The sequence below is a fragment of the Sphingomonas sp. BL-S-30 genome (assembly GCF_055521475.1).
The window spans coordinates 60172-117342 of record NZ_CM145481.1 but is presented as its reverse complement, the minus strand read 5'-3'; the positions used below and the strand labels follow the sequence as shown (position 1 = coordinate 117342).

Below are 57171 nucleotides of genomic sequence, written 5' to 3'. Positions count from 1 at the left end.
CGCGCCTCGATCTCGCCCTGGCCCTGTTCGCCTTCGCCCTCGCCGTCCTCGCCTTCGTCCGAATTCTGTTCGTCGGTGCCTTCGTCCTCGGATCCGCCTTCATCGGCTTCGTCGGGGATCATATCGCCCTCGACCAGATCGAGATCCTCGAGCAGCCGCGTAACGAGGCCGGCAAAGGCGCGCTGGTCGTCGATCGCCAGCGCCAGCGCGTCGAGATCCTTGCCCGCCTTCTGCTCGATCCAGTCGCGCACCAGCGCCATGCCCGGCGCGGTGACCGCGGGCGCCTCAGCGCCGGTCAACCGCTCGCGCACCATCAGGCCAAGCGCGGTCGACAGCGGCACTTCGTCGCGGTTGCGGGCACGGGTGATCGGATCGGCGCGCAGTTTCAGGTCGAGCGCCGTGGCGAGGTTGGCGGCGATGCCGGCATAGCCGCGCGCGCCCAGCGCCTCGACCCGGGCGCCCTCGACCGCGTCGAACACGGAGCGGGCGACTGCCTCGGCCGGTGCCTGCCTGGCGTGGATCGCGGCATTATGGTGGCGCAGGCGCAGCGCAAAGCCATCGGCGAATCCCCGCGCTTCGGCGACCTGATCGGCCGGCAAGGTGCGCGCCGGCATCGGCACCTTGATGTGCTTGCCCGACTGAGTCGGCGCGTCGGCGGTGAAGGCGAGTTCGATCTCGGGCTCATGCGCGATCGCACGCGCTGCGCCGCCGAGCACGGCCTTGAAGCGATCGAGGGGCGTTTCCGTCGTCATGGCTTCTGCTCTGGCACCACCAAACGCCCCGGCGCAAGATCGCGGTCGATCCTGACCCGCGCGATCTTCGTTTCCGGATCGAATTCGAGCACGGTCACCACCGCGCCCTGGATCACGCCATAGGCCGGCAGCTTCGCGATCGAGATCTTGTGCCGCGTCTCGGGCAGCGGGCGGTTCATGCCGTAGAGCACCAGCTCGGCATCGAAGGAGAGGCTGTCCTTCTCGCCCGCCGTGCCGGCATAGCGCAGTCGCAGCTCGCTGCCATTACCGAGCAGCATGCCGCGGATCAGGCCGTAATGCGCGGGCGCGATGGCGAAGGGCGCCCGGCCCGAATCGCCCTTGGCGCCGATCAGGATGGCATGGTCGAGCGTCTCGTCGTCATTGGTGTCGTAGAGGCAATAGCGCGTGACCAATTTGGTCGGCCTGAGCAGGCCGACCAGGCCGAACCCCATCGAGCCGACCATTGCCTTGGCGAGCGACGGATCCTGTTCGGTTTCACAGAACACCACGGGCGGATCGCCCGGAATGCCATCGACGCGGGCGGATTCGAACACCGTCTCGCGCGTGAAATGGCGCTTCTGGCCGAGCCGGTCGAGGTCGATCGGATCGACCAGCAGCACCGTCTCCGGGCGACCGAGCGGGCTTTGGGCGATGATCGCGCCGGGGACGGCGATCTGCTCGCCCTTCAGCGTGCGGCCGGGAAGCAGCGGGACCGAGGCCGGCTTGACCTTGTAGTCGGGGGTTTTGGCGGCGGTGAGAAGGAGTACGGCGGCCATGACGGCCGTCGCTTTTGCCAATCTACTATTGCCGGAAGGGAAGCCGGGCCTGACGTTCATTGCCAACACCTCGACATCACCCAATTAGAGCTTTCCCGGCGGAAGCCGGGGTCCAGTTCCGGGACAGAAAGAGACGGGCGCTTCGGCCGATCAGAGAAATCCCCAACTGGACCCCGGCCTTCGCCGGGGAAGAAAGATGATGGATGGAGCTGCGGCTCAACCCTTGCCGACCACGCTCTCGGGCAGATCCTTGCCAAACACGCGCTGATAATATTCGGCGACCAGCGCCCGCTCCGCCTCGTCGCACTTGTTGAGGAAGCTGAGGCGGAAGGCGAAGCCGACATCGCCGAAGATCAGCGCGTTCTGCGCCCAGGTGATGACGGTGCGCGGGCTCATCACGGTCGAGATGTCGCCGTTGACGAAGCCGCGGCGCGTGAGATCCGCCACCCGAACCATGTTGTCGACGACCTGCTTGCCCTCGGGCTTGTCATATTCGCCCGATTTGGCGAGCACGATCTGCGCCTCGACCGCAGCGGGCAGATAGTTGAGCGTGACGACGATGTTCCAGCGGTCCATCTGGCCCTGGTTGATCTGCTGCGTGCCGTGATAGAGGCCGCTGGTGTCGCCGAGGCCGACCGTGTTGGCGGTGGCGAACAGGCGGAACCAGGGGTTCGGGCGGATCACGCGATTCTGGTCGAGCAGGGTCAGCTTGCCCTCGGTCTCGAGCACGCGCTGGATGACGAACATCACGTCCGGGCGGCCGGCATCATATTCGTCAAATACCAGAGCCGTCGGCGTCTGCAGTGCCCAGGGCAGCAGGCCTTCGCGGAATTCGGTGACCTGCTGGCCGTCCTTCAGCACGATCGCGTCGCGGCCGACCAGATCGATGCGGCTGATATGCGCATCGAGGTTAATGCGGATGCACGGCCATTTGAGGCGCGCCGCGACCTGCTCGATATGCGTCGACTTGCCGGTGCCGTGATAGCCCTGGACCATCACGCGGCGGTTGTGCGCGAAGCCGGCGCAGATCGCGAGCGTGGTGTCGCCGTCGAAGACATAGGCCGGATCGAGATCGGGCACGCGCTCATCGGCTTCCGAAAAGGCGGGAACCTCCATGTCCGAATCGATGCCAAAGAGCTCACGGACCTTCACCATCTTGTCGGGTGCGTCCATGATCGTCGTCTCGCGGCTGTCGGGCTGGGTGTTGGGTATGTCCGTCATGACCTCGTACCGTTCGGGCTGATCTGCAGAAGCCCTGCTCCTCTTCAACGATCGAGAAGGAAGAACGGCACTTCGACAAACTCAGTGCGAACGGAAACAGAGTTCGTCAAGCCGAACCCGTCTTGGGCGGCAACGGAAACAGCGTGACGAACTGCTCCGCAAGCACCCGATCGCCCGATAATGTCAACGATCCGGCCGATTCCGCGTCTCCGATCGGGCGGCCGCCATAGACGACCGAGGCGAGCGTCACCGGGTCCGTATCGAGCATCACATCCGCCTCGCGCGGATCGGCGCGGCGAATCGCAATGCCCGCCACGTCGACGGTCGCGACGAACTCGTCGTCGCCGAAGCGGAATCCGATCGTGCGGTTCACCTCGCCCGAGCGCGAGCGGTCGATCATCGTGCGGAAGGACAGCACGATCGACGCGGCGCTGAGCGGCAGCGTGGTGTCGTGCCGGTAAGACTGGACCGCCCAGCGGCCAAGCTCCTGGATCGCGGTTTCGCTCGCATAGCCCCAGGGCGTGAGGCCGTAGACCTGCACCGAGGCGGGCGGCGGCAATTTCTGGCGGGTGAGGATGCCGACTTCCTCCATGCCCTCGAGCCGTTGAGTCAGCACGTTCGCGCTGATCCCGCCGAGCGCCTTCTTCAATTCGCCGAAGCGACGCGGGCCGAACATCAACTCACGCACGATCAGCAGCGACCAGCGCTCGCCGACCAGCTCCATCGCCAGGGCGGTGCCGCACGCATCGTCATACCAACGCTTTTCCGCCTTTTTGGGGGCATTTGCTGGTGCCTCAGGCGAGGCGGTTATTTTTTCTAACTCCATGGTTGCTTTTAATAACTCTATGCGTCATCACCGTCAAACAGTGATTCGCCAGAAACGCACAGGAAAGGATTGGCCATGCCCAAGATGATCTTCGTGAACCTGCCCGTGGCGGACGTCGAACGTTCGGCCGCCTTCTACCAGGCGATCGGCGCGACGAAGGACGAGCGCTTCTGCCAGGAAGACACCACCGCCCTGCTGATGTTCTCCGACACGATCAGCCTGATGGTCCTGAGCCACGCCCGCTTCGCCGATTTCACCTCCAAGACGATCGCCGATGCGCGTACCACCTGCGAAGTGCTGATCTGCCTGACGGAGGATAGCCGCAATGACGTCGACGCGACGCTTGCCAGGGCAGTCGCCGCCGGAGCCCGGCCCGACCCGGTTCCCGCGCAGGACCATGGCTTCATGTACGGCCGCAGTTTCGAGGATCCCGACGGCCATATCATCGAGCTGACCTGGATGGAGGTCGACGCGGCGATGGCCGCCATGTCCGGCAGCGAAACCGTCGACGCCTGAACGTCACAACGACTGCCTTCATGAGCGGGCAGCGAGCGAGGAAAGAGAAGCGATGACCTATATTCAGGGTTTCGTGCTGGCCGTGCCGGCCGCCAACAAACAGGCCTATATCGAGCACGCCACCAGGGCAGTGCCGTTCTTCCGTGAATTCGGCATGACGCGCATGGTCGAGAATTGGGGCGACGAGGTGCCGGACGGCACCGTCACCGATTTCAAGCGCGCGGTGAAGGCGAAGGGCGACGAGGTCGTGCTGTTCAGCTGGATCGAATGGCCTTCGAAAGAGCTGCTCGAATCCGGCATGCAGAAGATGATGGAAGACCCGCGCATGGCCGAGATGGCCAATTGCCCGTTCGACGGCAAGCGCATGATCTATGGCGGTTTCGCGCCGTTGCTCGATCAGGGTTCGGGCGGATCGACCGGCTATGTCGATGGCTATCTGGTGCCGGTCGAGGACGGCAGGCAGGACGCCTATCGCAGCCTCGCGGGCCTGGCGTCCGAGGTGTTCCGCGATCACGGCGCGACGCGTGTGGTCGAGGCCTGGGGCGATCATGTGCCCAAGGGCGAGGTCACCGATTTCCAGGGTGCGGTGGCGGCGACCGACAACGAGAAGATCGTCTTCTCCTGGGTCGAATGGCCCGACAAGGCGACCCGCGATGCCGGCATGGCCAAGGTGATGGAGGATGAGCGGATGAAGCCGTCCGCCGACCAGGAGATGCCGTTCGACGGCAAGCGCATGGTCTATGGCGGCTTCGCCCCTATCCTCGACGCCTGAACCCAATCCTCCCCAAGCCCCCAATCCCAGGAGAGCGACGATGACCAATCCCGAAGGCACGCCAATCTGGTACGAGCTGATGACGACCGATCCCGAGGCGTCCAAGGCCTTTTACGACGACGTGATCGGCTGGACGGTGCAGGACAAGCCGGCCGGCGACATGGATTATCGCATGATCGACAGCGGCAACAATGGCGAATTCGTCGGCGGCGTGCTCCGCCTGACCGAGCCGATGGTCGCGGGCGGCGCGAAGCCGACCTGGCTCTTCTATATCGGCGTGAACGACGTCGATGCCTCGGTCGAGAAGATCAAGGCGGCCGGCGGCAAGGTGGTGATGCCCGCCTGGGACATTCCCGATGTCGGCCGGGTCGCGATGGTGACCGATCCGCAGGGCATTCCCTTCTACATCATGCGCGGCGCCAGCGACGGGACCAGCACCGCCTGGGACCGGATGGGCATGGGCAAGTGCAACTGGAACGAGCTGTCGACACCCGACCAGGCCGGCGCCAACGCCTTCTACGCCGAGGTGTTCGGCTGGATCTATCCGGACAAGATGCCGATGGGCGACATGGGCGACTATATCTTCGTCGAGGCGGGCGGCCAGACGATCGGCGCGAGCATGCAGACACCGCCACAGGGCCAGCCCTCCGCCTGGCAATTCTATTTCCGCGCCCCGGATATCGAGGAAGCCGCCGCCAAGGTCGTGAAGAATGGCGGAACCGTCCATGCCGGCCCGATGGAGGTGCCGGGCGGGGACCGCATCATCGTCGCGAGCGATCCGCTCGGCGTGATGTTCGGCGTGGTCGGGCCGGGCCAGTAAGAAAGGAGAGAAGGTCATGACGAAGATCACCCCCTGCCTCTGGTATGACGGCACGGCCGAGGAGGCCGCGGCCTTTTACGCCGCCACCTTTCCGGATTCGCGGATCGACGCGGTCCACCGCGCACCGGCCGACTTTCCCGGCGGGCATCAGGGCGATGTGCTGACGGTCGATTTCACGGTGCTGGGCATGCCCTTTCTGGGGCTCAACGGCGGACCGACCTTCACCTTCGACGAGGCGGTGTCCTTCCAGGTTCATACCGAGGACCAGGAAGAGACCGACCGATACTGGAACGCGATCGTCGGCAATGGCGGCGCGGAGAGCGCGTGCGGCTGGTGCAAGGACAAATGGGGCTTGTCCTGGCAGATCACCCCGCGCGCGCTGAGCGATGCGATGACCAACCCGGACCGGGAAGCCGCCGGGCGCGCGATGGAGGCGATGATGACGATGCGCAAGATCGACATCGCGACGATCGAGCGGGCGCTGGCCGGGGAGGTCGCGGCATGAGCGGGGCGCATGAATTGTCGGTCACCCGGCTGATCGACGCGCCCGTCGCGCTGGTGTGGCAGATCGCCACCGAACGTCTCGCCGAATGGTGGTGCCCCAGGCCGTGGACGACCGAGATCGTCGAGCAGGACTGGCGGCCGGGCGGCCGATCCGCGATGATCATGCACGGACCGGACGGCGAGGCGCATGCGATGGAGGGCGTGTTCCTCGAGGTGGTGCCGCGCCGGCGCTTCGTCTTCACCGACGCGTTCAGGGCGGGGTGGATTCCCCAGACCGCCTTCATGCTGGGCTTTTTCGAGTTCACCGACGAGGGCGGCAAGACCCGATACACCGCCGGGGCGCGCCACTGGAGCGAGGATGCGCTGAAGCAGCATGAGGCGATGGGCTTTGTCGAGGGCTGGGGCAAGGTGGCCGAACAGCTCGCCGCGCTGGCCGAGGCGGAGACGGCCAAAGCCTGAATCGGCCGGCCTAAAGGGAGTATTCCCATGAGAAAGATCATCGCGGGCGCGTTCCAGTCGCTCGACGGCGTCATGCAGGGCCCCGGCGCGCCCGAGGAGGACCCGACCGGCGGCTTCACCCTGGGCGGCTGGAGCGCCACCCTGTGGGACGACGTGATGGGCCAGCATATGGACGGCGTGCTGGACGGCGATTTCGACCTGCTGCTCGGGCGGTTCACCTATGACATCTTCGCCGCCTATTGGCCTTTCCAGCCTGGCGATCCGATCGGCGCGAAGTTCGATGCGGTGACCAAATATGTCGTCACGTCGTCGACCGAGCCGCTGGGCTGGATCAATTCGGTCGCGATCAACGACGATGCGGCGGCGGGCGTCGCCCGGGTGAAGGCGAGCCAGGGCCCCGACCTGCTGATCCAGGGCAGCACCAGGCTCTATCCGGCGCTGCTCGAGGCGGGGCTGATCGACCGGCTGTTCCTGATGACCTTTCCGGTGGTGCTGGGTGGCGGGAAACGGCTGTTCGCCGAGGGCGTGACATCCGGCGCGATGACACTGGTCGAGTCGAAGGTGTCGACCACCGGGGTGATCATCGCGACCTATGAGCCCGCCGGGCCGGTGCCGATCGGATCGTTTGCGACACAGGCGCCTTCGGCGCTGGAAGTCGCCCGGCGCGAGAAGATGGCGCGACAGGGCTGACAAGGAGCAACCGTCATGGAACATCTCGCCTTTCCCAATGAAAGCCAGGACTATCGCACGGCGCGCAACGCGCTGCTGGATGCGGAGATGGAATTGCGCCGGCAGATCGAGGCGGTCGCCGCGCTGCGCCGCGCGCTGCCGCCGGGTGGGGTGGTGGCGGAGGATTATGTGTTCGAGCAGATCGGCGCGTTCGAACGGCCCGAGCAGGTGACGCTTTCCGAGCTGTTCGACGGCAAGCCGAGCCTGATCCTGTACAGCTTCATGTACGGGCCGGAGCGCGACCTGCCCTGTCCCGGCTGCACGCATCTGCTCGACGGCCTGGATGGTGCCGCGCGGCATGTGTCGCAGCGCGTGCCGATGTGGATCGTCGCCAAGTCACCGATCGCACGGCTGGTCGCCTGGGCGAAGGATCGTGGCTGGAACCATCTCCGTTTCCTGTCCACCGCCGGAAACAGGTATGACGCCGACTATTTCGGCGACACGGCGGGATTCTCGCCGGCGATGCGCGCCGAGCGCGGCCTGGAAGACGGTCAGAACTGGGACGAGACGATGTTCAACGTCTTCCGGAAAGACGGGGACACGATCCGGCATTTCTGGGGCAGCGAACTGGTCTTCGCGCCCGAGGAGCCGGGGCAGCATCACCGTGCGGGCGACCTCGTAGATCCGGTCTGGGGGCTGCTCGACCTGATTCCCGAGGGGCGCGGCGAGTTCTTCCCGAAGCTGACTTACTGACCCGCGGCCAGCGAATGCTGGTGCGGGCCCTCGCGCAATTTCCGCGGTCCTGATCGATGCCTCCTATAACGACGGCAAGCGATCCTTGAACCTCCGGACTGCCTCACCAACAGCGACGCCGTCGATAACCTTGCTTTCGAGTTCGATCTCGATGTCCTGCCCGACTCCCGCCTTCCGGGCAGCATCCGAAGTGAGACTTATAACAATGCCCGTATCGGTTTCGCGGATATCTTCAACCAAGTCATACCCTTCAACACGTAGCGCCCCAGCATCGATATGGATGCCATCGAGGCCCAGCCTCAACTCCTGCTCGTCCGGCTCATTTGCCAAGTCGAGCATGACATAGTTAGCAGGCTCAAACGGGTCGTCCGCAAACGCCAACAGCGTCGCATCTCCATCATCACTGAAGCTGGCTGCCTTGGCCAAAAATGCTGTCTTCATTCTCTCACTTCCGTTTCGGCGTCGCTAGCCAAGTTAGTGTCTTTCCGCCCTCACGCCATTGATATTTGATTGTTGCGCCCGCTTCAGTCGCAGCTCGATTGATCGCCCCCCGACATGGCTTGCAGGGCGGCAATTGCCCAGTGATCGTCACGGTATCACCTGGACGCAGATCGAGTCCCCGGACGGCACGAGCTTCGGTATGTGAAGCCAGCATACTCTTGGGGAACCCCAAGGCCTTTTCCTCCGCGGTCATGCTTCCGCTGACGAGGCGCTGGTGGGTGACGATCTTTCCTGACGCATCACTGACAAGCACGTTTGCATTATGATGAGCAGTATCCACGCCCTTCCACCCCAAGCGCGGAACAAGGTTTGCAACTCCTTTATCCGCAGCGCTAAACTCGGTTCTCAGAAAGCCCGCCGCCTTGCCCCAGGGCAGGACAGCGGCCAAGTCGAGAACTCCGGCGGCAATGCCATTGCCAGTCAAATGCCACCTGTAGATACCCCGATTCTCTGCCGGATAGTCGAAGAAGGAGAGGCCAGGATTTACTGCATGATAGTCCGAGCTGAGGGGCGCGGACATTGCGTCGTTTATTTCACGCTGCCCCGCCAAAGCTGCGTCTGATCTATCCTTGTAGGCTCCATTTTCGGTGCCGTCCCAATTTCGGCCCGCGAGTATATTGCCCAAACCTGATAGAAAACCATGCGTCGTGTCATATTCGCGCTTCTGTCGTTCGGTCATCGGCTGGCTGATGGTTGTTCCATCTTCCGGTTCGATGTCGGCCGGAGTAGAGGCCTTCCCTGGCTCGTCTGCCTGGATTGGTTCGGGTACGTCCTGATAGCTCGCGTCGACCACTTCCCCGCGTACGATGGGCACAACAAACTGGAGGTCATCCCCAGCCATCGCGCTGAACACGCGCCGCCGCGTCGAAGTGCCTGTTGTCGCTAACCCCTGCGGGATCCGGCCGAACCTCGCATACTCCTCAGGCGTGACCTTGGCGCGGATCAGTCGCAGGTCCTGCTTGGCGAACGCGGCCGGGTTTTCGGAGGCCATGATGTTCATCATCAGCGCCGCCTCGCCGCCCGGGGCGGCCGGCGTAGGATCGAGATTGGCCAGCGCCAGGCGCCGCAACGCCTGATCGGTCGCGTCGTCGAGATCGCGGCGCACGGCGGCGGGGATCTGCGTGATCGAGGTGAAGTCCGATCCGAGCTGCCCGGCGGTCGCGAGGCTGGCTTCGCGAGCGGTGTCCGCCGCCTGCTTGCGGGCACGCGCCTGGAACGCGCCGCGATCCTCCAGATCGTCCAGGGCATAGCGCTTCAGTGCGCCGCTCAGGGGCTGGGCCTCGATCTCCTGCGCGATCGCCGCGCGCCGTTCGGGGGAGAGCGTGCCGTCCCACTCTTCGGGAAGCAGGTGCTTGTCCACCTCCTGCGCCGCCAGTTGGTGGGCGAGCGGCTCGAACATCATCTCTTCGGTTGCCTGCCGATCCGCGGGCGTCATCCCGTCGCGTGCCAGACGATAACGATTGGCCGCCGCGATCGGATCGTGGTCGACCATGTCCTGCACCGCGCGGCGCTGGACGCCGGAGCGATAGGCGGTCACGCTGCGCTTGATCATGGCCGGGTCCTCGCCGCGCGCCCTTGCCCGGGCCACCAGCGATTCCACCCCGGTCTCCAGATGCTTGTCGAACAGCGCCGGATCGTCCCGGGTGTCGACTGCATCGTCGGCCGCATTGCGCTCGATCCGCTGGCTCTGCTGCTCCTGGCCGCGCCGCATCGCCTGTTCGGCGCTGCCGAGCGCGCCGGAGAGGTCATAATCGAAGCGCTCGGCGATGACATGGTCGAACTGGCCGCGCTGGCGCTCGTTCTTCAACCCGCTGCGGATCCAGTCGCGCAAGCCGCCATAATCCCGCGTCAGGCTGTCCAGCATGCCCTGCGGATCGGTGTCGAACTTGCCGAGCGCCTCCGCCCGGATGCCCCGCGCGCCTTCGGCATAGGCGTTCCACGCCTTCTTGACCTCGAGCTCGTCGTCGCGATCCTGCCGCTGCCGCATCTCGCCGGCGATGGTCGCGCCCGTACCGCCGAGCTGCCGCATCCCGGCGCCGAGCGCCTGCAGGCCAGTGCCGGCATAATCACCGGGCTGGAGTTTTGCATCCGTCACGCCGGCGATGCCCGCGCGGTTCTGCTCCGTGGGGACTGTCGGCATCTCAGTGCGCCGATCGCGTATCGAGGGAAATGGCGGTCATGCGCTCCTCCTTTGGTTCAGGAGGGGCTTAGGACGGAGCGCGCGCAGGTTGAATCGACCGGCGCCGTGACTCGAGCACCACACAAGCTATTTCAGTGACGGGTCGAGGGCTCAGGCGAAGGCCGGCGCGCCCTTCAGCTGCGTGTACGCCGCGATCACGTCCTGCAGTATCTTTTCATGGCTGCGGTCGCCGCCATTGCGGTCGGGATGGTAGCGGCGGACCAGTTCGGCGTAGCGCTGGCGCAGGCCGCGACGGTCGACGTCGGTGGGCAGGCCGAGCACCTTCAGCGAGCGGCGGTCGCTTTCCGACAAGGGCCGGCCATCCTTCCGGGCTTCCTCCATCCTGCGCTGGAAGCGCGCACCGATCGCGTCGAGCGGGTCGCTGAAATCGGCCCATTTGGGCGGGCGGTCCGCGCCGCCGCTATGCGTGAAGGCGCGGGTCTCGCGTTCCCAGCCCGAAAAGGGGCGCTGCGCATCGTGGATCTCGTCGGCGCTCATGCCCTGGAAGAAATTGTACCGCGCGTTGAATTCGCGGACATGGTCGAGGCAGAACCAGCGGTACGGCCGCGGTCCCTCGAAGCCATTGGCCGGCCCTTCCTCCGGCGGCGCGCGGAATTCACCCGGCACCTCGCAGCCCGGATGCGCGCACAATCGCCCCGTCCCTTCCACGCGTCCGTGGAAGCGAGCATTCGGCCGATCCTTCTTTTCACTATCCCGCGCCACGCGGCTCCCCGATTTGAACAAAGCGGCCTATATAGGTGTCATGACAAATCTCGCCACCGGCTCCGTCGCTTCCGAAATCGCGGCCCGTCTCGCCTCGGCGCTCGACCCGACGCATCTCGACGTGATCAACGACAGCCACCAGCACGCCGGGCATATGGGCGACGACGGCACGGGCGAATCGCACTTCACCGTGATCGTCGAAAGCCCGGCGTTCGAGGGGCTGAATCGCGTCCAGCGTCAGCGGCTGGTGAACCAGGCGCTCGCCGATCTGTTGTCCTCGCGCATTCACGCGCTCGCCATCCGGGCACGCGCGCCGGGAGAATAAGCATGGCCTACAGGCTCTGGTACTGGCCCTCGATCCAGGGGCGCGGCGAGTTCGTACGGCTGCCGTTGGAAGCGGCCGGCATCGCCTATGAGGATTGCGCGCGCGATCAGGGCGCGAAGGCGCTGATGGCCGACATGGAAAAGCACGGCGCCCAAGGGCCGTTCGCGCCGCCCTATCTGGAGACGAAGGACGGGACGATCGCGCAGGTCGCCAACATCCTGTTCTATCTCGGCGAGCAGCATGATCTGGCGCCGACGGGGCAGCGGTACTGGGTCAACCAGTTGCAGCTCACCATCGCGGACCTCGTCGCCGAGGTGCACAACGTCCATCATCCGGTGAGCATCTCCGACTATTACCACGATCAGAAACCAGAGGCGGCGCGCGCGGCGAAGACGATGCGCGAGGAGCGTTTGCCCAAATTCCTCGGCCATTTCGAGGACGCGGCGACGGCGCAGGATGGCGACTGGCTGACCGGCGCCCGGTGGTGCTATGCCGACACCTCGCTGTTCCAGATCGTCGAGGGGTTGCGGTACATGTTCCCGAAGCGGATGGCGGCGATCGAGGGCGACTATCCCGGACTGATCGCGCTGCACGACCGGGTGGCGGCGCTGCCCGGCATCGCTGTCTATCTGAAGAGCGAGCGGCGCATCGCGTTCAACGAGGACGGCATCTTCCGCCATTATCCCGAGCTCGACGCGGCATGAGCCTGGCCGAGCGCCCCGCGGCGCGCATCCTGCTGATGGACCCCGCCGGACGCGTGCTGCTGTTCCGCTTCGTCGCGGCCGACCGCCCGCCTTTCTGGGCGACGCCGGGCGGGGCGGTCGACCCGGGCGAGACCTATGAGGAGGCGGCACGGCGCGAGTTGATCGAGGAGACGGGCATCCATGCCGAGCCCGGGCCTGAGATCTTCCGGCGGCTGGTCGAGTTCGTCACGCTGGAGGGCGTGCATGTCACCGCCGACGAGCGCTATTTCCTGATCCGCACCGACACGGCCGAGATCGACACCGCGCGGCACACCGAGCTGGAACAGCGGGTGATGCAGCACTGGCAATGGTTTGACCGTGACGCCATCGCCGCGCACCATGAACTCATCTATCCCGAGGACCTGGCCGAGATCCTGCTCGGCCTGAACGGAGCCGCCTGATGCTCGACGATTTCGTGCTGCAGACCATCCTGCCGACCACCCACGACCTTGGCGGGTTCAAGGTGCATCGCACCCTGCCGTCCAGGCCGCGCACCATGGTCGGCCCGTTCCTGTTCTTCGACCAGATGGGGCCGGCGCATCTCGAGGTCGGCACAGGGATCGACGTGCGGCCGCATCCTCATATCAACCTGGCGACAGTAACCTATCTGTTCGAAGGCGCGATCGACCATCGCGACTCGCTCGGCACCTTCGCGACGATCGAGCCGGGCGCGGTGAACCTGATGACCGCAGGGCACGGCATCGTGCATTCGGAACGCTCGCCTGCGAGCCAGCGCGCGCAGGGACCGGACCTGTCGGGCATCCAGACCTGGATCGCGCTGCCCGAGGCGCAGGAGGAAATGGACCCGGCGTTCGAGCATGTCGAGAAATCGGCGCTGCCGGTGATCGAGGCGCCCAATGCCCGCGCCCGGATCATCATGGGCAGCCTGTGGGGCCAGACCGCACCGACCACGACCTATGCCGGGACGATCTATGCCGACATCGTGCTCGATCCGGGCGGCGAAGTGCCGGTCGACGCCGATGCCGACGAGCGCGCGGTCTATCTGGCGCTGGGCGAGGCGAGCCTGGACGGCGTGCCGCTCGCGCCGATGACGCTCTATGTTTTGAAACCCGGTGTGGCCACTTCGCTCAAGTCGCGGGACGGTGGGCGCGTCATGCTGTGCGGGGGCGATGCCTTTTCGACGCCGCGGCATGTGTGGTGGAACTTCGTCTCGTCGAGCCGGGAGCGGATCAACCAGGCGAAGGCGGACTGGCAGGCCGGGCGGTTTCCGAAAGTACCGGGGGATGAGAAGGAGTGGATTCCGATTCCCGAGGTCCCGAAGACCGTGAGTTATCCGTGACGCATTCCCCTCCCGCTTGCGGGAGGGGTCAGGGGAGGGCATGTTCCTCGAATGGACAGCGAACAGGCCCTCCCCCACCCCCTCCCGCAAGCGGGAGGGGAGTTGAGCCTCCAGCGAATCGACCTCCCCACCGGCGTCTCGCTGGACGTCGCCGTCGCGGGCGACCCCGCCAATCCCGCGATCATCCTGCTGCACGGCTTCCCGGAATCGCACCGCACCTGGCGCCACCAGATTCCGGAGCTGGCAAAGACCCATTTCGTGCTCGCCCCCGACCAGCGTGGCTTTGCGCGGTCGTCCAAGCCCGCGAATGTCAGCGACTATACGCCCGACAAGATGGTCGGCGACCTGATCGCGCTGGCGGACCATTTCGGCATCGCGACCTTCACCCTGGTCGGCCATGACTGGGGCGGCGCCATCGCGTGGATGGCGGCGCTGACCCGGCCCGACCGCATCGCGCAGCTGATCATCGTCAACGCGCCGCACCCGTTCGTCTTCCAGAAATCGATGTTCGACGACCCGGCGCAGCGCGAGGCGAGCCAGTATATCCGCGCCTTCCGCAACCCCGATTTCGAGAAATATATCGACTCGATCGGCCTGCCCGCCTTTTTCGACGGCAGCTTCATGCGCCACACCGATTTCGGGAACGTCGCGGCGGAGAAGGAGGCCTATCTCGACGAATGGGGTCAGCCGGGCGCGATGACCGCGATGCTCAACTGGTACCGTGCCAGTGCGATCGTCGTGCCGGATATCGGCGAGGAAGCCGAGCGCCCGGCGTTCCTGAGCGCGCCTTTCCCGCCGGTCAAACAGCCGACACTGGTGATCTGGGGCATGGGCGACAAGGCGTTGCTGCCGAGCCAGCTCGAGGGACTCGATTTGCTGGTGCCCGACATCACGCTTGTGAAAGTCGATGCCGGGCATTTCGTGCCGTGGGAAGCGCCCGAGGCGGTGACGCAGGCGATACAGGCGTGGCTGGGTTGATCCCATCCCGTTGATCGTCGGCGTGGGGATAACCGCAACCGACAGATGTTGAATCAGCCCGCCGGAGACACAGCGGCCCCAGGCCAGGCAAAATGTCAGTAGGGTCGCTGACATTTTGGCCCAATATTGTACAAGAATCTGTACAATGCCTGAGGCTCGAGAGAGACCAAAATCCTGCGTTACCGCTCGATCACCACCGGCCGATCGCGGACAAGGTGACCGCGAGCGCCGCGACGTGCATCGACTGGACGATCTCTCCCGCCCTGGCCATGCGAACGACCTCGTCCACCGGGCACGGCACGATGCGGAGGCGTTCGGTCGGATCGTCCTGCGACACCGCACTCCGCTTCGCCGCGCGGGCGAGGAGGAAATGACATTTATTGGCCATGTTGGACGGATTGGGCGCGAGCGCGGTCAGATATTGCCAGTCGGACGAGACATAGCCGGTTTCCTCCGCCAGCTCGCGGGCGGCGGACGCAACCAGATCCGTATCACCGGGCTCGACTCCGCCGGTCGGCAGTTCGAGCGACATGATACCCCAGCCGTGGCGATATTGCTCGACCAGGATGATGCGATCCTGATCGTCGATCGCGACGACAATAACCCAATCGGGATATTCGAGCACATAATAGGGCGCGATCTCGACGCCCTCGGTCGTGACGCAACTATCGGCCCGGACGCTGATCCAGCGATCACGGAGGACGTGCCGCGAGCCGGTGACGGTCCAGGGCTGCTGTATCGAGCTGTCGAATGCGGTCATGCAGCCTGATCCCACAAGGCCCGCTTCAACCGCAAGCGGTGTCAGACCGAGATCTTCGCCGCCTCGGGCAAGTCGATGCCGGCGCGGTCGCGTTCGGGCTGGCCGGCATCGATCCAGGCGGCATGGGCGTGCGAGGTCGCGACGGTCTGCCAGGCACCGTCGCCGGGCCAGCTGCGCACGCGGATGACCTGATGCGCCAGCGCGCGGTCGGGTTCCATCATCACCCACCCGAGCGGGCGATCGGCGGTGGCGTGGGCGCCGGCCGCCTTCATCGCGACACGGATGCGTTCGGCGACCGCCTCCGGCAGATATTGCCAGACGACCGAATGCATCAGCACGCGCGTGACGCCTTCGGCCTGGGGCTCGGCGAGGCGCGCCTCGACCCAGTCGGCGGCATCGGCATGGTCGAGTCGCACCGGGCGGGCGCGCAGCATGGCGATGGCGGTCTTCAGGCGCGCCGCGCGATCGGGCTTCTCCGCCCAGACATAAGCGGCGAGGCGCGCCTCGGCCGCCGGATCGGTCGCGTCGATAGGCTGGACGTCGCAGCCCCGGGTACTGACGATATGGATCGGCACGTCGGGCGGGGGCGGCCCCTTCCACTCGGGCACGATCGTCACCGGCGAGGCGGCCGGGCCGACCATGGTGCCGCCCAGATCGAAGCGGTAGCGATCGATCATCAGGTTAAGGCCAGCGCTGGAGCCGATTTCGAGGATTTCGATTTTTGGCCCGTGACGGCGCGCAATCTCCAGCAGGCCGGTCATCAGCGCGGCGGAGCGGCCGGGCTCGTTGGTCTGGGGCGGGCCATCGAGCCAGGGAAGCAGCTCGGCGTCATGCGCGACGAGCACGCCGGCGAGTTCGGCCTCGATCGCCTCCGGGTCAGTGATGCTGCCGTCGAACAGCGCTGCGAGCCCGGCGTCCTTCCCCGCCAGCACCAGCGCGTGCAACCCGCCGACGAGTCGCAGCGGCAGCGCGGCGCGCGTCGGTTCGCCCGGCCAGTCGAGCAAGGTCGCGCCGACCCGACTGTCGCGGTTGAGACCCCTGGCCAGCGCCGCGCAGATGCGCGCATAAGCGGGCGCGGCCATGGCATTGCAATAATGTTCCTGGATCAGGAACGCGCCGCGGACATTCTGCTCGGACATAGGGCCTCCTCGCCGCGTCTGTTGCGCCCACGCAGGGGCGCAAGTAAAGCCCCGCTCATCCATGGCCGATCCAATCATCATCGCCGTCCCCAAAGGGCGCATCCTCACCGAGGCCGTGCCGCTGCTCGAGCGCGCCGGAATCTCGCCCGAAGCGGCGTTCGGCGACGAGGATAGCCGCGCGCTGCGCTTCTCCACCAGCAACCCCGGCATCGACCTGATCCGGGTGCGCGCCTTCGATGTCGCGACCTTCGTCGCGCATGGCGCGGCGCAGCTGGGCATCGTGGGATCGGACGTGCTGGCGGAGTTCGATTATTCTGAACTCTACGCGCCGGTCGATCTGGGCATCGGCCATTGCCGGCTGTCGGTCGCCGAGCCCGCCGATATGGCCGCGGGCGACGATCCGCGCGGCTGGAGCCATGTGCGCATCGCGACCAAATATCCGCATGTGACGCGCCAGCATTTCGAGGCGCGGGGCGTTCAGGCGGAGTGCGTGAAGCTCAACGGGGCGATGGAACTGGCGCCGACGCTTGGGCTGGCGCCACGGATCGTGGATCTCGTCTCGTCGGGCAAGACGCTCAAGGAGAACGGGCTGGTCGAGGTCGAGGTGATCGCCGAGGTCACCTCGCGGCTGATCGTCAACCGGGCGGCGTTCAAGACGCGGCCCGAGGTGGTGCCGCTGGTGGATGCATTCCGGCGGGCGGTGGAGATGCGCAATGCGGCGTGATGCTCTGCGCCTCCCGGAGTGTGACTCCTTCCCCCGTTCGTTTCGAGCGAAGTCGAGAAACTGGCCAAAGACGCCTGACCCAGGTTTCTCGACTTCGCTCGAAACGAACGGGTTAGGTAGGTCACGCCGCTCATGATCCGTCTTTCCACTTCCGACCCCGGGTTCGAGCGCGACTTCACCGCGCTCGTCAACGCGCGGCGTGAGGCTGACGCCGATGTTGCGCGCGACGTACGCACGATCGTCGCCAGTGTGCGCGACGAGGGGGATGCGGCGCTTCACGCGTTCACCAGGAAGTTCGACCGGCACGATCTCAACGAGACCGGCTGGCGGATCGAGAAGGCCGACTGGCTGGACGCGCTGAACGGGCTCGAGCCGGAACTGCGCGCGGCGATCGAGCTCGCGGCGGAACGGATCGCTGCCTATCACCTCAAGCAGAAACCCGAAGACAGCGACTCGACCGACTCGGCCGGCGTCCGGCTCGGCGCGCGGTGGAACGCGATCCAGAATGCGGGCATCTATATCCCGGGCGGCCGCGCGGCCTATCCTTCCTCGGTGCTGATGAACGCGATCCCCGCCAAGGTCGCCGGTGTCGAGCGGCTGGTGATGGTGACGCCGACGCCCGACGGCGAGGTCAATCCGCTGGTGCTGGCCGCCGCCTATATCGCCGGCGTCGACGAAATCTGGCGGGTCGGCGGGGCGCAGGCGATCGCCGCCCTGGCCTATGGCACCGGGCGGATCGCCGCCGTCGACGTCATCACCGGCCCGGGCAATGCCTGGGTCGCGGAGGCCAAGCGCCAGCTTTACGGCGTGGTCGGCATCGACATGGTTGCCGGGCCAAGCGAGATCGTCGTTGTTGCCGACGGCAGGAACGATCCCGACTGGATCGCCGCCGACCTGCTCAGCCAGGCCGAGCATGACCCGACCAGCCAGTCGATCCTGTTCACCGACGATGCCGCGTTCGGCAAGGCCGTGGCCGAAGCGGTCGACCTGCAGATCGGCCAGCTTTCCACTGCCAAGGTCACCCGCGAGAGCTGGGATGCGAACGGCGCGATCATCGTCACCGCCGACCTGTTCGAGGCGATCCCGCTGGTCGATCGGCTCGCGCCCGAGCATCTCGAGCTGGCCTGCGACGACCCCCAGGCCTTGTTCGACCGGGTCCGCCATGCCGGATCCGTGTTCATGGGCCGGCACACGCCCGAGGCGATCGGCGATTATGTCGCCGGGCCCAACCATGTCCTCCCGACCGGCCGGCGCGCGCGCTTCGCCTCCGGCCTGTCGGTGCTCGACTTCATGAAGCGCACCAGCTTCCTCCAGCTCGATCACGCCGCGCTCGGCGCCATCGGCCCCGCGGCCGTGGCACTGGCGGAGGCTGAAGGGCTCCCTGCCCATGCGAAATCAGTGGCGCTCCGCCTCGCGGGCGACCAGACGGAATTGAACCTATGAGCCGAACTTCAGCCCGCTCCACGGCCCGCGCCGCCGCCCGGCTTGCCGCGACCCAGGCACTCTATCAGCATGAGATGGAGGGCACGGCGATCGCGCCGCTGCTGCATGAATTCCACCAGCACCGGCTCGGCGCGACGATCGAGGACGCCGAATATGCCGAGGCCGAGGTCGATTTCTTCGACGATATCGTCAAGGGCGCGGTCGCGCGCCAGGCGGAGATCGACGAAGCGATCAGGGGCAAGCTGGCCAAGGGTTGGGCGCTGGAGCGGCTCGACCGGTCGATGCGCGCGATCCTGCGCGCCGGGACCTATGAGCTGATCGCGCGGGCGGATGTGCCGGTGGCGACGGTGATCACGGAATATGTCGATGTGGCGCATGCGTTTTTCGACAAGCGCGAGGCGGGGTTCGTGAACGGATTGCTCGATGCGATCGCGAAGGATGTTCGTTCTTAATCCTCCCCGGAACGGGGAGGGGGGCCGTCCGAAGGACGGTGGTGGGGGCTCGCCCCAAGCGTTTCGTCTGAGGAAGCCCCCCTCCACCGCTTCGCGGTCCCCCTCCCCGTTCCGGGGAGGAATTGTTTGAACGAAACCGAATTCCTCGCCGCCTTGCGCACCCTCCCACTGCACCCGGCGGCGCGAGGGCTGCTTGACGATACCGCGCTGCTCGATGCGGGTGGCCCGCTCGTCCTCACCAGCGATACGATCGTCGAAGGCGTGCACTTCCTCTCCACCGATCCGGCCGAGGATGTCGCCTGGAAGCTCGGCGCGGTGAATCTGTCCGATCTGGCTGCCAAGGGCGCATTGCCGGTCGGGATGATGCTCAACTATGCGCTGGCGGGGGATTCCGCCTGGGATGCCGGCTTCATCGAAGGGCTGCGGCAACTCGATTGCGCCCTGATCGGTGGCGATACCGTGTCGCTGCCTTCCGGCGCACCGCGCGTGCTGACCCTGACCGCCTTCGGTATCGACGCCGCTGCCCCGCCGCGCAGCGGCGCACAGGCCGGCGACGCGCTCTACGTCACCGGCACGATCGGCGATGCCGGTGCCGGGCTCGCCATCGCGCGCGGCGCGGCGGGGCCTGACAGCCTGCTCGCCGCCTATCGCCGGCCGGTGCCGCGCATCAGCGACGGCCGGGCGCTCGCGCCGCTGGTTCATGCGATGATGGATGTCTCCGACGGGCTGCTAATCGACGGCGCGCGCATGGCCGAAGCGAGCGGGCTAATGCTGGAGATCGACCTGGCCGCCGTGCCGTTGTCGGCCGCCTGTCGTGCCTTTGCCGGCGACAGCCGCGCGGCACGCTTCGCGGCCGCGACCGCGGGGGATGATTACCAGTTGCTGTTCGCCGCCCCGCATGGCTTCGCCCTGCCGGTGCCCGCCACCCGGATCGGCCGCTTCGCCGCCGGATCGGGCCTGAGCCTGGTCGATGCCACCGAAGCGGTGGCATTACCGGCGCGGCTGGGCTTTCTGCACGCCGTCTGAGCGGCTTGCGCTCGCGTCGAGCGCCTCTATACCTTCCGCCCAAACGTCGACGACACAGGCCTCAAGGTCTGGCGTGGCGCCAATAGGGGAAGGATATCTATGACGATAGTCTATGCGGCCATGATCTGCGGCCTGATCGCCGTGCTTTATGGCATCATTACCAGCCGGCAGATTCTCGCGGCGAGCGCCGGCAACGAGAAGATGCAGGACATCGCCGCCGCCATCGCGGAAGGCGCCAAGGCCTATCTCGGCCGGCAATATCGCACCATCGCCATCGTCGGCGTCGTCGTCGCCGTGGTGGTCGGTTATTTCCTCGGCATCACCTCGGCCGTCGCCTTCGCGATCGGCGCGATCCTGTCGGGCGTGACCGGCTTCATCGGCATGAACGTGTCGGTAAAGGCGAACGTCCGCACGGCGGAAGCCGCACGCACATCGCTGCAGGGCGGCCTGACCATGGCGTTCCGTTCGGGCGCGGTCACCGGCATGCTGGTCGCGGGCCTCGGCCTGCTCTCCATCACCGGGCTGTTCTGGTACCTGATCGCGCAGGCCCATATGGACCTGGCCGTGCAGGCCGATCGCCGCATCGTGGTCGACTCGCTGGTCGCGCTGGCCTTCGGCGCCTCGCTGATCTCGATCTTCGCGCGTCTCGGCGGCGGCATCTTCACCAAGGCGGCCGATGTCGGCGCCGATCTGGTCGGCAAGGTCGAGGCCGGTATCCCGGAAGACGACCCCCGCAACCCCGCCACCATCGCGGACAATGTCGGCGACAATGTCGGCGACTGCGCCGGCATGGCCGCCGACCTGTTCGAGACCTATGTCGTCACCATTGGCGTGACCATGGCCTCGATCGCGCTGCTCCTCCCGAACGCCGACCATCTGTTCCAGCTGATGACCCTGCCGCTGCTCGTCGGCGGCGTCTGCGTCATAACTTCGATCATCGGCACCTATATGGTCCGCCTGGGCGCCAACAATTCGATCATGGGCGCGCTCTACAAGGGTTTCTGGACCACGGTGATCCTGTCGATCCCGGCGATCTACGGCGCCACCCAATATGTGCTCGGCGACATGAACAAAGTGATCGGCGGGGGATCGTTCCTCGACGGCGGCACCGAAGTCTCGACCGGTTTCACCGGCATGGCGCTGTTCTGGTGCATGATGATCGGCCTCGCGCTCACCGGCGCGCTGGTATGGATCACCGAATATTATACCGGCACCAATTATCGCCCGGTCCGCTCGATCGCCAAGGCGTCCGAGACCGGGCACGGCACCAACGTCATCCAGGGTCTCGCGGTCAGCCTCGAGAGCCCGGCGCTGCCAACGCTGGTGATCTCGGTCGCGGTGATCGCGACCTATCAGCTTGCCGGCGTGATCGGCATCGCCTTCGGCGCGACCGCGATGCTGGCGCTGGCCGGCATGGTCGTGGCGCTCGACGCGTACGGCCCGGTCACGGACAATGCCGGCGGCATCGCCGAAATGGCGGGCCTGCCCGAGGATGTCCGCCACCGCACCGATGCACTCGATGCGGTGGGCAACACCACCAAGGCCGTGACCAAGGGCTATGCGATCGGCTCCGCAGCACTCGCCGCTTTGGTGCTGTTCGGCGCCTATACGACCGATCTGGGGATCTACTTTCCCGATCTCGCGGTCGATTTCTCGTTGAGCAATCCGTACGTCATCGTCGGCCTTTTGCTCGGCGCGCTGCTGCCGTTCAGCTTCGGCGCGTTCGGCATGACCGCAGTGGGCCGCGCGGCGGGATCGGTCGTCGAAGACGTCCGCGCCCAGTTCCGCGACAATCCGGGGATCATGGCGGGCACCAGCCGCCCCGATTATGCCCGCACGGTCGACCTGGTCACCAAGGCAGCGATCAAGGAGATGATCATCCCGTCGCTACTGCCGGTGCTCGCACCGATCGTGGTGTATTTCATCATCACGGCGGTGGCCGGCCAGGCGAGCGGCTTTGCGGCGCTCGGCGCACTGCTGCTGGGCGTGATCGTGTCGGGCCTGTTCGTCGCCATCTCGATGACCTCGGGCGGCGGCGCGTGGGACAATGCGAAGAAATATATCGAGGACGGCAATCACGGCGGTAAGGGCAGCGAAGCCCATAAGGCCGCGGTGACCGGCGACACGGTCGGCGATCCCTACAAGGACACGGCCGGTCCGGCGGTGAACCCGATGATCAAGATCACCAACATCGTCGCCCTGTTGCTGCTCGCGGCGCTGGCGCACGCGGTCGGCTGATCTCGCCGCTCACGGGCGGCGCGCCGCCCCTGTCACAAGGCCGCGTCGGGAGCGATCCCGGCGCGGTTTTGGAAGGAAGCCAAATGCTTCATTTCGGCGCCAAAATGCGGCGGCTCCCGCTTTGCGATGGCCCCTCGCCGCGCTAGACAGGGGCGGGGAATCAGGGGGCTTGTGAATGCGTTGGGTGTTGTTCTGTACGGTTGCGGGTCTGGTGTCCGCCCCGATGAGCGTCGCGGCACAGGACAAGGCGGCGGCCCCCGCCCCCGTCCCGGTTGCCGCCGCGCCCCAGGCCAAGTTGCCTTCCCCGATTCCGCTCGAGCTGTTCGCCCGGCTGCCGTTCATGGAGAGCCCGAAGCTGTCGCCCAATGGCAGCAAGGTCGCCACTCGCCTCGCGATCAAGGGCGTGCAGCGCCTGGCGATCATCCCGCTCGACGATTTCCAGAAGACCCGGCAACTCAGCATCGGCGATTCCGACCTGAACGGCTGGGCGTGGGTCAATGACGACTGGCTGGTCGCCAAGGTCGGCGCGGTCTCCAATGTCGGGGGCTCCGACTGGTATATCCGTCGCGCGATCGGCGTCAGCGCCGATGGCAAGGCGATGCAGATCCTGGGCAAGAACGACGCCGCGCAGAATGCGGACGATCTGCTGTGGATCGCCAGCGACGGGTCCCCCAACGTGTTGCTGGCCATGCAGACATCGGTTTTTTCCGACGATCCCGGATTCTGGCCCGAGGTGCTGCGATTCGACGTGTCGACCGGCAAGGGCAAGCGGGTGCAGAATCCCGTTACCCAGGTGTTCGACTGGTATGCGGACGGCGCCGGAACCGTGCGGATGGGCATCGCCTATGACGATGACCGGCGTAGTTCGCGGCTGCTGTACCGGGACAATGCCGACGCCTCTTTCCGCACCGTCGTCAAGGCCCGCGGCAAGGATGCGACCCTGGGCAACGTGCCCGCGATGTTCCTGCCCGAGCCCGGCAAGGCGGTCGCCTATGACGATGCCGACGGGTTCGACGCCGTCTATGATCTCGACCTCGCTTCGCTGAAGACGGGCAACAAGCTGTTCGGCGTGGCCGGTTATGACGTCGACGATCTGATCACGGGCGACGGCGGCACCAAGATGATCGGCGCCGCCTATGTCGACAACTGCCCCCGCACTCATTGGTTCGACCCCGTCCTGGCCAAGGTACAGGCGGATCTGGACAAGGCGGTCGGCACGCGTCAGGCGCTCATCACTTCCTGGAGCCGCGATTTCAGCACATTGATCGTCTATGTGGGCGGCGCGGACCGGCCCGGCGCCTATTATCTGTACCGGCTCGACGATGGCGTGATGCATGTCCTCGCCAGGGTGAACGAGGATCTGGGCAACGACGCGCTCTCCCCGGTAAAGACGATCCGCTACAAGGCGCGCGACGGGCTGGAGATCCAGGCGGTGCTGACCATGCCTAAGGGCGGGGCGGCAAAGAACCTGCCGCTGATCCTGATGCCGCATGGCGGCCCGTTCGCCCGCGACGACGAGAGTTGGGACTGGTGGGCCCAGTTCCTCGCCAGCCGCGGCTATGCGGTGCTTCAGCCCAATTACCGCGGCTCCTCCGGCTTCGGCAACGCCTTTGCCGAAAAGGGCCGCGGCCAATGGGGCCTGGCCATGCAGGACGACCTGACCGACGCCGTGAAATGGGCGGTGGGCGAAGGCATTGCCGATGCGAAGCGCGTCTGCATCGTCGGCGGCTCCTATGGCGGCTATGCCGCGTTCCGCGCGGCGCAGCGCGACAAGGGCGTCTATCGCTGCGCGGTATCCTATGCCGGCGTCGCCGACCTGCCGGCGATGGTCCGCTACGACGGCAGCTTCCTGAATTCGGGGCGGCGCAAGGACTGGCTGCGTGCCCAGGCACCCGACCTGAAAGCCGTATCGCCGATCAACTATGCCGCGGATTTCTCGATCCCGATCCTGATCATGCACGGCAAGGCCGACCGGGTCGTGCCGGTGAAGCAATCGCGCGAGATGGTCGAGAAGCTGAAGGCGGCCGGCAAACCCTATCGCTATGTCGAACAGCCCAAGGGCGACCATCATTTCTCGGAAGAGGCGGACCGGGTCCAGTGGCTGAAGGAACTCGAGGCGTTCCTGAAGGAAAACAACCCTGCGTGAGCGATCGATGCTCGGCGCGTGGAGACGATCGATGTGGCGTGAAGTCCTGGGTGCATTCCTCCTGATCACGCCGGCGTACGGCATTGCCGCTGCGGAGAAAGTGGCCTCGACCGAGCCGGTGCCGATCGCCACCTTCGCGGAACAGCCGTTCATCAACAATCCCGTTCTCTCCCCCGACGGCAAGTCCATCGCGGCGGAATCGACGGTGGGTGGCAAGACCTCCCTCTGCGTCTTCGCGCTCGCGGATATGAAGCTGATACGCCGTGTCGATCTGGGCGATGCTGGAATCGCGGAGATCCAGTGGGCGGGAAATGGCCGCATCCTCCTCACGAGATCGATGCAGGCGAGCTTCTTCGGCAGCGATATCGAAATCACACAGCTCTATGCCGTGGATTTGACGACCGGAGAGGCAAAGGTCCTGAATCCCAAGGGCCGCTCGCTTTCCGCCGGCGATGTCATCTACACCGATCCCACCGGTCGCTGGATCCTGCTGTCCAGCCAGCAGAACATGTCCCTCACTCCCTCCGTCAAGCGCGTCGACCTTCTCACCGGTGAGATCAAGCTCGTCGAGCCTAGCCGCTCGAACATCTGGAACTGGTACGCCGACGGCAACGGCGTCGTTCGTACCGGCATCTTTTATGACGGCGACCGCTGGACCCTATGGTATCGCGATGTGCCCGACGCGCCGCTCAAGGCGATCCGCGCACGCAACGCCGTGAAGAACAACGACGGCGCGGTCGATGGACTTTATTTTCTGGGCGGAGCCGACACGGGGCTGATCGTTACCAATGCGAAAACCGGGCGCTTCGCCGCCTACAGGATCGATTTCCGCACCGGTGAAGTCGGTGAGCCGATCTATGAGAATGGCGAAGTCGACGTGACGGAGGTCAGGATCGACCCGGTCACGCGCAGGGTGACAGGCGTGGGGTACGAAAACGACCGCTACCATATGGAATGGCTCGATCCCGAAAAACGGCAGCTTCAGACGACGATCGATCACGTCTTCCCAAAGGCAGACAACAGAATCCTGAACAGCAGCAACGATGGCCAGCGCGTGCTCATCTGGTCCGGCGGCGGCGACGATCCCGGAACCTATTATATGTTCGATCGGACGGCCAAAAGGATGCAGCGAGTCGCCGCGCCGTACGAGAAGCTCCTCGGTGCGAAGCTGTCCCCTGTCAACGCCATCCGATATACGGCCCGGGATGGGCTCTCCATCCCCGGCTATCTCACGCTCCCCAAGGATCGGCCTGCCAGGGACCTGCCGCTGATCGTCATGCCGCACGGCGGCCCTTTCGCCCGCGACAACTGGGATTATGATCGTTTCGTCCAGTTCCTTGCCAGCCGCGGCTACGCGGTGCTGCAGCCTCAGTTCAGGGGATCCACCGGCTATGGCAAGGATTTCGTGCGGCGCGGTTACGGCCAGTTCGGAAGAGCGATGCAGGATGACCTGGACGATGGCATGGATTGGCTCGTCAGGTCAGGCCAGGTCGACCCCAAGCGCGTCTGCATCATGGGCGGGTCTTATGGCGGCTATGCGGCGCTGTGGGGTGCGATCCGCAATCCCGAACGCTATCGCTGCGCGGTGAGCCTCGCAGGCGTGACCGATCTGCCGGGAATTCTCCGATACGACAAACGGATGTTCTCCGCGCCCCGCTACTTCAAGGCCTGGCAGCGCAAGGTGAAGGGCGAAGCGGACAACGAGACCGATCTGGAATCGGTGTCCCCTCTTCTTCAGGCCGATCGCCTGACGGTGCCGGTGCTGATCGTGCACGGCGACAAGGACTATACCGTACCGGTGAAGCAAGGCCGGCAGATGGTCGCCGCCCTGGAACGCCGGAAGGCGTCCGTGCAATCGGTCTTCTACCCCGAAGAAGGACACGGCCTGCAAAAGGAAGAAGACATTGCGGACTTTCTGAAGCATCTTGATGCCTTTTTAACCACGAACAATCCGGCCTGAGCCATTGCTGCTCCCGCTATCCGAACCTGTCTCGATCCCGCTGGCGAATGGAGAGTTCTGCTGACAATGCCCGCTCCTACCGCCCGAATCGGCAGAGCTTCCCTTTTGGGCGCTTTGGCGCTAAGGCGCCCGCTCACGATTTCCCAACATCGCTAGAGGTTTGTTTGGCCAAGGAAGAATTGCTCGAAATGCGCGGCCAGGTGGTGGAGCTTCTGCCCAACGCCATGTTCCGCGTAAAACTCGAAAACGACCATGAAATCCTCGGCCACACCGCCGGCAAGATGCGCAAGAACCGCATCCGCGTATTGGTGGGCGACGAGGTGCTTGTCGAACTGACCCCGTACGACCTGACCAAGGGTCGCATCACCTACCGCTTCAAGTGACGCGCGCAGCGCGGCATCCCGGCGAAGGCCGGGATCCAGCATAAAAGGAGCCGCCAGTGCGGCTCGTCCTCGCTTCCACTTCTCCGCGCCGCCGCGATCTGCTTGCGCGGCTCGGTGTCGAGCCGGCGCGCGTCGCCGACCCAGCCATCGACGAGACCCCGCTGCCCGGCGAGGCGCCGCGCGTCCATGCGCCGCGCCTGGCCGAGGCCAAGGCGCGCGCGGTCGAGCGAGGCGGGGGCGAGATCGTGCTGGCCGGCGATACGGTGATCGCGCTCGGCCGGCGTATCCTGGGCAAGGCGGAGGACGAGGCCGAGCTGCGCCACATGCTCGGCCTGCTTTCCGGACGCCGCCATCATTGCCTGACCGCGGTCTGCGTGATCGACACCGCGGGCAAGGCGCGCACCCGCCTGTCCGACACGATCGTCGCGTTCAAGCCGCTGACCGAGCGCGAGGTCGACGCCTATGTCGCCAGCGGCGAAGGGCTGGGCAAGGCGGGCGGCTATGCCATCCAGGGCCGGGCCGAGGCGTTCGTGCGCTTCCTGTCAGGTAGCCATTCGGGCGTGATCGGCCTGCCTTTGTTCGAGACCCGCGCGCTGCTGATCGCGGCGGGCATGCCCCTTGGTTGAGTGCCCCTCCATCGAATGGCTGTACGAGGCCGGGATCGGCGAGGCGCGCGCCGCGCTGGTCGAGGACGGCGCGATCGTCGAGGCGCGGATCGAGCTGGATGACGGCGCGCTGCGGGTCGGCGCGGTGCTCGCGGCCCGGCTGGTCGAGATCACCGTCAAGGGCCGCGAAGGGCGCGTGACGGTCGAAGGGGGCGAGGCGGTCCTTTCCCCACTACCGATCGGCATCACCCAGGGCGCGGCGCTTACGGTCGAGATCGTGCGCGAGGCGATCCCGGAGGCAGGCCGCGCGAAGCTCGCCAAGGCCATGCCCGCCGAAGCGGGCGCTGCCCCTGCCCCCGCGCCGGACCTGCTCGCCCGGATCACCGCGTCGGGGCACCCGGTGCGCACCCTGCGCGCGCATGAGCCCGACGCGCTGGAAGCCGCGGGCTGGTCCGAAATACTGGAGGAAGCGCTGACCGGCGAGATCGCCTTTCCCGGCGGCGCGCTGCGCCTGTCGCCGACTCCCGCGATGACGTTGTTCGATGTCGACGGCTATCCGCCGCTGGAGACGCTGGCGGTCAATGCGGCGCGTGCAGTGGGCGCGGCGATCCTGCGGCATGATATCGGCGGCTCGATCGGCATCGACTTCCCGACGATCGAGGGCAAGGCAGCGCGCCAGGCAGTGGCGGCGGCGATCGACGCGGCATTACCGTTGCCCTTCGAGCGTACCGCGATGAACGGGTTCGGGTTCCTGCAGATCGTGCGGCGTCGTTCACGGGCATCGCTGCCCGAACTGCTCCGCGCCGACCGGGCGGGGGCCGAGGCGCGCGCGTTGCTCCGCACGATCGAACGCACCCCGCCACCGGGCATGCGGCACCACAAGGTTCGTCCGGGCGTTCTGGCCTGGCTGACGGCGCGGCCTGCGCTGCTCGCCGAACTAGCGCGTCGCACCGGCATGAACCATGATTTCGAGGCGATCTGATATGGCGAAGAACGACAAATGCCCGATCTGCGGCAAGCCCGTGTCCCGGGAGCATACGCCGTTCTGCAGCCGCGGCTGCCGCGACCGCGATCTGCTGCAATGGCTCGGCGAGGGCTATCGCATTCCCGCGGGGCCCGCCGATCCGGAAGAATCATCCAGTGCCACAGCCGGGCTGGACAGCGCCAACGACCGCGATTAAGAGGCCCGCTCTTTCCGGCGCCCATCAGGCGCGCCGGCCATGCCCGGGTAGCTCAGTTGGTAGAGCATGCGATTGAAAATCGCAGTGTCGGCGGTTCGATCCCGTCCCCGGGCACCACTCCTAGCTATCCGTCGCGCTGCAGGATGATGCCCAGTTCCTCGACGTCGAGATCGCGTTCGAGATTGTGCAGAACTTCGTCCTCGATCAGCCCGGCGCGGTGGATGCGGATCAGTTCGGCGCGCCCGGCGGCAAGGCCGATCAGCACGACGTCGAAATGCGTGCGGATACCCACCATGAACGAATCCGCGTCCGCCGCGTAGCGCTGGATCATGGCGAGGCGCTTGCGAGATTCCTCGAGCAGCTTCGGGTGGATCAGGGTGCCGTCCGGCGCATAGGCATGCGCCTCCACTGCCTCGGTCCTGGCGCGGACGATCGCGGCTTCCGACGCGGCCATGCTCATTTTCGCAGGCGGATCCTTATCGACCGGACCGACCCATCGGATCAGCCAGCCGAGACTCGCGCCCTGGATGACCACGGTGGCGAAGATCACGGCAAAGGCAGTGACGAGCATCAGGTCCCGGCCCGGCATCGATTCGGGCAGGGTGAGCGCCACCGCCAGCGTCACGACGCCGCGCATCCCTGCCCAGCTCAGCACCGTCGCCTGCCGCATGCCGAGCGGGCGCGCGCGCTTCCACCCCAGCCCGCGCAGCGCGGCGAGCACCCCGTCGCCGCCGAAGATCCAGACGAAACGCGCCGCCGTGACCGCCAGCACCACGCCGAGCACGGGGACGGCCATCGTCGTCGAGACTGCCGCGATGCCGCCGACCCGGTCCAGTACGCCGCGGAGCGTGAAGCCGACCAGGATGAAGACCAAAGCCTCCAGGACGAACACCAGGGTCTGCCAGAAGGCGCCGCCGCGCAGCCGGACCTGTGCGGGCAGGAGAATATGCTGATACCAGCCGAGCACCAGGCCGGCGACGACCGTCGCGATCACGCCGGACACATGCGCCGCCTCGCCGGCGATATAGGCGACCCAGCACATCAGCGTGTTGGCGAGGATGATCAGCGTCTGATCTTTCAGGCGCCGGACCGCGACCATCCAAACACCCGATACCAGCAGACCGGCAACGACCCCGCCCAGCGCGAGGAAGAGGAAGCTCGATGCCGCTGCGCCGGCGTTGAACGCACCGCTCAGCGTCGCGGCGACGGCGAAACGGAACAGCACCAGGCCAGTCGCGTCGTTGAGCAGGCTTTCCCCTTCGAGCAACGCGGACAGGCGCCGGGGAAGCGTGACGCCCTGCAGCACCGCGCGGGCGGATACCGCATCCGGCGGCGACACGATCGCACCGAGCGCAAAACAGGCCGCCCATGGCAGGGTGGGGACGAGCCAGTGGACGACGAGACCGACCGCCAGCGTGGTGAACATTACCGCGCCGATAGCGAGTGACAAGATGCCCGGGAGATGCTGCCGGAAACGGCCGAGCGCCGTGTAATAGGCGCCGTCCATCAGCAGGGGCGGCAGGAACAGCACCAGCGCCAGCTCAGGATCGAGCGTGACCGGGGGCAGCCCGGGCACAAAGGCAAGCAGCCCACCGCCCACGAGCAAGGCAGTGGCCGATGGGAGGCCGACGCGCCGCGCGGCCCAATGCAGCGCGACAACTACGGCGAGCAGAGTCAGGATAAGTTCGAAGGTTTCGACAGGGTGCATCGGCTCTCCCGCACATCACCGGACCGATGCGCCGGCGTGGCATGGCTGATCCGGTTCCCACTGTGCCATTGCGAGCCGGCGGGAGCAAAGCCGGAAGCGGTCATGCCACCTGCCTTCTTCGCCCCGGCATCGACGGCGCCGCGATCAGCGGATAACCTTCCCGCGTCAGGCGATCGCGGACCAACCGCGGCGCCGGCGCGCGACGACACCGCCGATGCGAAAGGGAGCGATTGGCAGGGGAAACAGGCATTCCGGACCGTCCGGGCGAACCGGACCATGGCGGACGCAATCTCACCGGCAGGATAGTGCATGATCTCGGCCGCGCCATCGTGACCGAGCAATATTCGAGAGGCTCGCCCTTCCCGGTCGAAGCGGAGCTGTGCCAGCGCTTTGGCGCGAGCCGACCGGTGGTGCGCGAAGCCGTGAAGATGCTGACGGCCAAGGGCCTGCTTATCGCCCGACAGCGCAAGGGGACGCTGGTCCAGCCCGAGGCGCGGTGGAACCTGCTCGACCCCGACATCCTCAAATGGATGCTCGAGCGGGATTTCTCGATCGACCTGCTGATCGACTTTACCGAAATCCGCATCGCGATCGAGCCGCGCGCCGCGGCCCGCGCCGCAGAGGGCGCGACCGGGCCGCAGCGGCGGGCGATCGTGCGCGCGATCGAACGGATGTTCGCGGCGGAACGTGGCGAGGAGGACTCGCTCGCGGCGGACATCGCCTTCCACACCGCCGTGCTGGAGGCGAGCAACAACCGCTTCATGCGGCAGTTCACTGACCTGTCGGAGACCGCGCTGCGCTTCAGCATCCGCCAGACCAACGCGTACAAGGGCGTGACCCGCGCGAGCGCGATGGAGCACAAGCTGATCGCCGACGCGATCGTCGAGGGCGATCCGCGGCGCGCGGCGCGACAGATGCGCAGCCTGATCCAGGCGGCGCTCGACCTGCTGCTCCAGGCCGCGGGGCACCGACCCTTTCCGGAGATATGATCGACGCGGTGACGGCAAGACGTCATAATGAACGAGGCGATGCCGCTTAATATCGGACGGTGGTCGTAAAAGATTCGAGTCGTCGCCAATGCTGAAATTCGCTAATATCGCGCCTCCATTTGCCGCTCTTCGGCACCGTGGGGGAGGACAATATGACATCGATCTGGAATCGTCTTGCGCTGTTGCTTGCAACGCTTTGCGCAACGTCGCTTTTCTACGCTGCGCCGGCGTCCGCGCAGGCGACGCGCACCTGGATTTCCGGCGTCGGGGACGACGTCAACCCGTGCAGCCGCACCGCACCGTGCAAAACCTTCCAGGGCGCGATCGCGAAGACGGCCGCGGGCGGTGAGATCAACTGCCTCGATCCGGGCGGCTTCGGCTCGCTGACGATCACCAAATCGATCTCGCTGGTGTGCGACAATACCGAGACCGGCGTGCTGGTGGCGGCGACCAATGCCTTCATCATCAACAGCACGACCGCTGTCGTCCATATCAGCGGCTTCGATTTTGAAGGCCTGGGCCAGACCGGATCGGCTGGCGTGAACGGCATCTATATCCTGAATGCCGCCGCGGTTCATGTGCGCAACACGAAGATTCGCGGGTTTCGTAACGGCTATGGGGTCAATTTCTCGCCGGCCAACGCCAGCGGCCAGCTGTTCCTCGACAATGTAACGATCTCCGAATCGGGTGTCGGGGGCAACGCGAACACCGGCGGTATCCTGGTCAACCCGGCCGCCGGCTTCTCGGCAAAGGTAACGATCAGCAACAGCCTGGTGTCCAACAACACCAATTTCGGCCTGAAGCTGGACACCACCGGAATCGTCGGCTCGTCAATCAACGCGACCGTCACCAACACAGTCTTCTCGAACGACGGAACGGGCGTGCTCGTCACGAGCCCGGTCAACACCGGCACCTCGCAGCTGTTCCTGCGGGACTCGGTGGTGACGCACAACATCTCCTACGGCATCATCGCCAGCGGACCCGGTTCCACGGTTCGGGTGGGCAACACCTCGATTACGGATAATGCGACCGGCATCGCGATGTTCAACACGGCGATGAAAAGCTATGGCGACAATTATCTCGACGGCAACACGACCGACGGCGCGTTCACCGCACCGAACCTCGCGAAGAAGTAACGGGCGTAGATACCGGCACTCGCCCTGGGGGCGGGTGCCGGCCTAGAGGATGATGCGGAACAGCGCGCCGCCAGCGCGGCCGTCGCCGATGTCGATCGAGCCGCCATGCGCCACCACGACCTGCCGGGCGAGGTTCAGCCCGACGCCGGTGCCCTCGGCCCGGGTGGTGAAGAAGGGCAGGAAGATATCGCGGCGCAGATTCTCCGGCACGCCCGTGCCGCTGTCCTCCACCTCGATCCAGACACGGCCAGCGACATGCGACAGCGACAGCCGGACCCAATGCTCGTCGGTGCCGCGATGCGCCGCCTCGGCTGCGTTGCGCAGCAGGTTGATCAGCACCTGAGCCAGCAGATCGGGATCGGCGTCGAGCGTGACGTCCGCCTGCACCTCGAGCGTCAGCGGCACATCGATCCATTCGGCGGCGAACAGCTTGGCCAGCTCCGCGGCAAAGGGTCCGGCGTCGAACCGGCGGCGGCGCAAGGTCGGCGCGTGCGACACGGCACGATAGCTGTCGATGAAGCGGCGCAGCCCCTCGGCACGGCGCGATAGCGTGGTCACCGCGACGCGCGCGTCCGGCACGTCGGGCGGTTCGGCATCGAGCAGCATCTCGGCGGTGCCGGCGAGCGAGGTAACCGGGGTGAGCGAGTTCAATATCTCATGCGTCAGCACGCGGACGAGATCGGTCTGGGCGGCCATCTCGACCGTGTCGAGCGTGCCCTGGACCGGTTCGACCGTCACCGCACGGATACGCAGGCCGAGGCGTTCGAGCGAGGCCGAGCGCACGATCGCGCGCTGTGGCCCGCCAGGCATGCGCAGGATCAGCAGTTCCTGCCGGGTCTCGCCATCGACCTCGAGCCGCGAGGCGAAGGTCTCGCCATAGATGGCATAATCCTGCGGCCGGACGCCCTGGTGCCGGCTGAACAGCCGCCGCGCCGCCTTGTTGGCGGGGGTCACACCGTGCGCCGCGTCGATCGTCAGCAATGCCACCGGCATGTCGTCGACCAACGCCTCGAGATAGCGCATCTCGCGCGCCGAGCGGTCGCGCTCCTCCTGCAGCCCGCGCATCGCGGCGTCCATCGCCCCGCCCAGCTCGCTGAAGCCGGCACCGCCGCGCCCGTCGAACCTTGTGGCGAAATCCTTGCTGTTCAGCGCCTCGACGAAGCGCGCGACGGTACGGTTGGTGCGATCGACGTGATTCCACAGCCCGCCCGCCGCGGAGAGCACGATCAGCCCGGCGACGATGCGCGCCGCGCCGAGCCCCTCGACCTCGAATGACCAGATGAACCCGGCCAGCGCGACGAGCAGCGCGCCGATCCACAGACCCAGGGTGAGCGTGAAACGGCGGTCAAAGCCCATGCTTCTCCATCCGCCGATAGAGCGCCGCCCGCGACAGGCCGAGTTCGGTCGCCGCCATGGAGATATTGTAGCCGTTCTTCTTGAGCGCCTCTTCCACCAGCCGCCGCTCGACCTTTTCCAGATTGAGCTCCGACGCGGCCGGCGCGACCACTGCCTCGGGCGCGACCCGCGGCGCGGCGGGCGCGCCGAGCGGGAAGTCCTCCGCTTCGAGCGGTGCATCGCCCGCGAGGATCACGGCGCGCTCGATCGCGTGGCGCAGCGCGCGGACATTGCCCGGCCAGTCGTGCGCGGCGAGCGCTGCCCTCGCCCCGGCGGTCAGCTCGGGCGCGGGCCGGTTGTAGCGCCGGGCATAATGATCGAGGAAATGGGTGACGAGCGCCGCCACGTCCTCGCGCCGGTCGCGCAGGGGCGGCAGCTCGATCTCGACCGTGTTGAGCCGGAACAGCAGATCCTGCCGGAAATGCCGGTCGTCGCGCAGCATCTGCGGAGTCATGTTGGTCGCGGCGATCACGCGGATATCGACAGGGATGGGACGATTGGCACCGACCGGCGTGACCTGGCGCTGTTCGAGCACGGTCAGCAGCTTGGGCTGCAGATGCAGCGGCAAATTGCCGATCTCGTCGAGAAACAGGGTGCCGCCGTCCGCCGCCTGGATGCGGCCGATACGATCGGCCCGGGCATCGGTGAAGGCGCCCTTCACATGGCCGAACAATTCGGAATCGATCAGCTCGGTCGCGATCGCACCGAGATCGACCGTGAGCATCGGCGCGCGCGCGCGCAGCGACCTGCCGTGAAGCTCGCGCGCGACGATCTCCTTGCCGGTGCCGTTCTCGCCCAGGACCAGGACATTCGCCTCGGTCGGGGCGGCACGGGCGATCAACGACTGGACGCGCGCCATGGCGGGCGACTTGCCGATCAGCGGGGTGCTGGTGCCCGGCTTGGTATCGGTGATGGCGACGACGCGCGCCTTCTCCACCGCGACCGCGCGGCGCGAGCGGCGAAGCGAGGCAGCGGTGCGCACGGTGGCGAGCAGGCGCTCGTTCGACCAGGGCTTGGACACGAAATCGGTCGCGCCGCGCTTCATCGCCTCGACGGCGACATTCACCCCGGCATGCGCGGTGATCATCACCACCACCAGTTCGGGATCGATCGCGAGCAGCCGGTCGAGCCAGGCCAGCCCTTCCGCCGCATCGGTCGCGCCGCGCGCGAAATTGGCGTCGAGCAGGACGACGTCGGCCGACCGGCCGGCGATCGCGGTGATCGCCTCGTCGGGCGCGCGCGCCGTCACCACCTCATTGAACAGGCCGCGCAGCAACAGCCGCGCGGCGGTCAATATATCCTCGTCGTCGTCCACCACGACGCAGAGATCGAAGTCCGCCGATTTCCCCATTGACCGCTCCCGTACAATCCGCGTGCGAATTCGGACAGTCAATTTCCGTGCCAGGATTGTCCTCCCGGTCACGAACCCCCGTAAATCCGCCAGTTTCTGCATTTGGCACGCGCCATGCTGAACGGATCATTGCCAATCCGGCACATTCAAGGAGAAGACCGATGAAACTCACTTTCACCCCGCAGATCCTCAGCGCCATGGCCGCGATCGCCATCACCACCTGCCTGACCATCGCGTCGTCCGCGCCCGTCGTGACCGTCGCCTCGATCGTCAGCGGCCAGATCGCGTGACCGGGATTTGCGTCCGGTTCCGGACGGCACTGTCCGGAACCGGACACTCGGCCAAGGCCTGACCCGCGATGTTCCGCGATATCGAGGCTGGCACGCCGCTTGCTGAGCATGGCCCGACCAGGGGAGCGCAGATGAGTGTCGTACGCATGAAGGGTGACCAGCCGGGCGGAGACCGCCCGGTCACGGGTAGCGGGATGGACCGCGCGGTCGAGACGAAGAAGCTCTCGACGCGCACCAGGCTCGCGCTTGGCGGTGCATTGTTGTTGGTCGCCATCCTCGCCTTCTGGTTCTTCGCGCCGCGCGGCGGATCGCAGACCGTCGCCACCGACCGGCTGACCATCTCGCCGGTCCGCACCGGCCAGTTCGAGGACTTCATTCCGCTCCGCGCGCGCGTCACCCCGCTCCTCACCGTCTATCTCGATGCGATCGAGGGCGGCCGGGTCGAGAAGGTGATCGCCGAGGACGGCGCCAGCCTCGCCAAGGGCGAGCTGATCGTTGAATTGTCCAATGCCGAGCTTCAGCTCTCCACGCTCGCCCGCCAGACCGAGGTCGAGCAGCAGATCAACAATATGCGCAGCCAGGAGCTTGCGCTCGCCCAGACCCGCCTCGCCAACGAGCGGTCGCTGATCGACGCCGATCTCGCCGCGACCAAGGCACGCCGTCAGTATGAGCGCGAGCAGCCGCTCGCCGCGCGCGGCTTCGTCTCGGGCAAGCAGTTCAACGATACGCGCGACGAATATATGTCGGCGCAGAAGCGCATGGACGTGACCCGCCGCAGCCAGGCGACCGACGAGCGGCTGCAGGGCAGCCAGCTCGCCCAGCAGCGCGCCTCCGCCGCGTCGATGCAATCGAGCCTGCAGCTCGCCCGCGCCAATCTCGACGCGCTCAACCTGCGCGCGCCGGTCGCCGGCCAGCTGTCGGGCTTCTCGATCCAGGTCGGCCAGTCGCTCCAGCGCGGCGAGCGTATCGGCCAGATCGACAGCCCGGGCCGCAACAAGCTGATGGCGGGCGTCGACGAATTCTATCTCGGCCGGGTCCAGCTCGGCCAGAAGGCCAGCGTCGACTGGAACGGCAAGACCTTCGCCGCCCGCGTCACCAAAATCTATCCGCAGGTGCAGAACGGTCAGTTCCAGGTCGATCTGCAGTTCCTTGGCACCGAGCCCGCCAATATCCAGCGCGGCCAGACGATGCAGGCCAAGCTGACCCTGGGCGACCCCGCCCCGGCGCGGCTGATCCCGGCTGGCGCCTTCTACAACGAGACGGGCGGCAACTGGGTGTTCGTGGTCTCGCCCGATGGCGGCAGCGCGGTGAAGCGCCCGGTCCGCCTCGGCCGCCGCAACCCCGATTCGATCGAAGTGCTCGAAGGGCTCGACCCCGGCGAGCGCGTCATCACCTCCCCCTATACCGGTTTCGCAGACAAGGACCGTCTCGACCTGACGGCCAAAGGAAAGGACTAAGCCATGCTCGAAATGCGCGCGCTTTCGCGGACCTACCGCACCGACACGATCGAGACGACGGCGCTCGACGCGATCGACCTCGATATCGCCGATGGCGAATTCGTTGCGATCATGGGACCGTCGGGCTGCGGCAAATCGACCCTGCTCAACCTGATGGGCATGCTCGATTCCCCCACCGGCGGCTCCTATGTGTTCAACGGGCAGGAAGTCGCCGGCCTCGGCGAAAGTCGTCTCGCCGAAGTGCGTAAGGCCAATATCGGCTTCATCTTCCAGAGCTTCAACCTGGTCGACGAGCTGTCGGTGCGCGAGAATGTCGAGCTCGCGTTGCTCTATCACGACGTGCCCGCGGCCGAGCGCAAGCGCCGTACCGACGCCGTGATGGACCGCGTCGGCATCGCGCACCGCGCCCGCCATCGGCCGAGCCAGCTTTCGGGCGGCCAGCAGCAGCGCGTCGCCGTCGCCCGTGCGCTCGTCGCCGAACCAAAGCTGATCCTGGCCGACGAGCCGACCGGCAACCTCGACACCAATCACGGCGACGAAGTGATGCGCATGCTGCAGCAGCTGAACGCGGAAGGATCGACCATCGTGATGGTCACGCACTCCCCGGCGCATGCCGATTATGCCAGCCGCGTCGTCAACATGCTCGACGGCCGCATCCTGCAGCAGCACCGCCGCGCGGCCTGAACGACACGGGGAGGCTCAGGGGATGTGGCGCAACTATCTGCTGATCACGCTCCGCATGCTGGCGCGGAACCGCGTCTATGCGGCGATCAACATCGGCGGGCTCGCGCTCGGGCTCGCCGGTTGCCTGCTGATCCTGGGCTATGTCCAATATGAGCGCAGCTACGATAGCTGGCTACCCGACAGCGCCCGCGTCCATCAGATCCAGACGACGATCCGTCCGCCGGCCCAGGCCATCGTCCATACCCAGGCGAGCCCGTTTCCGCTTCACGACAGGCTGGCTGGCGGCTTTCCGCAGATCGAAGCCATTACGTCAGTCTCCTTGGGAAAGACCGTCACCGAGCATGACGGCCAACCGATGTTCATCGACGTGATCACCGTCGACCCGGAGTTCTTCCAGGTATTCGCCTTGCCCTTCGCCCAGGGCTCGGCGGCGACCGCGCTCCGCGACCCCCATACGGTCGTGCTGACCGAGCGCGAGGCGATCCGCCAATTCGGCACCGCCGATGCGCTGGGCAAGCGCTTGAGCCTCGGCGCCGGGCCGGGCAAGCGCGACCGTCGGGTCAGCGGCGTGCTGCGCGACCTGCCGCGCAATACCAGTCTGAAGCTGGGCATCGTCGTCCGCCGCGATCCGGGCCAGAGCCCGGATCGCGGCTGGGGCAATTTCAACCAGCAGCATTTCGTCAGGCTGCGCGCCGGCGCGGACGTCGCGGCGGTCAATGCCGGGCTCCCCGCCTGGGAAAAACGCGCGATCGAGCCCGAGACGATCGACGGCAAGCCGGCATCGATGGCCGATCTCATGGATTTCACGCTGGTGCCGATCGAGCAGGTCCATCTGGGCGCGGCGCAGGAAGCAGCGATGATGCCCGGCGGTGACCCGCGTTCGCTCGCGACCTTCGCGATCGTCGCGCTGCTGACGCTAGGCATGGCGGTGATGAACTTCGTCAACCTCTCCACCGCGCGCGCCACGCAGCGCGCCCGTGAAGTGGCGCTGCGCAAGGTGCTGGGCGCATCGCGCGGTCAGCTGATCGGCCAGTTCCTGGGGGAGAGCCTGATGCTGGCGGCCTTCGCGATGCTGTTCGCGCTGACCATCGTCGAGCTGGCGACTCCGTGGATCGCGGCCTGGATCGGCGCGGATCTCCACATCCAGTATCTGGGCAAGGGCGGCATGCTGTGGCCCGCACTGGGGCTGTACGTCGCGACCGGGCTGCTGGGTGGCCTCTATCCGGCCTTTTATCTCAGCCGTTTCCAGCCCGCCGCCGTGCTCCGCGCCAACAGATCCTCGGTCGAGACGCCGGGCAGCGGCCGGTTCCGCGCCGCGCTCGTCCTTTTTCAGTTCGCCATCGCGATCGGGCTGATTGTCTGCACCTCGGTGATCTATTCCCAGACGCGTTATGTCGAGGCAGTCGACCCCGGCTATCGCCGCGACGGGCTGGTGCAGATCGCCAATGCCTGGCGCTTCACCCAGGGCTCCGAATATGAGGCCGCGCGCACCGCGATGCTCGCCATTCCCGGCGTCACCGGCGTCGGCCGCACCGGGCTTGGACTCGCGTCGACCGACAAGCCCGTCCGGCTGATGCAGGCGTCGGGCGCCCCCGACCATGTCTCGATGGGGTTCTACGGCATCGACACCCAGTTCCTGCAGACGATGGACATCAAGCTGCTCGCCGGCCGCCTGCTCGGCGATCGCGTCGCCGCCGACCGGATCGCCGGCACGACCCCGAACGACCTCGCCGCGCGGGGCATCAACGTGGTGATCAACCGCTCCGCCGCCGCCAAGCTCGGCTATCGCTCCCCCCAGGCAGCGATCGGGCAAGTGGTGCGGATCGCGTTCGACGGATGGGTGATGGTCCCCTCGACGATTGCCGGCGTCGTCGAGGATACGCGATTCCGCACCGCACGGGATGCGATCGAGCCGATCGTCTATGCCTATGATCCCGAGCACACCGACCAGGTGCTCGTCCGCTATGCGGCCGCGCGCCCGGGCGATGTGATGGCGGCGCTGAACAAGGTCTGGCGCAAGTTCGAACCCGAAATTCCGTTCGAGGCGCGCTTCGCCGACGACATCGTGCGCGAGCTCTATGCCGCCGACCGCGCACGCACCGCACTGTTCGCCGCGTTCTCGCTGCTCGCGATCGTGATCGCCTGTCTCGGCCTCTACAGCCTCGCCTCCTTCGCCACCGAGCGGCGCACCAAGGAGATCGGGATTCGCAAGGTGCTGGGCGCCAGAGTGCGCGACATCGTCCGCCTGCTCGCCTGGCAGTTCTCCAAACCCGTGGTGCTCGCCAATCTCGTCGCCTGGCCGGCGGCGTGGTGGGCGATGCGCGACTGGCTCAACACCTTCGACACGCGGATCGCGCTGACGCCCACTCCCTTCGCGCTCGCCGGCCTGATCGCGCTCGCCATCGCGCTGGCCACCGTCGCGGGCCAGTCGATCCGCGTCGCCCGCCTCAACCCCATCCACGCCCTCCGTTACGAATAGGACAAGGACATGTGGCGCAATTACATGACCGTCGGCATCCGAGCGCTCGCCAAGAACCGCGCTTACGCCTTCATCAACATCGCCGGCCTGGCGCTGGGCATCGCCGCATGCCTGCTGATCCTCGGCTTCGTGAAATATGAATTCAGCTACGACAGCTGGCTGCCCAATGCCGACCGCACCTATGAGCTGCAGGATTTCTACCATGCCACGCCCCAGGGCGGCGAGGACATGAAGCTGCAGGTGACGAGCTATGTCTCGGGCGTCGCACTGAAGAAGGATTTCCCGCAGGTCGAGCACGCCGTCTACGTCAAGAACACCGATGCGGTGGTCATCAAGGACGGGCAGCCGGCCACTATCGACGACGGCGTGTTCACCGATGGACCGCTCTTCTCGGTGCTGGAAATGCCGTTCATCTATGGCGATCCGGCGCATGCGCTGGACGATCCGCATGCGATGACACTCAGCCAGACCCAGGCGAAGAAGCTGTTCGGCGCGGGCAATCCGGTCGGCCGGACTGTGACCCTGACCGCCGGCGACATGACCGCGGACTACCGGATCACCGGCGTGTACCGCGACCTGCCGAAGAACACGTCGCTGGCGATGAACATGATCGCGCGCTTCGATCCGGGTGCTTTTTTCGCCCGGGTGCCGTCCGTGCTGACGAGCTGGAACAGCCAGGGCGGCAATTATTTCGTCCGGCTCAAGCCCGGCGCCGATGTGAATGCGATCCATGCGACACTCCCGGCCTGGGAGAAGCGCAACATCCCCGACGAGAATGACGGGAGCCGCAAATATAATGCCGGCGACGATCAGGACTGGAAGCTGGTCAATGTCCGCGACATCCATCTCGGCGCGGCGCAGATGGCGTCGATGCGGCCGGGCAATGATCGCGGCACGATCATCACCTTCGCGATCATCGCGCTGCTGATCCTCGCCATGGCGTGCGTGAACTTCACCAACCTGGCGACCGCCCGGGCGACTCAGCGGGCACGCGAAGTGGCGCTACGCAAGGTGCTCGGCGCGACCCGGCGGCAGCTCATCACCCAGTTCATCGGCGAATCGATCCTGCTTGCCGCGATCGCGATGCTGGTCGCACTGGCGCTGGTTGAGCTGGCCCTGCCTGCCCTCAACGCCTTTCTGAAGGCCGATATCGCGCTGCGCTATTTCGCGTTCGACGGGCTGATGCTGCCGGTGATCGGACTGACCCTGCTCGTCGGGCTGGCGGGCGGCGTCTATCCCGCGCTGGTGCTGTCGCGCTTCCAGCCGGCGCGCGTGCTCAAGGCCAACAAGTCCGCCGCCGATGCCGAAGGGTCGGGCCATTTGCGCAACATCCTGGTGGTGGGCCAGTTCGCGGTCTCGATCGGCCTGATCATCTGCACTGCGATCGTCTATTCGCAGACCGTCTATGCCCGCACGGCGGACGCCGGATACAAGCGCGACGGCCTGTTGCAGGTCGGCAATATCGCCCGCCCCCAGGTGGACCGGGTCTCACGATCGCTGATGGAGGAAATCCGGCGGATTCCCGGCGTCACCTCGGTCGCGCGCTCGACCATCTGGGTCAATCCGGGCAATAATTCGGTGACGACGGTCAATGTGCCGGGCAGCACCAACCCCGTCGCGCTCGGCATCTACGGCGTCGATCCGGACTTCTTCAAGACGATGGGCATCCGCCTGGTCGCCGGCCGGACCTTTTCCGAGAACCAGCCGCGCGACGACGCGACCACGCCCCAGCCGGCGGTTCCCGAAGCGGAACGCGCGCTCGTCCAGCGCGGCGTGAACATCATCCTGAGCGAGGAAGCGGCGCGGCGGCTGGGCTTCACCGATCCGCAGACCGCGCTGGGCAAGACGGTGATGACCGGCATGACCTTGGCCGAATATGGCCAGGTGCCGGCGACCGTGATCGGCATCGTCAGCGACGTGCGTTATCGCTCGGCGCGCGACCCGATCCAGCCGATCTTCTATTTCTACCAGACCAACACTTTCTACAGCATGGCCGTGCGCTTCCAGGGCGTGGCGCACAAGGCAGTCTATGACCAGATCGAGGCGATCTGGAAGCGCCAGGTTCCCGATATCCCGTTCGGCGCCAAGTTCGTCGACGACGTCGTCCGCGACCTCTATAATGCGGACGAGGCACGCGCCCAGTTGTTCGGCATGTTCGCGATCCTGGCGGTGGTGATCGGTTGCCTCGGGCTGTTCGGCCTGGCCTCCTTCACCGCGGAACGGCGCACCAAGGAGATCGGCATCCGCAAGGTGCTGGGCGCCCGCACGCGCGACATCCTGCGCCTCTTGGTGTGGCAGTTCAGCCGGCCGGTGCTGATCGCCAACCTGATCGCCTGGCCGGTCGCCTGGTGGGTGATGCGCGGGTGGCTGAACGGCTTCGATACGCGGATCGCGCTGACGCCGGTGCCGTTCCTGCTCGCCGGGCTGCTGGCGATGGTCATCGCGATCGGGACGATTTCGGCGCACGCCTATCGCGTGGCAAGGACGAGCCCGATCCGGGCGCTGCGCTACGAATAAAGGGGACGTCGCGGCAGGCTCCTTTTCCTCGGCCTGCCGCGGCAACATCCCAACCCGTGATCGGCTCCTGGGACGGCGGCGGGAGATATGGGACACCATCTTGTCCCATATCTCAGGACGGGGCACTAGCGGGCGATGCCAGAAATATCTTTATATATCAGATATTTAATTCGCACCGAACGCCCAAATTCGTTCGGAGCGCGGGACGCCGGAAAGATCAGAGCGAGGCGACGAACCCCGCCATGAACCGCGCGAGCTTCGCGCGCACGGCATCGTCGATCAGATTGCCCTCGGCATCGAAGGCCTGGCCGGCGCCGGAGACCAGCAGCCTCTGCCCGGTCCAGAGTTCGGTGCCGAGCGTACGCAGAGTCGGCAGCCACGCATTTTGCGACAGGATCGTGCCGAAATTGCCGGGTGAAGCGCCGATCATGGCGACGGGCTTGCCGCCGAACACGCGTGCAATGTCCGAGCCGGGCCGCGACATCCAGTCGATCGCGTTCTTGAACACGCCCGGCACGCCATTGTTATATTCGGGCGTGACGAGCAGCAGCCCGTCCGCTTCGGCCACCGCGTCCTTGAGCAAGGTGACCGCGTCCGGGATGCCTTCCGCCTCGACATCGGCATCATAGAGCGGGACGCCGGCGATCGAGTGGATCGCCAGCGCCGCGCCCTCGGGCATGGCATCGCGCGCTGCCCGCAACAGGCCGGCATTGAAGGAATGCCGTCTCAGGCTTCCCGAAATGCCGACCAGCCGCAGTCCCATCAACGCTTGCCGTCGACGAGGCGCTCGATGCCCAGCGGATTTGCTTCCCGGAGTGCTGCGGGCAGCAGGCCGTCCGGCAGATCCTGGTACGACACCGGGCGCAGGAAGCGGTCGATCGCCTTGCTGCCGACCGAGGTCGAGCGGCCATCGGCGGTCGACGGATAAGGACCGCCATGGACCATGGCATGCGCCACTTCCACGCCAGTGCCGAAGCCGTTGACCAGGATGCGGCCGACCTTGCGCTCGAGATGCGGGATCATCTTCGCCGCCTCGGGATGATCCGCCTCGACAATGTGGATCGCCGCGGTGAGCTGGCCTTCGAGATGATCGACGACATTGGTCACCGATTCCAGATCCGCACACCGCACGATCAGCGAGGCCGCGCCGAAGATCTCGTCCTGCAGCTCATGATGCGTCAGGAAATCTTCCGCGCTGGTCTGGAACAGGCCGGCCTGGCCCTGGCAATGATGACCCGGCTTGCCGCGCGCGACCGTCTCCACCGTGTTGTGGCTGCCGATCGCCTCGACGCCGGTCTGGTATGCCTTGGCGATACCCGGGGTGAGCATGGTCGATGCCGGCATGTCGCCCAGCGCCGCCGCCGCCGCCGCGACGAAGGTATCGAGATCGGGGCCGTCGAGCGCGAGGATCAGGCCCGGATTGGTGCAGAACTGGCCGGCGCCAAGCGTGAGCGAGCCGACGAACGCCTTGGCGGTCGACTCCGCCTTTTCCGCCAGCGCGTTCGGGAACAGCACGACCGGGTTGATCGAGCTCATCTCGGCATAGACCGGGATCGGCTCGGGACGGTTCTGCGCGATCTTCATCAGCGCGGTGCCACCGCCGCGCGAGCCGGTGAAGCCCGCCGCCTTGATGCGCGCATCGGCGACCAGGCCCTGGCCGATGGTGCGGCCTGAATCGAACAGCAGCGAGAAGACTCCTTCGGGCAGGCCGCACTGAGCGACGGCGTCCTTGACCGCGCGACCGACCAGCTCCGAGGTGCCGGGATGCGCGCTGTGCGCCTTGGTCACCACCGGGCAGCCCGCGGCGAGCGCCGACGCCGTGTCGCCGCCGGCGACCGAGAAGGCGAGCGGGAAGTTGGAGGCGCCGAACACCGCGACCGGGCCGATACCGATGTTGCGCAACCGCAGATCGGGCTTGGGCGCGGGCGCACGGGCCGGATCGGCATGGTCGATGCGCACGTCGAGATAATGGCCGTCGCGCACGACCTGGGCGAACAGGCGGAGCTGGCCGCAGGTGCGCCCACGCTCGCCCTCGAGGCGGCCGCGCGGCAGGCCGGTTTCGGCCATGGCGCGCACGATCAGATCGTCGCCGATGGCGATGATGTTGTCGGCGATGGTTTCGAGGAACTTGGCGCGATCCTCGGGCGAGGTCTCGCGATAGGTGTCGAACGCCGCGTCGGCGAGGGCGCAGGCAGCATCCAGGTCTTCGAGCGTGGCGCCGCCGAACGCGGGCTCCATCGGCTCGCCGGTCTCGGCCTGGACCGCGCGGATCTCGCCCTGGGTACCGCGTACGGCACGCGCGCCGATGAACATTTCGCCGTTGATGGTCATGCTGATCTCCTTGGCCGCTTCCGCGGTCGGTTCGGGGTGTAAATAGTTACGGTTGCGGCGCGTTCGAGGGGCGGGGAGCCCTGAATCGCCTTTTGCCTCTAAATTCCGTGCCGCGATCCGGACCAGCGGCGCGGCTCGCCTGTGCCGTGGCCGGTGTCGCGGTGTCAAAGCCCTTGTTCGATCCCCTTCATTTGAACAGCGCCAGCGATACGGCGTCCCCCATCGCACGGTGGCCGGCGACGCTCGGGTGAAGATGATCGCCCTTGTCGAGATCGGCGCGCAGGCGCATCGGATTCTTCGGGTCGCGCATCACCGCGTCGAAATCGACCACCGCGTCGAAATTGCCGGGCGTGCGGATCCAGGCGTTGATCGCCTGACGATCGGCCTCGTTCCGCGCGTCGGGATGATAATAGTCGTTGCCGCCATAGGGCAGGATCGTCCCGCCGATCGCCTTGATGCCAGCGGCGCGGGCGCGGGTGACGATCTGACGATAGGCGCCGATGATCCGGCGAACGAGCGCGGCATGCGCTTCCGGCGTCTGCGGCGCATCGCGGGTGAAGGTGCCGAGATCGTTCACGCCCTCCAGCACGATCAGGTAGCGCACCCCGGTCTGCGCCAGCACATCGCGGTCGAAGCGCGCGAGCGCATTGGGGCCAAGCCCGTCGAGCAGCAGCCGCCCGCCGCCGATGCCGTGGTTGAGCACCGAAATATTGCGCGTGGCGGGCGAAGCCTGAAGCCGGTCGGCCAGGCGATCGGGCCAGCGATCATTGCCATTGGTGGTGGAACCATTGCCGTCCGTGATCGAATCGCCCAGCGTCACGACCGCGCGTGCGCCGACGGGGGCGAGCACCTCGACTCCGGCGATCTGGTACCAGTGATCGACCGTCTTCGCGCCAGTCAGCTCGGGCAGCGCCACCCTGTTGCGGGTCACGACATAGGAGGTCGCGCGTGAGCCGGGATGACCGGTCTGGCGCGCTGGTGCGTCGGGCAGGTGAAGCGTGATGGCAAGGCTGGCCAGCGCCGGTACGCGCAGCGCCACCGGATCGGACAGGTAGCTGGCGCCCGCGGGAATCGTCACGTCGGACACGCCGTCAAAGGTCAGTGCCCGGTCGCTCGCCGGGTCGATCTTCGAGGTGGCGCTTCCCGCCGAGAGGGCGACATGCGCCGCGTCGACGCGCAGCGGCTCGGTGCCGAAGGCGTTGGACAGCATCACCCGGATCTGTTGTCCGCCGACGGTGACGCGCACCATCTGGCGCAGGGTCGCGTCCTTCAGGTCGGCATCGGGCAGGGCGTTGTTCGGCTCGGGAACCTGCTGCGACGAGGCCCAGCTCCGCAGCCAGCGCTGAGGCGGCGGCGCGGCGGAGCCGGCCACGGCCATGCACAACAGGGATGCGGCGAACACGCGCCTGATCATGCTCATCGGCAGGTCCCCTCTTATCGTTGCGATCACACTTCTTGTGCTCCCGCGAAGGCGGGAGCCCAGGCTGGGTCCCCGCCTTCGCGGGGACACAAGAAGCAGGCGCTGGCTGATCATCGTTGCGCCGCGCCGCCAAGCGCCGCCGCAACCGCCTCGCGGATCGGCTTGGGCTCATAGTCCATGCCATAGGGGCAACAGCGCTTGGCCAGCCCGTCGAAGCGCGGCGTCAGGCCCTGCAGCCAGCTATAGTTGTCGGCGAGCCCCCAGAACAGGATCGTATCCAGCTGCGGATAGGCGAGCAGGGAGTCGAGGAACGCCCTGGCATAGTCCGCGACCGCGCGGTCGCGCGCGACGATGTCGGTCGGCAGCAGCTTGTCGTTCACGTCCATCTCGGTGACGAGCAGTTTGAGGCCCATGCCGGTCACCGCGTCGAGAAAGGCGCGCCACGCCTTTTCGTCGCGCGTGCCGAACGGGGCGCCATTGCCGCGGCCGGGCGCGCCGATATGCGACTGGATGCCGAGCGCATCGACCGGGGTGCCACGCTTCTTCAGCGCCTCGAGCAGCTTGAGCACGCCGCTGCGGTGAAGCTCGTTGCCGGGCTCCCAGCTCATATAATCGTTATAGACGAGCTGCATGTCCGGCGCGGCGGCACGGGCGGTCCGGAAGGCGATGTCGATGACGGTCTCCGCGCCGAGCGGCGTGGTCAGCACGGTCTCGCGCAGTTGGCCCGTCTTCTCGTCGACGGCCTCATTGACCACATCGAAGCTGGGTAGGGTCTTGTAGCGGCCGGCGACCGTCGAGACATGCTCGGTCAGCAAGCGTTCGGCCTCGGCGCGCGGGCTGGTGCCGAAATCATGCTCGACCAGCCATTTCGGATAGCGCTCGGTCTTCTGCCACAGCAGCGTATGGCCGCGTGTCGCGAGCCCGACCGATTTGGCCCAGGCGATCAGCGCATCGGCGCGGGCGAAATCGAAGGTCTTCGCATCAGGACGGAGTGCCTGCCATTTCAGCTCGTTCTCGGGGACGATCAGCCCGCATTGCTCGGCGATCAGCGCGCGGTAGCGCTGGTCCTGGAAACCCCGGCCACCCAGACAGGTGCCGAAGCGGATGCCGCGCTGCTTGCCGATCGCGTCGAGCCCCGGCGCTGCCGCCAGCGCCTCGCCCGGCACGAGCAGGGCCGCCGCAGCAGCAGCGCCGAGCGCTTCACGGCGGCTGAACCCGGTCACAGTGCCTCCACCGTGGCGCGTGCGCCGTTGGCGGCGAGCGATGTGAGGTGCCGCACCAGCGCGGCTCGGAAAATCTCGTCGGCGGCAAGCGCCGGCGGGAACACTGCGTCGATCGAGAGCAGCGCCGCGACCTGTGCTGCGGGATCGGTTACGCCATCGAGCCGGGCGGCGGTGACGGCGGCGAGCGGATCGTCGACGACATGCGTCGCGCCGCTATCGTCGCGCGCGCCCTGCCAGCGCATCCACGCCGCGACGGCGAGTGCCAGCGCGTCCACCTCGAGCCCCTCCGCACGCCGCGCCGCGATCGGCGCCAGCAGGCGTTGCGGCAGTTTCTGCGACCCGTCCATCGCGATCTGGCGCGTGCGATGCTGGAGCGCCGGGTTGGCGAAGCGCTCCATCAGCGCCGTGCGATAGGCGGCGACGTCGAGCCCCGGCGGCGGCGACAGGGTCGCTTCGGCCTCGTCCCACAAAGCCTCGACGAAGCGCTTGAACGCCGGGATCGCGACGACCTCATGGACGAAGTCGATACCGGCCAGCCCGCCGAGATAGGCAATGCCCGAATGCGCGCCGTTGAGCATGCGCAGCTTGGCTTCTTCCCACGGCGCGACATCGGCCGTGATCTGCACGCCGAGCTTCTCGAACTCGGGACGCGGACCGCAGAAACGATCCTCGATCACCCATTGCAGGAAGGGCTCGGCCTTCACCATCGCCTGGTCGCTCGCCCCCAGGGCGGTTTCGAGTTTCTCGACATCCGCCGGGGTGGTGGCGGGCACGATGCGGTCGACCATCGTCTCAGGGAACGCGCCATGCGCCTCGATCCACTCGGCCAGCGGCGCGCCGTGTGCCCGGGCGATGGCGAGCACTGCCTGTTCGAGGCGCCGGCCATTATGCGGCAGATTGTCGCAGGAGATGGCGGTGAAGGGCGGCAGGCCCAGGTCGCGCCGCGCGGACAGCGCCGCCACGAGGAATCCGGGCGCGGTCTTCGGCGCGGTCAGATCGGCGCAATCCGCCGAAACATCGGGGTCGCCCACGAGCAGCGCGCCAGTCGCCGGGTCGAGCTTGTAGCCCTTTTCGGTCACGGTGAGCGTGACGATATGGGTGTCGGGATCGGCCAGCCGCTCGACCAGTGCCTCCGGGTTTTCCGGCGCGACGAGTACCTCGCGCACCGCGCCGATCACTTTCAGCGCATCGCCCGACCCGTCGCGCGTGACGACGGTGTAGAGCCCATCCTGCGGGTTCATTTCATCGCGCACGCCGGCCGACCGCAGCGACGCGCCGGTGATACCCCAGCGCAGATCGCCCGACTCCAGCGCCGCCTCGAAGACCACGGCCTGATGCGCGCGGTGGAAGGCGCCGATGCCGAGATGGACGACGCCGGGTTTCACGGCGAAGCGATCGTAGGAAGGGACGGCGACGTCAGCCGGGAGCGCGTCGAGCGTTTCATTGGAGAGGCGCTCTACCATTTTGCTTCCCCGGCGAAGGCCGGGGCCCAGTTACGACCGGCCCGATACTGGGCCCCGGCCTTCGCCGGGGAAGCAGAAAGGGCGAGAGGAGAAGGGAGGTTCGTCACAGCTTGTACGCCGCCTTCACCAGATCATAGGACAGCGCCTTCGCCACCTGATGCGCTTCATCCTCTTCAAGCCGGTGCTCGGCAACGAGCTGGGCGAGGAAGGTGCAGTCCATCCGCCGCGCGACATCGTGGCGCGCCGGGATCGACAGGAAGGCGCGGGTGTCGTCGTTGAAGCCGACCGTGTTGTAGAAGCCCGCCGTCTCGGTCGCGCGCTGGCGGAAGCGGCGCATGCCCTCGGGGCTGTCATGGAACCACCAGGGCGGGCCGAGCCGCAGCGACGGATAATGGCCGGCGAGCGGCGCGAGCTCGCGGCTGTACGTGTCCTCGTCGAGCGTGAAGAGGATCAACGTCAGGCGCGGATCATTGCCATAGGCGTCGAGCAGCGGCTTGAGATTGTGGACGAACTCGCTCGGCAGCGGGATGTCGGCGCCCTTGTCGCGGCCGAAGCGCGCGAGCACGCCGGGATTGTGACTGCGGAAGGCGCCGGGATGGAGCTGCATCACCATGCCATCCTCGATCGACATACGCGCCATCTCGGTCAGCATCTGGCCGCGGAACAGCTCGGCCTCGGCGGCGCTCGCCTGGCCCGTGCGGACCTTCTGGTAGAGCGCCTCGGCCTCGGCGGCGGGCAAATTGGCGGTGAAGGCGCTGGGGTGGCCATGATCGGTCGAGGTCGCCCCGGCCTCGCGGAAACGCGCGCGGTGGAACTGGTGCGCGCGGAGATAGCTCGCGAAGGTCGCGATATCCTCGCCCGCCGTCTCGCCGAAGCGCGCGATATTGGCGAGGAAGCCGGCGGCCTCCGGGTCCATCACGGGATCGGGGCGATAGGCCGTCATCACCCGGCCGCTCCAGCCACTCTCGCGGATCGCGCGGTGATGGTCGAGCGGGTCGAGCGGGCTTTCGGTCGTCGCGATCGCCTCGATGCCGAAACGCTCGAACAGCGCGCGCGGGCGGAAGGCGGGTGTCTTCAGCGCGGCATCGATCGAGTCGTAATAATGGTCGGCGGTCGACGGATCGAGCCGCTCTTCGAAGCCGAAGCATTCAGCGAACACCCAGTCGAGCCACATCGACGACGGCGTGCCGCGGAACAGATGATAATGGTCAGCGAAGATCTTCCAGATCGCGCGGCCGTCGGTTTCGGTCGGGCTGCCATCCTCGGTCGGCACGCCCAATTTCTCCAGTGGCACGCCCTGGCTGTAGAGCATGCGGAAGACATAATGATCGGGCACGATCAACAGCTGCGCCGGATCGGCGAAAGGCTGGTCATAGGCGAACCAGGACGGATCGGTATGGCCGTGCGGGGAGACGATCGGCAGGTCTTTGACACCGGTGTACAAGGCACGCGCAATGTCGCGCGTGCGGCCCTCGGCAGGGAACAGGCGGTCGGGGTGGAGCGTCAGCTTGGTCATGGATTGCCTTCGTTGTGCGCGAGAACGGCCGGCTCCCAGCGCGGCACGATCAGGTGGACGACAAGCAGCGCGAGCAGATAGGAGCACGCCGCGAGAATGAAGATCGGCTGGAAGCTGCCGACGGTCGCCAGGATATAGCCTGCGTATTTCGCCATCAAGGCGCCGCCGATCGCACCGGCAAGACCGCCGAGCCCGATCACCGAACCGGCGCGCCAGCGCGGGAAGAGATCGCCCGGGATGGTATAGACATTGGCCGAGAAGCCCTGATGCGCGGCGCAGGCAAGCCCGATCAGCCCGGCCGCGACCCACATGTTCGGCGCGGCGGTGGCGAAGGCGATAGGCAGCGCGAACAGGGCCATGAAGAACATCGCCGTCTTGCGCGACCGGTTGATGGAATAGCCCTTGCCGATCAGCCGCGACGAGATCCAGCCGCCGACGACCGAGCCGATATCCGCAATCAGGTAGATCATCACCAGCGGCGGCCCGAATTCGAGCATCTTCACATTATATTGCTTGTTGAAGAAGTCGGGCAGCCAGAACAGGAAGGTCCACCACACCGGATCGATCAGGAAGCGCCCGGCCATATAGGCCCAGGTCTGACGGTGGCGGAACAGCGCGCGATAATCCTGGAACAGCGCGATCACGCCCTCGACAAACCCGCGCTTCACCCGAACCTGCTCGGGCTGGGCCGGATCGGATTCGATGAAGGCGAGTTCCTCCGCCGAGACACGCGGATGCTTTGACGGGCGGTTGTAGAAACCGAGCCAGGCGACCAGCCAAATCACCGTCAGCAGGCCAGTCAGGATGAACGCCCAGCGCCAGCCGAACGCAATGGTGATGATCGGCACCAGCAGCGGCGTGACGATCGCGCCGATATTGGAGCCTGCGTTGAAGATGCCGATCGCGAAGGCGCGCTCGCGTTTCGGAAACCATTCATTCGCGGCAGCGAGGGCGGAGGGGAAAGTACCAGCCTCGCCGAACGCAAGGGTCAGCCGGGCGATCATCATGCCCGTCGTGGTGGTGAAGAAGATGTGGGAGACGTGCCCGATCGTCCAGAGCGAGACGGCGATGGCATAGCCGATCTTCGCGCCGACCCGGTCGACCACCCGCCCGAAGATCACATAGGCAACGCCGTACGTCAGTTGGAACGCCACCGCGAGATCGGCATAACCCTGCTCGGTCCAATGATATTGCGCGGCGAGATCGGGCTTCAGCACCGACAGGACGAGCCGGTCGATATAGCTGAGCACGACCGCCGCGAAGAGCAGTCCGCAGACGATCCAGCGAACCTTGCCTGACGGCTTGGGCAGGATCGGCGCCTCGGCGCTGACGGTCGCGTTCATTCGGATCCCCTCACCTGTCGTTGCTTCGGCATCATCACCAGTTCGTCATCGTGCCGTCTTCAAGGCGGTTCACCGGGAGATAGGCGCGCTTGTATTCGTACTTCGCGGCCAGTTCTTCATCGAGATCGACGCCGAGGCCCGGCTTGTCGCCCGGGTGCATCAGGCCGTTGTCATAGCTATAGGCATGCGGGAAGACCGCATCGGTCTCGTCGGTGTGACGCATATATTCCTGAACGCCGAAATTCGGCACCGACAGGTCGAAATGGAGCGCCGCCGCCATGCATACCGGCGACAGGTCGGTCGCGCCGTGGCAGCCGGTGCGGACATTGTGCATGTCGGCAAAGCTCGCGATGCGGCGCAGATGCGTGATGCCGCCGGCATGGACGACGGTCGCGCGGATATAGTCGATCAGCTGCTCCTCGATGAGCTGCTTGCAGTCCCAGATCGAGTTGAAGATCTCACCGACCGCGAGCGGGCTGGTGGTGTGCTGGCGGATCAGGCGGAAATTCGCCTGATTCTCGGCCGGGGTCGCATCCTCGAGCCAGAAGGGGCGATATTGCTCCAGGTCCTTGCCGAGACGGCCTGCCTCGATCGGGGTCAGGCGGTGATGGATGTCGTGCAGCAGATGCACGTCCCAGCCCAAAGCCTCGCGGGCCTTTTCGAACAGCGGCGGCACCGAGCGGAGATATTTCTCGCTCGACCAGACATTCTCGGTCGGCAGGTCGGCATCGGCCGGCTCGTAGAAATAGCGATCCTTCGACACGCCATAGGTCGAGGCAAGGCCGGGCACGCCCGACTGGAGCCGGATCGCCTTGTAGCCGAGCGACTGGTAATGAAGCGCGTTGTCGATCGTCTCCTCGATCGTCTTGCCGTTGGCATGGCCATAGACCATCACGCCCTCGCGGCTCGCCCCGCCGAGCAGCTGATACACCGGGAGACCGGCGATCTTGCCCTTGATGTCCCAGAGCGCGGTGTCGACCGCGGCGATCGCCGACATGGTCACCGGGCCCCGGCGCCAATAGGCGCCCTTATAGAGGAACTGCCACACATCCTCGATGCGGTGCGCGTCGCGCCCGATCAGGCAGGGCACGACATGATCCTGCAGATAGCTCGCGACGCTCAGCTCACGGCCGTTGAGGGTCGCGTCGCCCAGGCCGTAGACGCCCTCGTCGGTCTCGATCTTCAGGGTGACGAAATTGCGCCCGGGGCAAGTGACGATGACGCGGGCATTGGTGATCTTCGGCATCAGAGCTTTCCGTTAGTGACGATACACCCTGCCCCGTTCGGGAGAGAGGGCATCATGCTATTACCAGTGTCGTGCTTTTGACATTGGCGGAGCTGTTCCCCGCCATGATTTCCACCCGACCCCCCTCTACGACTTCCTTCATCGCGACGTTCCAGATGCGAAAAGCCTTGGGCCCGAGCATGAAGCGGACCGTCTTCCGTTCGCCCGGCGCGAGCGTTACCCGATCGAAGCCCTTCAAGGCCATCACCGGTTGCGTGACCGAGGCATCGAGATGGCGGATATAGACCTGCACCACCTCATCCCCTGAGAGCGCGCCGCTATTGGCGACCTCGACCGAGACGGTGACGTTGCCGTCCGGTGCGATGGTGGTCGCGGACAGCGTCGGCGCGCCGATAGTGAAGCTGGTGTAGCTGAGGCCGTGCCCGAAGGGGAAAAGCGGTGCGGCATCGTCAAACAGATAGCCACGCCGCGCGCTCGGCTTGTGGTTGTAGAAGAACGGGATCTGGCCTGCGTCACGGATCACCGTGACGGGCAGCTTGGCGCCCGGATTCACGTCGCCGAACAGCGCCTCGGCCATGGCGGTGCCGCCTTCCTGCCCGACATACCAGCAATCGAGGATCGCGTTGGCCTTGGCCGCGACGGTCGGCCAGCTCGCCGGCCGGCCATGGATCGCGACGACCACGACCGGCTTGCCCAGTGCGTGCAGCGCCTCGAACAGGGCATTCTGCTCGCCGAGCAGATCGACGCCGGTCCGGTCGCCGAGATGGTTCTTCGCGAAACCCTCCCGGCTGGTCAGCTCATTGTCGCCGACCGCCAATATGATCACATCGGCTGCCCTCGCCGTCTCGACCGCTTCGGCGATCATCGCGCGGTTCTCCGCGGGATCGGCGAGGATTACCTCATTGTCGGTCGGGTTCTCGCTGGTGGTGATGGCGACGCCCCGGGCGTGGATCACCTCGCCGCCGAGCCTGGCCTTGATGCCGTCGAGCAGGCCGATCTTCTGCTTGGGCACGCTCGAATAACCGCCGAGCCGCGCCGGGGCGGCATTGGGGCCGATCACCGCGATCTTCTGCGCGCCGGCCTTGAGCGGGAGAATGCCGTCATTCTTGAGCAGGCAGATGCTCTTGCGCGCCGCTTCCAGCGCCAGCGCCCGGGCTTCGGCATTGCCGGTGATCTGCGCCGCTAGCGTGACGTCTCCATAGGGGTTTTCGAACAGCCCGGCGCGGAACTTCAACGTCAGCATGCGCGCCACTGCGGTATCGATCGCCGCTTCGCTCACCCGGCCGGCGCGAACCTCATCGACCAGCAGGCGATAGGCGATGCCGTCGGGCAGTTCGCAATCCACCCCGGCGGCCAACGCGCGCCGAGCGGCGTCGGCCTTGTCGGCCGCGACATGGTGGATGCGATCGAGCTCCTCGACCGCGCCATAGTCGCTCGCGACGACGCCGTCGAAACCCCATTCGCCGCGCAGCACATCCTGCAGCAGCCAGTGATTGGCATGGCTTGGTACGCCGTCGATCTCGTTATAGGACGGCATCACCGCACCGATCGCGGTGCGCTCCACCACTTCACGGAAGGGCGGGAAGAAATTCTCGCGCAGCTCGCGCTGCGAGATCTGGGCGGGGCCGACATTGGTGCCCGATTGCGGCTGACCGTGCCCGGTCATGTGCTTGAGCGTGGCGAACACCTTGTCCTTCGCCAGCCGTTCGCCCTTGTCGACGCCCTGCAGCCCCTCGACCGCCGCGACGCCCATCTCGCCGCAGAGATAAGGATCCTCGCCGAAGGTCTCCTCGATCCGGCCCCAGCGCGGATCGCGCGCGATATCGACCACCGGCGACAGCACATAGGGCACGCCGCGCGCCCGCGCCTCGCGGGCGATCACCGCATTGACGCGGCGGACCAGGCTGGTGTCGAAGCTGCCCGCCAGCGCGATCGCCTGGGGAAAGCTGGTCGCCTCGGTCGCCATGAAGCCGTGCAGCGCTTCCTCATGGAACAACACCGGAATGCCGAGGCGCGTCTTTTCCAGCGCCCAATGCTGCGCAGCATTGTTGAACGCGATATTGTCCGCCGGCGTTCGCCAGCGCGCGCCGGTGCCGCCTTCGGTATTGACAATGCCGGGCCCGCCGCGCTTGTCCGACGGGCGGCTGATCTGGCCGATCCCGTTGGGATAGGCCGTGCTCGCCTTGGCCGGGTCGAAGGTCAGGCCGTCCATGATCTCGGCCTTGGTCGCCCAGAGCGCGATGGTCTGCGCGATCTTCTCTTCGAGCGTCATCCGCCCGAGCAGGTCCTTGACCCGGTCAGCGATCGGCGCGCGCGCGTCCTTGTAGAGCGGCGCTTTGCCGCGCGCGAAGGCGACCCCCGGCGTCAGCGCAGCGACGCTGGCCGAGGACAGCCAGACCAGGAGCTGGCGCCGGCCGATCATGGCGCGACCGTCAGGGTAGCGGATTTCAGATCGACCGAATTCGCCCCAGCCATGATCTCGAACTGGCCGGGCTCGACCACGCGCTTCATCTCGAGGTTCCACATCTGGAAGGCGCGGCGATCGAGCGTGAAGCTCAAGGTCTTCGTCTCGCCCGGCTGGAGTGTGACGCGGCGGAACGCCTTCAGCTCCTTTACCGGCCGAGTCACCGAACTGACCATGTCGCGGACATAGACCTGCACGACCTCGTCACCCGCGCGTTTGCCGGTATTGGCGACATCGACCTTCACCTCGACCTGACCGTCGGGACGGATCGTCGTCGCCGAAAGCTGCGGCGCGCCGACCGTGAAGCTGGTGTAGCTGAGCCCATAGCCGAACGGGAAAAGCGGCGTCGCCTCGCTGAACAGATAGCCGCGATGCGCCGATGGCTTGTAGTTGTAGAACATCGGCAGCTGCCCGACCGAGCGCGCGATCGTCACCGGCAGCTTGCCGCCCGGATTGACGTCGCCGAACAGCGCGTCGGCGACCGCGTTGCCGCCCTGCTCGCCGAGATACCAGCCCTCGATCACGGCATTGGCTTCAGCCGCGACCTTGTTGATGGCGAGCGGCCGGCCGTTGATCATCACGACGACGATCGGCTTGCCCAGCGCCTTCAGCGCATCGAACAAATCCTGTTGCTGGCCGACCAGGTCGAGGCTCGACCGGTCACCGAGATGGTTGTTGGCCCAGCCTTCGCGGCTGGTCTGCTCGGTGTCGCCGATCGCGAGCACGATGGTGTCGGCGCCCTTCGCGAGCGCGACCGCCGCGGCGATACGCTTCGCATTCTCGACCGGGTCGGCGAGGGTGACCTTGTCCTCCCACCAATCGTCATTCTCGGTGATCTTCACGCCTCCCGACGTGACGACATTGGCGCGCGCGCCGAGCTTTGCCCTGATCCCGTCGAGGATCGAGACCGTCACCGGCGGCTGGCCGTAATAGCCGCCGAGCCGCGCCACCGCCGCGCTCGGACCGATCACCGCGATGGTCGGCTTTGCCGCACCCGTCGGCATGGCGAGCGGCAGCGTGCCGTCATTCTTGAGCAGTATCATCGACCGCGCCGCCGCGGTCCGCGCCAGCGCGCGTGCCTCGGCATTGTTGGTGATCTTCACCGCGGCCGCGACATCGGCATAGGGATGCTCGAACAGCCCGGCGCGGAACTTGATCTCCAGCATTTTGCGCACGGCAGAGTCGATCACGGCCTCCGAGACCTTGCCCGCGCGAACCGAGTCGACCAGCGTCTTGTAGCTGTCACCCTCGGGCAGATCGGAATCGACGCCGGCGTTGATCGCCA

The 57171-nt window shown here is 66.4% G+C and carries 52 protein-coding genes and 1 tRNA gene (2 of these 53 cut by a window edge); 31 read left to right on the top strand and 22 right to left on the bottom strand.

The genetic code is table 11. The annotated features are described in order from the left end of the window. From cobT to ACZ1I5_RS00465, 4 genes are all read right to left on the bottom strand, one after another. On the bottom strand, window positions 1-752 hold the 5' portion of the coding sequence (gene cobT / locus ACZ1I5_RS00480) for a cobaltochelatase subunit CobT (RefSeq protein ID WP_465171785.1). 1078 nt of this gene lie to the left of the window's left edge; only the first 752 of its 1830 coding nucleotides appear in the window; the start codon lies at window positions 750-752; its stop codon lies beyond the left edge, outside the window. Next, window positions 749-1528 (bottom strand): hypothetical protein, encoded by a 780-nt coding sequence (locus ACZ1I5_RS00475; RefSeq protein WP_465171784.1) that lies wholly within the window; start codon window positions 1526-1528, stop codon window positions 749-751. Before ACZ1I5_RS00475 ends, cobT begins: the two co-directional genes overlap by 4 nt. 216 nt (window positions 1529-1744) lie before the next feature. Then, complete coding sequence (cobS, locus tag ACZ1I5_RS00470) at window positions 1745-2749, bottom strand: cobaltochelatase subunit CobS (RefSeq protein WP_465171783.1); 1005 nt, start codon at window positions 2747-2749, stop codon at window positions 1745-1747. A 106-nt stretch (window positions 2750-2855) separates the two neighbouring features. Beyond that, window positions 2856-3575, bottom strand: coding sequence for a winged helix-turn-helix transcriptional regulator (locus ACZ1I5_RS00465; RefSeq protein ID WP_465171782.1), 720 nt, complete (start codon window positions 3573-3575; stop codon window positions 2856-2858). 75 nt (window positions 3576-3650) lie between these two features. Here ACZ1I5_RS00465 and ACZ1I5_RS00460 point away from each other — a divergent pair, with 75 nt between their 5' ends. Genes ACZ1I5_RS00460 through ACZ1I5_RS00430 form a run of 7 tightly spaced genes read left to right on the top strand, consistent with a single transcriptional unit; the run spans window position 3651 to window position 8068 of the window. After that, entirely contained in the window at window positions 3651-4091 is a 441-nt protein-coding gene (locus tag ACZ1I5_RS00460; RefSeq protein ID WP_465171781.1) for a VOC family protein, read from the top strand. Window positions 4092-4143: 52 nt separating this feature from the next. After that, window positions 4144-4863 (top strand): DUF1428 domain-containing protein, encoded by a 720-nt coding sequence (locus ACZ1I5_RS00455; protein WP_465171780.1) that lies wholly within the window; start codon window positions 4144-4146, stop codon window positions 4861-4863. Between the two features lie 40 nt (window positions 4864-4903). After that, window positions 4904-5683 carry a VOC family protein gene (locus ACZ1I5_RS00450; protein WP_465171779.1) on the top strand — a complete coding sequence of 260 codons (780 nt, stop codon included), beginning with the start codon at window positions 4904-4906 and terminating at the stop codon, window positions 5681-5683. A 16-nt stretch (window positions 5684-5699) separates the two neighbouring features. Continuing rightward, the gene (locus ACZ1I5_RS00445; protein WP_465171778.1) at window positions 5700-6188 is read left to right on the top strand and encodes a VOC family protein; all 489 of its coding nucleotides are present in this window, start codon (window positions 5700-5702) and stop codon (window positions 6186-6188) included. Then, the gene (locus ACZ1I5_RS00440) at window positions 6185-6646 is read left to right on the top strand and encodes an SRPBCC domain-containing protein (protein WP_465171777.1); all 462 of its coding nucleotides are present in this window, start codon (window positions 6185-6187) and stop codon (window positions 6644-6646) included. The genes ACZ1I5_RS00445 and ACZ1I5_RS00440 overlap by 4 nt, the downstream gene beginning before the upstream one ends. Before the next feature lie 27 nt (window positions 6647-6673). Beyond that, on the top strand, window positions 6674-7336 hold the full coding sequence (locus tag ACZ1I5_RS00435; protein ID WP_465171776.1) for a dihydrofolate reductase family protein: 663 nt from the start codon (window positions 6674-6676) through the stop codon (window positions 7334-7336). Window positions 7337-7351: 15 nt separating this feature from the next. Beyond that, window positions 7352-8068, top strand: a complete 717-nt coding sequence (locus tag ACZ1I5_RS00430; RefSeq protein WP_465171775.1) for a DUF899 family protein — start codon at window positions 7352-7354, stop codon at window positions 8066-8068. A 63-nt stretch (window positions 8069-8131) separates the two neighbouring features. Here ACZ1I5_RS00430 and ACZ1I5_RS00425 read toward each other — a convergent pair whose 3' ends face one another. From ACZ1I5_RS00425 to ACZ1I5_RS00415, 3 genes are all read right to left on the bottom strand, one after another. Continuing rightward, window positions 8132-8509: a hypothetical protein gene (locus ACZ1I5_RS00425; protein ID WP_465171774.1), complete on the bottom strand. Its 378-nt coding sequence runs from the start codon at window positions 8507-8509 to the stop codon at window positions 8132-8134. Window positions 8510-8513: 4 nt separating this feature from the next. Beyond that, window positions 8514-10709, bottom strand: coding sequence for a hypothetical protein (locus ACZ1I5_RS00420; protein WP_465171773.1), 2196 nt, complete (start codon window positions 10707-10709; stop codon window positions 8514-8516). A gap of 150 nt (window positions 10710-10859) precedes the next feature. After that, a complete protein-coding gene (locus tag ACZ1I5_RS00415) occupies window positions 10860-11471 on the bottom strand; it encodes a J domain-containing protein (RefSeq protein WP_465171772.1) in 612 nt (203 codons plus the stop codon). A 40-nt stretch (window positions 11472-11511) separates the two neighbouring features. Here ACZ1I5_RS00415 and ACZ1I5_RS00410 point away from each other — a divergent pair, with 40 nt between their 5' ends. Genes ACZ1I5_RS00410 through ACZ1I5_RS00390 form a run of 5 tightly spaced genes read left to right on the top strand, consistent with a single transcriptional unit; the run spans window position 11512 to window position 14817 of the window. Then, window positions 11512-11796 (top strand): BolA family protein, encoded by a 285-nt coding sequence (locus tag ACZ1I5_RS00410; RefSeq protein ID WP_465171771.1) that lies wholly within the window; start codon window positions 11512-11514, stop codon window positions 11794-11796. Window positions 11797-11798: 2 nt separating this feature from the next. Further along, a complete protein-coding gene (locus ACZ1I5_RS00405; RefSeq protein WP_465171770.1) occupies window positions 11799-12500 on the top strand; it encodes a glutathione S-transferase in 702 nt (233 codons plus the stop codon). Beyond that, window positions 12497-12940, top strand: coding sequence for an NUDIX hydrolase (locus ACZ1I5_RS00400; protein ID WP_465171769.1), 444 nt, complete (start codon window positions 12497-12499; stop codon window positions 12938-12940). The genes ACZ1I5_RS00405 and ACZ1I5_RS00400 overlap by 4 nt, the downstream gene beginning before the upstream one ends. Continuing rightward, window positions 12940-13839, top strand: a complete 900-nt coding sequence (locus ACZ1I5_RS00395) for a pirin family protein (RefSeq protein WP_465171768.1) — start codon at window positions 12940-12942, stop codon at window positions 13837-13839. The genes ACZ1I5_RS00400 and ACZ1I5_RS00395 overlap by 1 nt, the downstream gene beginning before the upstream one ends. Before the next feature lie 51 nt (window positions 13840-13890). Continuing rightward, window positions 13891-14817: an alpha/beta fold hydrolase gene (locus ACZ1I5_RS00390; RefSeq protein ID WP_465171767.1), complete on the top strand. Its 927-nt coding sequence runs from the start codon at window positions 13891-13893 to the stop codon at window positions 14815-14817. 190 nt (window positions 14818-15007) lie between these two features. On the opposite strand, the gene ACZ1I5_RS00385 is transcribed toward ACZ1I5_RS00390, so the two are convergent. Continuing rightward, on the bottom strand, window positions 15008-15577 hold the full coding sequence (locus ACZ1I5_RS00385) for an NUDIX hydrolase (protein ID WP_465171766.1): 570 nt from the start codon (window positions 15575-15577) through the stop codon (window positions 15008-15010). 41 nt (window positions 15578-15618) lie between these two features. Continuing rightward, window positions 15619-16716, bottom strand: a complete 1098-nt coding sequence (locus ACZ1I5_RS00380; RefSeq protein ID WP_465171765.1) for a DUF2332 domain-containing protein — start codon at window positions 16714-16716, stop codon at window positions 15619-15621. 61 nt (window positions 16717-16777) lie between these two features. Between ACZ1I5_RS00380 and hisG the strand changes: the two genes are divergently transcribed. The 12 genes from hisG (at window position 16778) to ACZ1I5_RS00320 (ending at window position 28991) form a co-directional block, all read left to right on the top strand. After that, window positions 16778-17440 (top strand): ATP phosphoribosyltransferase, encoded by a 663-nt coding sequence (gene hisG, locus ACZ1I5_RS00375; protein WP_465171764.1) that lies wholly within the window; start codon window positions 16778-16780, stop codon window positions 17438-17440. Window positions 17441-17572: 132 nt separating this feature from the next. After that, a complete protein-coding gene (gene hisD, locus ACZ1I5_RS00370) occupies window positions 17573-18883 on the top strand; it encodes a histidinol dehydrogenase (RefSeq protein WP_465171763.1) in 1311 nt (436 codons plus the stop codon). Then, window positions 18880-19335: a transcription antitermination factor NusB gene (gene nusB, locus ACZ1I5_RS00365; protein WP_465171762.1), complete on the top strand. Its 456-nt coding sequence runs from the start codon at window positions 18880-18882 to the stop codon at window positions 19333-19335. Before hisD ends, nusB begins: the two co-directional genes overlap by 4 nt. Window positions 19336-19461: 126 nt before the next feature. Then, window positions 19462-20361: a thiamine-phosphate kinase gene (thiL, locus tag ACZ1I5_RS00360; protein ID WP_465171761.1), complete on the top strand. Its 900-nt coding sequence runs from the start codon at window positions 19462-19464 to the stop codon at window positions 20359-20361. 99 nt (window positions 20362-20460) lie between these two features. Then, on the top strand, window positions 20461-22599 hold the full coding sequence (locus ACZ1I5_RS00355) for a sodium-translocating pyrophosphatase (RefSeq protein ID WP_465171760.1): 2139 nt from the start codon (window positions 20461-20463) through the stop codon (window positions 22597-22599). A gap of 175 nt (window positions 22600-22774) precedes the next feature. Then, on the top strand, window positions 22775-24745 hold the full coding sequence (locus ACZ1I5_RS00350; RefSeq protein WP_465171759.1) for an alpha/beta hydrolase family protein: 1971 nt from the start codon (window positions 22775-22777) through the stop codon (window positions 24743-24745). Window positions 24746-24776: 31 nt separating this feature from the next. Further along, on the top strand, window positions 24777-26705 hold the full coding sequence (locus ACZ1I5_RS00345) for a S9 family peptidase (protein ID WP_465171758.1): 1929 nt from the start codon (window positions 24777-24779) through the stop codon (window positions 26703-26705). 164 nt (window positions 26706-26869) lie between these two features. Continuing rightward, window positions 26870-27088 carry a translation initiation factor IF-1 gene (gene infA, locus ACZ1I5_RS00340; protein WP_010162480.1) on the top strand — a complete coding sequence of 73 codons (219 nt, stop codon included), beginning with the start codon at window positions 26870-26872 and terminating at the stop codon, window positions 27086-27088. A 56-nt stretch (window positions 27089-27144) separates the two neighbouring features. Continuing rightward, window positions 27145-27714: a Maf family protein gene (locus ACZ1I5_RS00335; RefSeq protein WP_465171757.1), complete on the top strand. Its 570-nt coding sequence runs from the start codon at window positions 27145-27147 to the stop codon at window positions 27712-27714. Then, the gene (locus tag ACZ1I5_RS00330; protein WP_465171756.1) at window positions 27707-28675 is read left to right on the top strand and encodes a ribonuclease; all 969 of its coding nucleotides are present in this window, start codon (window positions 27707-27709) and stop codon (window positions 28673-28675) included. The genes ACZ1I5_RS00335 and ACZ1I5_RS00330 overlap by 8 nt, the downstream gene beginning before the upstream one ends. A gap of 1 nt (window position 28676) precedes the next feature. Then, a complete protein-coding gene (locus tag ACZ1I5_RS00325; RefSeq protein ID WP_465171755.1) occupies window positions 28677-28874 on the top strand; it encodes a DNA gyrase inhibitor YacG in 198 nt (65 codons plus the stop codon). A gap of 41 nt (window positions 28875-28915) precedes the next feature. Beyond that, window positions 28916-28991, top strand: a tRNA-Phe gene (locus ACZ1I5_RS00320). Window positions 28992-28998: 7 nt separating this feature from the next. On the opposite strand, the gene ACZ1I5_RS00315 is transcribed toward ACZ1I5_RS00320, so the two are convergent. Further along, complete coding sequence (locus tag ACZ1I5_RS00315) at window positions 28999-30582, bottom strand: Na+/H+ antiporter (RefSeq protein ID WP_465171754.1); 1584 nt, start codon at window positions 30580-30582, stop codon at window positions 28999-29001. A 230-nt stretch (window positions 30583-30812) separates the two neighbouring features. Between ACZ1I5_RS00315 and ACZ1I5_RS00310 the strand changes: the two genes are divergently transcribed. Next, window positions 30813-31571: a FadR/GntR family transcriptional regulator gene (locus tag ACZ1I5_RS00310; protein ID WP_465171753.1), complete on the top strand. Its 759-nt coding sequence runs from the start codon at window positions 30813-30815 to the stop codon at window positions 31569-31571. Between the two features lie 152 nt (window positions 31572-31723). Next, complete coding sequence (locus ACZ1I5_RS00305) at window positions 31724-32707, top strand: right-handed parallel beta-helix repeat-containing protein (protein WP_465171752.1); 984 nt, start codon at window positions 31724-31726, stop codon at window positions 32705-32707. Window positions 32708-32749: 42 nt separating this feature from the next. Here the strand turns inward: ACZ1I5_RS00305 and ACZ1I5_RS00300 are convergent, their stop codons facing one another. Continuing rightward, window positions 32750-34063 carry a sensor histidine kinase gene (locus tag ACZ1I5_RS00300; protein WP_465171751.1) on the bottom strand — a complete coding sequence of 438 codons (1314 nt, stop codon included), beginning with the start codon at window positions 34061-34063 and terminating at the stop codon, window positions 32750-32752. Next, window positions 34053-35453 carry a sigma-54-dependent transcriptional regulator gene (locus ACZ1I5_RS00295; protein ID WP_465171750.1) on the bottom strand — a complete coding sequence of 467 codons (1401 nt, stop codon included), beginning with the start codon at window positions 35451-35453 and terminating at the stop codon, window positions 34053-34055. The genes ACZ1I5_RS00300 and ACZ1I5_RS00295 overlap by 11 nt, the downstream gene beginning before the upstream one ends. A gap of 161 nt (window positions 35454-35614) precedes the next feature. Between ACZ1I5_RS00295 and ACZ1I5_RS00290 the strand changes: the two genes are divergently transcribed. The 5 genes from ACZ1I5_RS00290 (at window position 35615) to ACZ1I5_RS00270 (ending at window position 42880) form a co-directional block, all read left to right on the top strand. Continuing rightward, entirely contained in the window at window positions 35615-35743 is a 129-nt protein-coding gene (locus ACZ1I5_RS00290; protein WP_465171749.1) for a hypothetical protein, read from the top strand. 131 nt (window positions 35744-35874) lie between these two features. Next, entirely contained in the window at window positions 35875-37200 is a 1326-nt protein-coding gene (locus ACZ1I5_RS00285) for an efflux RND transporter periplasmic adaptor subunit (RefSeq protein ID WP_465171748.1), read from the top strand. Between the two features lie 3 nt (window positions 37201-37203). After that, on the top strand, window positions 37204-37884 hold the full coding sequence (locus ACZ1I5_RS00280) for an ABC transporter ATP-binding protein (protein ID WP_465171747.1): 681 nt from the start codon (window positions 37204-37206) through the stop codon (window positions 37882-37884). 22 nt (window positions 37885-37906) lie between these two features. Further along, window positions 37907-40363 (top strand): ABC transporter permease, encoded by a 2457-nt coding sequence (locus ACZ1I5_RS00275; RefSeq protein WP_465171746.1) that lies wholly within the window; start codon window positions 37907-37909, stop codon window positions 40361-40363. A 9-nt stretch (window positions 40364-40372) separates the two neighbouring features. After that, window positions 40373-42880: an ABC transporter permease gene (locus ACZ1I5_RS00270; protein ID WP_465171745.1), complete on the top strand. Its 2508-nt coding sequence runs from the start codon at window positions 40373-40375 to the stop codon at window positions 42878-42880. Between the two features lie 217 nt (window positions 42881-43097). Here ACZ1I5_RS00270 and ACZ1I5_RS00265 read toward each other — a convergent pair whose 3' ends face one another. From ACZ1I5_RS00265 to ACZ1I5_RS00220, 10 genes are all read right to left on the bottom strand, one after another. Beyond that, the gene (locus ACZ1I5_RS00265; protein WP_465171744.1) at window positions 43098-43643 is read right to left on the bottom strand and encodes an NADPH-dependent FMN reductase; all 546 of its coding nucleotides are present in this window, start codon (window positions 43641-43643) and stop codon (window positions 43098-43100) included. Then, window positions 43643-45211 (bottom strand): aldehyde dehydrogenase (NADP(+)), encoded by a 1569-nt coding sequence (locus ACZ1I5_RS00260; protein WP_465171743.1) that lies wholly within the window; start codon window positions 45209-45211, stop codon window positions 43643-43645. Before ACZ1I5_RS00260 ends, ACZ1I5_RS00265 begins: the two co-directional genes overlap by 1 nt. A gap of 187 nt (window positions 45212-45398) precedes the next feature. Next, the gene (locus ACZ1I5_RS00255) at window positions 45399-46625 is read right to left on the bottom strand and encodes an SGNH/GDSL hydrolase family protein (RefSeq protein WP_465173866.1); all 1227 of its coding nucleotides are present in this window, start codon (window positions 46623-46625) and stop codon (window positions 45399-45401) included. Window positions 46626-46741: 116 nt separating this feature from the next. Then, entirely contained in the window at window positions 46742-47854 is a 1113-nt protein-coding gene (locus tag ACZ1I5_RS00250; protein WP_465171742.1) for an endo-1,4-beta-xylanase, read from the bottom strand. Then, a complete protein-coding gene (locus ACZ1I5_RS00245; protein WP_465171740.1) occupies window positions 47851-49317 on the bottom strand; it encodes a mannitol dehydrogenase family protein in 1467 nt (488 codons plus the stop codon). The genes ACZ1I5_RS00250 and ACZ1I5_RS00245 overlap by 4 nt, the downstream gene beginning before the upstream one ends. Window positions 49318-49420: 103 nt before the next feature. Further along, a complete protein-coding gene (gene uxaC / locus ACZ1I5_RS00240; protein ID WP_465171738.1) occupies window positions 49421-50833 on the bottom strand; it encodes a glucuronate isomerase in 1413 nt (470 codons plus the stop codon). After that, window positions 50830-52176, bottom strand: a complete 1347-nt coding sequence (locus ACZ1I5_RS00235; RefSeq protein WP_465171737.1) for an MFS transporter — start codon at window positions 52174-52176, stop codon at window positions 50830-50832. Before ACZ1I5_RS00235 ends, uxaC begins: the two co-directional genes overlap by 4 nt. A gap of 34 nt (window positions 52177-52210) precedes the next feature. Next, on the bottom strand, window positions 52211-53422 hold the full coding sequence (manD, locus tag ACZ1I5_RS00230; protein ID WP_465171736.1) for a D-mannonate dehydratase ManD: 1212 nt from the start codon (window positions 53420-53422) through the stop codon (window positions 52211-52213). 52 nt (window positions 53423-53474) lie between these two features. Beyond that, complete coding sequence (locus tag ACZ1I5_RS00225; RefSeq protein WP_465171735.1) at window positions 53475-55844, bottom strand: glycoside hydrolase family 3 N-terminal domain-containing protein; 2370 nt, start codon at window positions 55842-55844, stop codon at window positions 53475-53477. After that, window positions 55841-57171: the 3' portion of a glycoside hydrolase family 3 N-terminal domain-containing protein gene (locus tag ACZ1I5_RS00220; protein WP_465173865.1), read on the bottom strand. It continues 1066 nt past the right edge of the window; 1331 of the gene's 2397 nt are visible here — the last part of the coding sequence; its start codon lies off the right edge, out of view — the gene reads right to left on this strand; its stop codon occupies window positions 55841-55843. Before ACZ1I5_RS00220 ends, ACZ1I5_RS00225 begins: the two co-directional genes overlap by 4 nt.

Coding starts and splice junctions, on each gene's coding strand:
- ACZ1I5_RS00445 (WP_465171778.1), top strand. CDS start 5,700: ATGACGAAGATCACCCCCTGCCTCTGGTATGACGGCACGGCCGAGGAG.
- ACZ1I5_RS00410 (WP_465171771.1), top strand. CDS start 11,512: ATGACAAATCTCGCCACCGGCTCCGTCGCTTCCGAAATCGCGGCCCGT.
- ACZ1I5_RS00455 (WP_465171780.1), top strand. CDS start 4,144: ATGACCTATATTCAGGGTTTCGTGCTGGCCGTGCCGGCCGCCAACAAA.
- ACZ1I5_RS00420 (WP_465171773.1), bottom strand. CDS start 10,709: ATGCCGACAGTCCCCACGGAGCAGAACCGCGCGGGCATCGCCGGCGTG.
- ACZ1I5_RS00450 (WP_465171779.1), top strand. CDS start 4,904: ATGACCAATCCCGAAGGCACGCCAATCTGGTACGAGCTGATGACGACC.
- ACZ1I5_RS00400 (WP_465171769.1), top strand. CDS start 12,497: ATGAGCCTGGCCGAGCGCCCCGCGGCGCGCATCCTGCTGATGGACCCC.
- ACZ1I5_RS00465 (WP_465171782.1), bottom strand. CDS start 3,575: ATGGAGTTAGAAAAAATAACCGCCTCGCCTGAGGCACCAGCAAATGCC.
- ACZ1I5_RS00305 (WP_465171752.1), top strand. CDS start 31,724: ATGACATCGATCTGGAATCGTCTTGCGCTGTTGCTTGCAACGCTTTGC.
- ACZ1I5_RS00380 (WP_465171765.1), bottom strand. CDS start 16,716: ATGTCCGAGCAGAATGTCCGCGGCGCGTTCCTGATCCAGGAACATTAT.
- ACZ1I5_RS00285 (WP_465171748.1), top strand. CDS start 35,875: ATGAGTGTCGTACGCATGAAGGGTGACCAGCCGGGCGGAGACCGCCCG.
- ACZ1I5_RS00290 (WP_465171749.1), top strand. CDS start 35,615: ATGAAACTCACTTTCACCCCGCAGATCCTCAGCGCCATGGCCGCGATC.
- ACZ1I5_RS00270 (WP_465171745.1), top strand. CDS start 40,373: ATGTGGCGCAATTACATGACCGTCGGCATCCGAGCGCTCGCCAAGAAC.
- ACZ1I5_RS00355 (WP_465171760.1), top strand. CDS start 20,461: ATGACGATAGTCTATGCGGCCATGATCTGCGGCCTGATCGCCGTGCTT.
- ACZ1I5_RS00260 (WP_465171743.1), bottom strand. CDS start 45,211: ATGACCATCAACGGCGAAATGTTCATCGGCGCGCGTGCCGTACGCGGT.
- ACZ1I5_RS00280 (WP_465171747.1), top strand. CDS start 37,204: ATGCTCGAAATGCGCGCGCTTTCGCGGACCTACCGCACCGACACGATC.
- ACZ1I5_RS00405 (WP_465171770.1), top strand. CDS start 11,799: ATGGCCTACAGGCTCTGGTACTGGCCCTCGATCCAGGGGCGCGGCGAG.
- ACZ1I5_RS00325 (WP_465171755.1), top strand. CDS start 28,677: ATGGCGAAGAACGACAAATGCCCGATCTGCGGCAAGCCCGTGTCCCGG.
- ACZ1I5_RS00430 (WP_465171775.1), top strand. CDS start 7,352: ATGGAACATCTCGCCTTTCCCAATGAAAGCCAGGACTATCGCACGGCG.
- ACZ1I5_RS00395 (WP_465171768.1), top strand. CDS start 12,940: ATGCTCGACGATTTCGTGCTGCAGACCATCCTGCCGACCACCCACGAC.
- manD (WP_465171736.1), bottom strand. CDS start 53,422: ATGCCGAAGATCACCAATGCCCGCGTCATCGTCACTTGCCCCGGGCGC.
- ACZ1I5_RS00390 (WP_465171767.1), top strand. CDS start 13,891: ATGGACAGCGAACAGGCCCTCCCCCACCCCCTCCCGCAAGCGGGAGGG.
- ACZ1I5_RS00245 (WP_465171740.1), bottom strand. CDS start 49,317: ATGGTAGAGCGCCTCTCCAATGAAACGCTCGACGCGCTCCCGGCTGAC.
- cobS (WP_465171783.1), bottom strand. CDS start 2,749: ATGACGGACATACCCAACACCCAGCCCGACAGCCGCGAGACGACGATC.
- ACZ1I5_RS00460 (WP_465171781.1), top strand. CDS start 3,651: ATGCCCAAGATGATCTTCGTGAACCTGCCCGTGGCGGACGTCGAACGT.
- ACZ1I5_RS00255 (WP_465173866.1), bottom strand. CDS start 46,625: ATGATCAGGCGCGTGTTCGCCGCATCCCTGTTGTGCATGGCCGTGGCC.
- ACZ1I5_RS00345 (WP_465171758.1), top strand. CDS start 24,777: ATGTGGCGTGAAGTCCTGGGTGCATTCCTCCTGATCACGCCGGCGTAC.
- nusB (WP_465171762.1), top strand. CDS start 18,880: ATGAGCCGAACTTCAGCCCGCTCCACGGCCCGCGCCGCCGCCCGGCTT.
- hisD (WP_465171763.1), top strand. CDS start 17,573: ATGATCCGTCTTTCCACTTCCGACCCCGGGTTCGAGCGCGACTTCACC.
- hisG (WP_465171764.1), top strand. CDS start 16,778: ATGGCCGATCCAATCATCATCGCCGTCCCCAAAGGGCGCATCCTCACC.
- ACZ1I5_RS00315 (WP_465171754.1), bottom strand. CDS start 30,582: ATGCACCCTGTCGAAACCTTCGAACTTATCCTGACTCTGCTCGCCGTA.
- ACZ1I5_RS00350 (WP_465171759.1), top strand. CDS start 22,775: ATGCGTTGGGTGTTGTTCTGTACGGTTGCGGGTCTGGTGTCCGCCCCG.
- ACZ1I5_RS00275 (WP_465171746.1), top strand. CDS start 37,907: ATGTGGCGCAACTATCTGCTGATCACGCTCCGCATGCTGGCGCGGAAC.
- ACZ1I5_RS00300 (WP_465171751.1), bottom strand. CDS start 34,063: ATGGGCTTTGACCGCCGTTTCACGCTCACCCTGGGTCTGTGGATCGGC.
- ACZ1I5_RS00435 (WP_465171776.1), top strand. CDS start 6,674: ATGAGAAAGATCATCGCGGGCGCGTTCCAGTCGCTCGACGGCGTCATG.
- ACZ1I5_RS00440 (WP_465171777.1), top strand. CDS start 6,185: ATGAGCGGGGCGCATGAATTGTCGGTCACCCGGCTGATCGACGCGCCC.
- ACZ1I5_RS00425 (WP_465171774.1), bottom strand. CDS start 8,509: ATGAAGACAGCATTTTTGGCCAAGGCAGCCAGCTTCAGTGATGATGGA.
- ACZ1I5_RS00475 (WP_465171784.1), bottom strand. CDS start 1,528: ATGGCCGCCGTACTCCTTCTCACCGCCGCCAAAACCCCCGACTACAAG.
- ACZ1I5_RS00225 (WP_465171735.1), bottom strand. CDS start 55,844: ATGATCGGCCGGCGCCAGCTCCTGGTCTGGCTGTCCTCGGCCAGCGTC.
- ACZ1I5_RS00265 (WP_465171744.1), bottom strand. CDS start 43,643: ATGGGACTGCGGCTGGTCGGCATTTCGGGAAGCCTGAGACGGCATTCC.
- ACZ1I5_RS00295 (WP_465171750.1), bottom strand. CDS start 35,453: ATGGGGAAATCGGCGGACTTCGATCTCTGCGTCGTGGTGGACGACGAC.
- ACZ1I5_RS00235 (WP_465171737.1), bottom strand. CDS start 52,176: ATGAACGCGACCGTCAGCGCCGAGGCGCCGATCCTGCCCAAGCCGTCA.
- ACZ1I5_RS00385 (WP_465171766.1), bottom strand. CDS start 15,577: ATGACCGCATTCGACAGCTCGATACAGCAGCCCTGGACCGTCACCGGC.
- uxaC (WP_465171738.1), bottom strand. CDS start 50,833: ATGACCAAGCTGACGCTCCACCCCGACCGCCTGTTCCCTGCCGAGGGC.